A 50955-nucleotide genomic window follows, 5' to 3' on the forward strand; every position below is an offset into this window, starting at 1 on the left:
TCTGTCCAGCTCCAACGGCCAGCTCCTCGGGTCATAAGCCACTCTGGCTGTGCGGCTGAAAACATGCCACTTCGCCAGATCGTCTTATGCCTGTCGGAGCTGAGCGGCCGTTTCCGCTTTTCTTTCTGTCCAGCTCCAACGGCCAGCTCCTCGGGTCATAAGCCACTCTGGCTGTGCGGCTGAAAACATGCCACTTCGCCAAATCGTCTTATGCCTGTCGGAGCTGTGCGGCCGTTTCCGCTTTTCTTTCTGTCCAGCTCCAACGGCCAGCTCCTCGGGTCATAAGCCACTCTGGCTGTGCGGCTGAAAACATGCCACTTCGCCAGATCGTCTTATGCCTGTCGGAGCTGAGCGGCCGTTTCCGCTTTTCGTACTACAAACAAGCCAAAATTGCTTTTTTTGATTCTTCTGGCACGTAATGCTTTTCGCGGAAGACATTGTATTGCTTCGAGCGGATGGTTGTCAGGATTTCACGGTATACAAGTGCAGCCCCTTTGACTGGGACTCTTGAAGATAGCGGATAGTCCTGTATGGTTTCAAATGCTTTCTTATAATGGAATTCGGCTTTTTCCGCAAGTTCTTCCCACACGGCAATAAATTGCGGGCTGACTATTTCAGAACGCAGCTCATCTTCACATAACTCATATTTTCCCATGATTTCTTCCGGCAAATAAATCCGTCCCATTTCCAGGTCTTCCCCAATATCACGAAGAATGTTGGTGATCTGCATTGCATAACCGAGTGAAATGGCGCCTTCTTTCAGAATCCCTGTTTTTCCCGGTGCCAAAATCGGCAACAGCATCAAGCCGACCGTGCTCGCCACATGGTAGCTGTAGTTCAACAGCTCTTCCATGGTCCGATAGCGGTTGATGGTCAGGTCCATTTCCTGTCCCGTGATCAATCCCCAAAATGCCTCGACATCCATTTCATAGTTTTCAAATACATGTGCCAGGGCCACCCACATCGGATTTTCGAAATCGTAGTTCCCATTCAAAAATTCGTTGAAATCCACTTTGAACTGTGCAAGTTCTTCTTTGGAGTTGAGTCCTTCATCCACTATATCGTCCACTGTCCGGCAAAATGTATAAACCGCCCAAACAGCTTTACGTTTTTCCTTAGGCAATAAGGAAAATGCCTTGTAAAAGCTTTTCGAATGCGTAGCAATGACTTTTTCACAGGAGATATAAGCATCTTTCAAATTCATCATGTCATGCACTGCCCCTTTCCTTTGCAAAATCGCCTTGGATTTGCTCTGCCAGCAGCTTTGCACCTTGCATGACAATTGGAATGCCTCCTCCAGGGTGTACAGAAGCACCAACCGCATACAAGCGATCTGTTTTGTATGGTTTGACTTGGGGACGGAAAACACCTGACTGGAATAAGGTTGGACCGATTCCGAAACTGCCTCCTTTAAACAAGCCGAAAGCCTCAGCTTCTGCAGGCGTCCGGACTTCCATCCATTCGACCGCTTCCCGGAAATCCGGAAAAGCCAATTCTTCCATTCGGTCAATGATTCTGTCGATCCATGCTGTATCGCTCGCCCAATCGATATCTGTTCCTGAAGGCACGGGCACCAGTACATACATAACACCTTTTCCTTCAGGAGCAAGTGAATCATCTATCTTCGAGGGATGAAAAGTGTAGATTGCCGGGTTTTCAGTCTTCTGCTTCTTCATAAATACATCATCCATATGGTCCTCATAGCTATCGCCAATGAAAAATTGATGGACATTTCCTTCTTCATATACCTTATTCAATCCGAAATACAGTAGCACGCACCCTGAGGAAGCTGTATAGCTCTTCTTCTTCTGTTCCGGCAATACTTTTTCAATACCAGGGAAATCGCCATTATAAACAATCGCATCGAATGCTTCAAAGCCGTCTGTTGTTTCAATCCCTTTAGCTTTTCCGTTCTCTGTGACAATCCGTTTTACTGCAGTATTTTTTTTGATGGTCAAGTTCTCACGTGACCGCAACGCTTTCTCCAAGGTTGGGATAAGACTTCCATAACCGCCTTTTAAATAATATACCCCATGTTCGTGTTCACTAAAAGGAACAAGCGAATACATCGCCGGGGCACGGAAAGGATCTCCACCGATATACAAGGACTGCAGAGAATAAGCTAATTGCAGCCGTTCATCCCGAAAATAATTTGAAGTGAGTTTTTTGACTGACTGCTGAGGCTTCAGCTTAAGCAGTTTTTTTATATTTGCAGCTGTAAAAAAATCGGCTTTATTGACAAATGAATGCTCTAAAAATGAGGACTTGCCGATTTCAAAACGCTTGCGCCCTTCTGAAATATACCGTAGAAACCCTTCTTTTTCAGCTGGAAAGACGTTTTCAATCTCTTCCAGTTGACGATTGATATCCGGATATTTTGTGTAGACTGTTCCATCTGAAAAACGGATGGAATAAAGTGGATCGCATAATAGTAATTCGATGTCCTCAGCCGGAATCCCTGCCTGCTGAAGCAAGTCCTGAAACATTTCAGGCAATAAGACAATCGTCGGGCCCTGATCCACTTTAAAACCGTCTCGCTCGACGAATGTTAACCGGCCGCCAAGCTTTTCTTCTTTTTCAAAAATAGTGACGTCGAAGCCCATATTGGTTAAATACAAAGCGCCCATCATACCGCCGACGCCGCCACCGATCATCGCGATTTTCATGCAAATCCCTCCAATGCCGGAAGAGGCAAGATCGGGATGCCTTTTTTGCCATGCTGCTCAAGGATGCCGTTCGCCGTAATACGGGCAGATTCCAAAATAGTCGGTAATCCGCTTCCAGGATGAGTGCCCCCGCCGACCAACCAGCAATTCCCCAATTCTTCAAATTTATTGTGCGGACGAAATACCATCATTTGTGTTAATTGATGCCCAAGATTGAATGTTGCTCCCTGGTAAACCGAATAATCTTCCTGCCAGCCCATCGGTGTCAACATTTTTTCAACTTCAATATGATCACGCAGATTCTTGAATTCCGTCTTTTCTTCTATAATATCAAGCACCAATTCACGGAAAGCATGCTGCTCTTTTTCCCAGCCGATATCACTGAAGTTATTGGGTACAGGGGCTAAAATATACAGCGCTGATTTTCCTTCAGGCGCTAATGTCGGATCGGTGACACTGGCATTCTGAACATAAATGGAAGGATCTGCAGAAAGGATCCGCGATTTTGTCATCTCTTCAACGTTTTTCTTGTAATCTTTCGCAAATACGATGGTGTGATGGGAAAGGTCGTACTTTTTATCAAGACCCAGATACAGCATGAAGGTGGAACACGAGTATTTTTTCTTCGCCAGTTTCTCCGGCGAGTACTTTTTCAGGATTCCCGGTTCGACCAGATTATTCATGGCATGGGCAAAATCACCGTTTATGATCACCTCGTCCGCTGCTTTACGTTCGCCGTTTTCAAGGTCTACTCCTTTTACTTTGCGGTTTTCAATCCATAATTTTTTAACACCTGTACTGGTGTGGATTTTGCCGCCTAGTTCTTCCACTACTTTGGCCATCGCTTGCGAGAGCTGGTTAACCCCACCGATTGGATGGTAGATGCCGTAAGCATGTTCCATATAGGAAAGAATCGAAAAAGCACCGGGACATTCCCATGGCGACATACCCAAATATTTAGATTGGAAAGCAAAAGCCATTTTCAAGCGCTCATCCTTAAAATAGCGGGACAATACATCATACAATGTTTTATTCACTTCGAGTTCCGGCAAAGCTTTCAGGACTTTCGGATGGACCATTCCAAAATAACTGTCCATCTTCGTTTGCAGAATCGGCGATAAAGCTTCCAGTTTCTTTCCAGTCTCTTTCATAAAACGTTCATATCCGTCGCCGTCACCTTTGAATTTTTCATTGATCTGTTTTTTCATTTCCTGGTTATTGCGTGTCATCACCAGTTTCTGATCTTCAAAAACCAACTCATACATGGGATCCAGTTCAACCGCATTCATATAATCTTTTAAATTGCGGCCGGTCGCTTCAAACAACTCTTCCACTAAATGCAGCATGCTTAAAAAGGTTGGCCCTGTATCAAACGTGAAGTCCCCAAGACGCAACTCTGCGTTTCTTCCCCCTATCCATGCCTGCTTCTCATAGACATCCACCTGGTATCCTTTACTGGCCAATAACATAGCTGCAGCTAAACCACCAGGCCCGGCTCCGATCACAATCATTTTCTCCGACATAACAGATGCCTCCATTTCAAATTACCCTAAATAACTCTACATTTATTATACAAACATTATACCGCCTAGCTTTTAAAAAGACTATTTATTTGAATTTACCCTCTTTTCCTATTTTTACTTTATTCATCAAGCATTTATTTTGATCCGGAGGTGACCAGTGAGATGCGGAAGAATAATCTACTGATTTTATAGCATTCCATAAAAAAATCCGGCTCATGTTTATGAGCCGGATTTTGCTTATTTCAATATTTTTATTTTTACGTTTTTGCGTCCCCACTTGAGTGCATTGCTTTGAGTGGGAATAAAGACATCAATTTTATTTCCTTTAATCGCACCGCCTGTATCGCCTGCGACTGCATAGCCATAGCCTTCAACATGGACTTTTGTCCCCAATGGAATTACCTTCGGATCTACCGCGATGACTTTAAGCCCCGGATTTTTCTTTAGGTTAAGCCCTGTTCTGGTAATGCCGGAACACCCTTTGCAATACGCCGTGTAGGCAGTTGCACTTACTGTAAATTCTTTAGCTACCGATCCGCTTGTCGAACGGGAAGGCGTCGTTTTTTTGGAAGCTGGCTTTGCTGAAGATTTTTTCAATTGAAGCTTTTGTTTCGGATAAATGGTATCGGATTTTAGTCCGTTCCAAATTTTCAAATTGCTGACTGAAACTTTTTGCGTTTTTGAAATCTTATATAATGTGTCCCCGCTTTTTACTGTGTATGTATTTGATGCGGCTGAACTTTCAATCGAAGTGCCTAGGAATAAAATCAGTGCAAAACTTAAGACTGCCAATAGTTTTTTCAATCTGCTATCCCCTTTGCTTTTTGTAAGTACAACTAAAATAGCACGGGAATATTACAGACACGTAACAATAAAGGGCATGTTTCATTACAATACGGCTTCATTATATGACATAAGTATTGAATAGACTCTTTTAAAAACCTAAATAATGGCATTAAAAAAGACTTTTATACTATTTCAAATGATGCAGCCCTCTTTTATTTCCGGGGAAATAACAAAAGCACGAGCTCTATTCAGCTCGTGCTCACTGTTTATTTATTGGCTTTATGCACTTTTAATGTTTTTCCTTTTATCGTCTTATCTTTCATGGCTTTCAGCACCATCGGTCCTTTGCCATTTAAAATATCGATGTAAGTTACCGTATCCTGGATCTTGATGATCCCGATGTCTTCAGCAGTTACACCTGGAATACTTGTGAGTGTTCCGACGAAATCAAAGGCACGCAGCTTCTTTTTCTTGCCGCCATTAAAGTACAGTTTAAGGATATCTTTATTGACTTGCTCATTTTTATTTTTCTTCAGCTTCGGACGGCTTTCCAGTTTTTCTGTAAATGCCTGCATCGCTTCATCCACTTCACCAGGTGAAGGAGCTGTTCTGCGCGGAATCTCAAATCCGATATAATCTTCGATTTCAGCCAGGAATTTATCTTCGTTTGGTGTAACGAATGAAATCGCTCTTCCTGTTTTTCCAGCGCGGCCTGTACGGCCTGCACGATGGACATAGCTTTCTTTTTCCATTGGCAGGTCATAATTAATGACATGCGTAATACTGTCGATGTCAATTCCACGGGCAGCGACGTCGGTCGCCACCAAATAGCGGAATTCACCGCGTTTAAAATCGTTCATGACTGCAGTACGGTCTTCCTGCAGCATGCCGCCATGCAACTTATCGCATGTGTAATAATGCTTTTCCAATTGCTCCATGACAAAATCGACATTGTCTTTGGTCCGGCAGAAAATAATGCAGCTATCCGGATTTTCGACGATGGTTATGTCACGCAATAAGGAAAACTTTTTCTGTTCCGCTACAACAAACAGCGAATGATCAATTTTAGCTGTCAGGTTTTCCGCAGAAGCAATTTCAATATGCTGGGGATCGATCATGTATTTTTTCTGCAGCTTTTCTACGTTTTCAGGCAAAGTTGCTGAAAACAACATCGTAGTGCGTTGCTTCGGCAATTTGTTGATGATTGCTTCCACTTGCTCCACGAAGCCCATATTCAACATTTCATCCGCTTCATCCAGAACCAGATACTCGATCCGTTCCAAATTCAATGTTCCACGCTCGATATGATCAAGCACTCGGCCTGGCGTACCAACCACAACATGGCATTTTTGCTTGAGTTCAGCCTGTTGGTATGCAAATGGCTGTTTGCCATAAACTGCCGCTGCTTTAATGCGTTTGAAGCGTCCGATATTCGTTAAATCCTCTTTTACCTGATCTGCTAATTCACGCGTCGGCGTCAAAATCAAAGCTTGAGGCTTATTTTCTTCCCAATCGACCAATTCACAGATCGGAATTCCGAAGGCAGCAGTCTTCCCGCTTCCCGTTTGGGACTTCACCGTTATGTCAGTCTTTGAAAATGCGACAGGAAGAACTTTTCTCTGCACTTCTGTCGGCTCCGTATAACCAAGCCCCTCAAGGGCCTTTACGATTGGTTCACTGATGCCGTATTCTTTAAATTGTTTAGTATTCATATTCGCTCTCCATCTCCGTTCAAAAATTTCAGGTTCTTCTATTATCGCACGGATTTGAAAATTCTGCTGTTAAACGATTATTAAGTTTTATCCCCTCATTGATCCATCAGGCTTACAGAGACTTTAACATCCAAGGACTGGCTGCCCCCGCGGTAAACGCCCTGAACGGGGCTGACATCATTATAATCCCGTCCAACTCCAACACGGATATGGTTTTCCAATGCTTCAACGTTATTAGTCGGATCCAAACCAACCCATCCAATGCCCGGCACCATCACTTCCACCCAAGCATGGCTTGCTGCGTCTCCGACCAGTGCAGAGTTTTCACCCACATACAGGTAGCCGCTGACGTAACGGGCAGGTATATGCTTGCTGCGCAGGATGCCAAGCATAACATGCGTGATATCCTGACAAACACCTTTTCTAAGCTCAAAGGATTCTTCCGCCTTCGTAGTGACAGTTGTCGATTCCCCATCATAGGTGAAATGCTGGTGAATGTATTCCATCACATCAATTGCGTATTGGACTGGATTCTTCATCATTCCCAGTTCCCGGTCAATTTGGCTCATTTGTTCAATCGTTAAATACGTATAAGCTGTATTACTTAAAAATGCCAGATAGTGTTCACCGAATAATTGAGAATGAAAAATGGCACTCATTTCTGGTGAATAATCAATCCGGTGGATAAATGGACTTTTTTGGATGCTGACAATGGACGTTGTCTTCACTTCCAGGTGCTGATGGTGCTCCGCGATAAAAAAGGTCTCCACATGGTTCCCCCAAATATCGATATGTTCCTTGGTTAAGGAAGCCGGGGTGATTTCTGCACGATACGATAAGAGACGTTGGCATTCATCGGTTCTCGGCTTTAAACGAATCGAATTCATACTCTGATCCACAATGGTTTCGTACTCAAAAACATTCGTATGCTCAACTTTATATTTCATAGATGTTATTCCTTTCGTGCCCATGCTCTGTGATTGGCTGGACTTCATCGGTTTTGTCTCGGAGTCGCTTAAATAGTAGGTTTTCGAAAAAATCTGTCCGACTTCATTGCAGCCATTCTGAAATTCATTCAGAAAATCCATAATTTCATCTGAGTCAAGCTCATCAATATTGATTTCTTCAAATTCTTCCTGCAGCTGATCCAGTTTTGCATAAAGCTCCCAGGAATAATGAGAAATTTTCCCGCCTTCCAGCTCATCGATGGCTCTGCGGACATGAGTCAGACAGTAGCGGATCGACCTCGGGAAATCCGTATTGGCAATCAGGAAAGTCAGGACCTTCTTCGGGTTCATCTGTGGAGGATTCATTTTTAAATAGGCATTGTAGCCGTTTGTCATCCGCAAAGCAGCCAACCAATAATAATAATCTTCGGATTGCGCTTCGAGCACCCGTTCTCTTGTACGCTCACAAACCACATTTAAAATACGCGCTGTTTTCTCCGCACGTTCCAGCCATTTGGCGATTTTAATGATTTGATAAGCTACTCCCCGCGACATGGAAGATTCTACAATGCCCTGAGTGGTCAAAGAGGTCAGTTTGACATGCTCAAGGAATTCACGCATTTCTTTGACTGTGCAGTGTTGCTGATCCATTTCCTTTAAAGCCAAATAACAGCCGTTCCAGGCTTCCCAGTAATCATCGGGAATATGGTCTCTGCTGATTCTTGCGTTTTCGCGAACGACTTTTACACAGCTTGCAACGGAATTGAAATTGGTTTCTTCCATTGCTAAATAATGGACAAGCTGGTCTTCCTGGTAACTGGGCATCGATTTGATCTGCTCCATCGTTTCTGTCGAAGCACAAATTTCATAAATCAGCTTCCAGTCACTGTCCCCAATCAGCTCTTCATCAGCTGCTTCAATCATCTGCAATAATTGTACATCCAGTATACGGGCGTTATTCTCCGCCCTTTCAACGTTTCTCGACATCCAATACAAAGAATTCGCTACACGGCTAAGCATCAGGCGTCCCCCTCTTCTTCTCTTTTCTTGAACACCCATGTATCCTTCCCGCCGCCACCCTGTGAAGAGTTTACAACGAGTGAGCCCTCTTTTAAGGCAACCCGCGAAAGTCCGCCTGGCATTACATGCGTATCAACTCCCCGGACCACAAAAACCCTTAAATCGACATGGCAGGGATAAAACTCTTCTCCCTGGTATGCAGGAGCCCTCGATAATTTGATGGTCGGCTGCGCAATATACTGGTGAGGGGCTTCAATGATTTTTTCGCGGAATTTTTCAATGAGCTCTTCCGACGCATGTGGTCCAACCAGCATATCGTAACCGCCTGAAGCGCCGACATTTTTGACCACTAATTCGTTCAAATGATCCAATACCCACTCCCGTTCTTCCGGTTTATCCAATAGATAAGTTTTGACATTATCGATTATGGGTTCTTCATCCAGGTAGTATCGGATCATATCCGGCACATAGGCATAGATGGCTTTGTCGTCTGCCACACCATTACCGATGCCATTAAGAATAGCTACATTGCCTTTTCTATAGGCCAGCAATAATCCGGGAACACCCAATGCTGAGTCGGCCAGAAACGCTTCAGGATCCAAATAATCGTCATCAATCCGACGGTAGATGATATCTACACGCTTCAGGCCTCTGATCGACTTCATATAGACGATATTCTTTTTGACGATCAGATCCCGGCCTTCCACCAGGTCAATCCCCATCTGCTGCGCTAGAAAGACATGGTCATAATAGGCAGAGTTGTACATCCCCGGTGTCAATAACACGGCAAAAGGCTTTTCTTTTCTCGATTCCGGTGCATGATCCAATATGGCTTGATGCAGGTGGGAAAGCTGGTGCTCGAGGGTATGAACCGATTGACTGGCGAAAAATTCGGGGTAAACCTGGCGCATGACATATCGATTTTGATACACATAGGACAAGCCTGACGGATTACGCAAATTATCTTCAAGCACATGATATTTGCCGTTCTCATCCCGGATCAGGTCAATTCCAGCTAAAAAGATGTGATTTTTCAGCGGGATATCAATCCCTTTCACTTGTTCTTCGTAATAGTATGGATTTTCTTCGACTAACCGTCTTGGAACAATACCATCCTGCAGAATCCGCTTTTCATTGTACACATCTTCCAAAAATTGATTGAGCGCTTCCGCTCGTTGGATCATCCCTTTTTCAACCACTTCCCACTCTTCAGAAGGAATGATGATTGGAACAAAATCAAAAGGCATCGTTCTTTCCGTGCCGACATTATTGTTATATACAGTGAACGTGATGCCTTGCCTTAGAAACGACAATTGAGCTGTCTCATGCTTTTCTCTCAGCTCTTCTTCCGAAAATCGCTGGAGTACATCGAAGAATTTTTGGTAATGTGATTTCGGTTTTCCTTTCGGTGTAAACATTTCGTCAAAAAATGCTCCCGTAGAATACGTTTTAAACAAACGAACAACCCCCTCAGTACATAGAATATTCAGATAAAACGAGTTAAGAAAAAAGCTATGCCGTTTCTAGAAACGAACATAGCTTATCCTGGTTCTATTATACCAAACTTACTTTTTGAATGTTGAATCATTTGAGGATGAGCTATCTTTTTTCGAAGAGTCATCCGATAGATCCTTTTTCAGGGAATCCGTGTATTCGGTACTTCCTCCATATGGCTTGTTAGCTTCAGAAGAAGAACTTCCGGAAGAATTTGTTTTACCGAATGTTGAATCATCCTTTTTTGACGAATCGTCTGATACATCTTTTTTCAGGGACTCTGTATATTCGGTGCTGCCCCCATAAATTCCGCCTGTCGGCTTATCAGTATTAGGAGAAACATTGCTTGATGAACTTGTTTTGGATTTGTCGGTTGAACTGCTGTCCTTATCTGCATTTCCGCCAACATCGTCCTGAAGCGTCTTATTGGCTTTATCCAAAGCGTCTTTTTCTTTGTTCATCATATCCTGTTGCGCATCTATTGCTGTTTTTACTTTTTCCACCGCTTTGTTGACCGTCGGCTTCACTTTATCAACCATACCGCCTGATTGCTCATTTAAACGATCGAGCCCTTTTTTGATGTTGTTCTTCATATCTGCTTTACTGGTTTGAGAAGTTCCGCCTGTTTCAGTTTTCTGCTGCGTCATTGCTGCACCGATTAATGCACCAAGACCGATCAATACAAGTTTACCGAACATGCCGCCTGATGAATTTCTGGCCATTTGAATCTCTCCTCTTCGTTTTTGTATAGTCACTGTGTATAAAGTATTGACTAAATTGCATGTTTTTAAACATTTTGGACAAAATAAAAGACACCTCGAACTGTCTTGGGTGTCTGGGTTCAGCATCTATGAACTTAGTCTTCCTTCTTCTTTTAAAACCTGTTCGAAAGCCTTCACAACTTCCTCATCATATTGAATCCCAATCAGACTGTTGATCTCAGCCATCGCATATTCAGCAGTAAAGGCAGACCGATAAGCCCTATCCTCTGTCATTGCATCGAAAGTATCGCATACGCCGATAATTTTTGCTTCCACTAATATCTCGTCACCTTTTAATCCGAATGGATAACCTCTTCCGTTGACGCGCTCATGATGCTGCTCGACGATATCTGCTAAATCCGCATAGGCGGTTTTTCGAATCATAGCAGCCCCGTCGCCTGGATGCTTTTTCACCAACTCAAATTCATCATTTGTTAATTTACTTGGTTTCTTGAGAACTTCTTCCGGGATGTTGATTTTGCCTATATCATGAAGGATGGAAGCCAAAAATAAACTCTCTATCTGCTCTTTCCCTAACTTCATTTTTGCTGCAGTTTTAACGGCATAGTTGGCCACTCGCGAGCTATGATTAAATGTGTAACGATCTTTCTTTTCAACAGCTTCACCAATTTTTCTTAACTCACTAATCATATTACTTAAATAATGAAAGACGGGAGTGGTGGAAACTGATAAGAAAGTTATTTCTTTTAGTACTGTAAAATGGATTGCAGACTCTAAGTTCTTGCACGAGAAAAAATCATCCGTACTTAACCTTAGAATATCACCGTCAATCTCTGCTTCCACTTCGCCAGATAGTATATAGAAAAACTCTTGGGCATCCTCCTGATCTCCTGGAAAAAGCATAAAAGTACTACCTTGCATTACAGTTTGCTTCATCAATTCTATTCCACTTCCACGTCCTAAAAGATCGAGTGTGGTTGAGCCATTTTTCACTTTTTCAAGATGACCGTTTGTTAGTATATCCAAGCCTTTCACGCATACACTTCCTTTTCCAAAAAAATATGAGAGCAGAGAATACCGCCTCTACTCTCATATTACTCTACTTAAGGTTTTTTAGACAACTAGTTTACCAAGCTATCACAACAATAGGATCTATCATAGCAAAGCGATCAGCAAACTCAACTCGAACCAATTCAGGTCTTGTATTGATTCCTGCTTCTCTGGCATTTTTCATTCCAGTTTTAGTCATTTCTCTTGTAGTTGCTTTTAGTTCATTTATCAACGCATTCACTTCTTTATTGTAAGAAGAGTACAGTTTATTTTTTTCTGAAACGTGATCAGCAGTAGCTGCCGCTTTTTCATAAGCCGCGAACAAAACATCCGATTGGTCTTGGACAAGTTTGATTTCAGCTTCAATATCCATATTTACCTGATGAATAGCATCTATAGCTGCAGTAATTGCTGGAGTTTCTTCCTTTTCTACACTCCCTGCTGCAAATGCACTCGTACCCAACACCATTGCCATGATCAACGAAAATAATACAGCAACTAAACTCTTTTTAAACATATTTATTCCCCCTATTTCGTTTGTTATTAGCAGCGCATGAAATTCCAATCTTTTATGAGTGAACGTGAATAACATGTCACTATAAATTGACTTAAAATACCAGCTCTCACCTTCTATAGTATATACTTTATAGACATTTCGCACAACCTGTTATTGCACTATTTAGATAAAAGACACAACCTTTACATTGGCGAAATCTTTCGGGAGCGCTTTGTAAGCAAATAGACATTATTGAAGCTTCACATGTCCATAATATTGTTTCCGAGAACTTCATATGCAATGATTTATCACTTCCCACCATAAAAAAGTAGCAGCCGGACTCAATGATGAGTCCAACTGCTACTTTCTTTCAAAAAATATTCATTTTGCGCACTTACTATGGCAATACAGTAGTTCCCATAAGGAATCGATCGCATTCACGTGCGGCTTCACGGCCTTCATTAATTGCCCAAACGATCAGGCTTTGGCCACGGCGGACATCTCCTGCCGCAAACACGCCTTCTACGTTGGTAGTGTATTTTCCATATTCTGCTTTGACGGTCGAATTCACTTCAGTCTCTACTTCCAGCTGCTGAATCAAGTCCTGTTCAGGTCCACTGAAACCGATGGCAATCAAGACCAAGTCCGCTTTCCATACTTTTTCTGTACCTGGAATTTCTTCGCGGATCCGATTGCCTTTTTCATCTATCTTCAGTTTTACATTTACGGTATGAACTTCTTTGACTTGTCCGTCTTCATTGCCGACGAATTTCTTTGTCATGACTGCATAAGCTCTCGGGTCTTCGCCAAAAGTTGCAGCCGCTTCTTTATGCCCGTATTCAATACGGTGAACTTTCGGATACTGGGGCCATGGATTGCCCTTTTCATCGCGAATAGCTCCTTTTTTATCATAGACATCAAACTGCACAAGACTTTCGCAATCGTGGCGAACAGAAGTGGCTAAACAGTCCGTTCCCGTATCTCCGCCGCCAATGACGATGACGTTCTTGCCTTTAGCCGAGATGAAGTTGCCGTCTTCGAAATTCGAATCCAGCAGACTTTTCGTGCTGGCATGCAGGAAGTCCATCGCAAAATGAACGCCATCCAGCTCACGGCCTTCTACGTCGATATTGCGGTGAACCGTTGAGCCTGTACACATGACAACCGCATCGAAATCTTCCTTCAATTTCGAAGAAGGATAGTTTTTCCCTACCTCTACACTCGTAATGAAAGTGATGCCTTCTTGTTCAAGAAGATTCACGCGTCTCGTCACCATATCGTATGACAATTTCATCTCTGGAATCCCGTATGTCAGCAATCCGCCTACGCGGTCGCTTTTTTCAAATACCGTCACCAGATGTCCTGCTTTATTCAATTGAGCTGCAGCAGCGAGTCCGGCAGGGCCTGAACCAATTACCGCCACTTTTTTGCCGGTCCGTGTTTTAGGCGGTTCGGGAACAACCCAGCCTTCCGCAAACCCACGCTCGATAATAGAACGTTCCACTGTGCGGATGGCTACCGGCGGTTCGTTGATTCCCAATACACAGGAACCTTCACAAGGAGCCGGACACGCCGTCCCTGTAAATTCCGGAAAATTATTTTTAAGGTGCTCGCGGTGCAACGCTTCTTTCCATTGTCCGCGATAAACAAGATCATTCCATTCTGGGATGAGATGGTTTACAGGGCAACCGGTCGTTACATTGTCCAGTTCCATTCCGGTATGGCAAGTCGGCACTCCACAGTCCATACAGCGCGCGCCTTGTTTTGCCACTTCTTCATTCGACAAAGGGATTGTATAGTCATTCCAATCTTTTGTCCGTTCAGCCGGTTGGCGCTCTTTGACTGTTTGTCTGCCATATTCCATAAATCCTGTTGGTTTCCCCATTGTTTCCCTCCTACTCACGATTTCTCATGATGAAATCTACAGGTTTCCCTATTTTCAAGAAACCTGGATTTTTTATTTGGTTGTGATTTCAGCTCTGCTTTTGGGCACTTTCGCTTTTCTTTTGTCCAGACTCCAGCGCCTAGCTCTTCGGGATGTAAGCCGATCTGGCTGTGCGGCTGAAAACATGCCACTTCGCCAGCTCATCTTACACCTGTCAGAGCTGAACAGGCACTTTCGCTTTTCCTATTTCGCGGCGTTAGCCATTTTGCTTTCTTCAAAAGCAGCCATTTCTGCTTCAGATTTCGCCATGCCGCTGCTTTGCAATTTGTTGATTCGTTCATTGATTTGCAGGTAAGCTTTTGGAATGACGCGTACAAATTTAGAAGTATAAATGTCCCAATGCGCCAGTAAACGGGTTCCTTTGGCGCTGCTTGTATAATGAACATGTTTTTGAATCATTTCACGCAATTCTTCGATTTCCGCTGGATCGGCAAGCGGTTGTAGATGAACCATTTCTGCATTGCAGCGTTCACTGAACGTACCTTCTTCATCTAGTACGTACGCTACTCCACCAGACATACCGGCCGCAAAGTTTTTGCCGGTTTGTCCCAGAATCGCTACCCGTCCGCCTGTCATATACTCACAGCCATGATCACCGACGCCTTCAACAACAATTTTTGCTCCGCTGTTTCTGACTGCAAAACGTTCACCAGCGACGCCATAGATATAAGCTTCACCGGCAGATGCACCGTAGAACGAGACATTACCGATGATGATGTTGTTTTCCGGAAGGAAAGTTGAATCCAATGCCGGATAAACCGTAATTTTACCGCCTGACAAACCTTTTCCGACGAAATCGTTGGCATCACCGATCAGATTCATCGACATTCCTTTTGGAATAAATGCTCCAAAACTTTGTCCGGCAGACCCTTGGAAGTTCAAGTTGACCGTGTCTTCAGGCAAGCCTTCCGCGCCATAGCGTTTCGAAATGGCACTGCCGACAATTGTTCCTGTCGCTCTATGGATATTGCGGATCGCTGTCGCCACTTCTACGCGCTCTCCAGTTTCAATGGCTTTTCGGCAACGCGGCAGTAGCTCCTGGTAATCGAGCGTCTTTTCCAACTCATGATTTTGTTTGATGGTTGCATAGCGTCCCACTTTTTCGGGAAGGTCTGGCTGATACAACAAGGCACTCAAATCGATGCCGCCTGCTTTCCAGTGATCCACTGCCTGATTGGCTTCGATAACATCAGTACGGCCGATCATTTCATCAATTGTACGGAAGCCAAGTTCCGCCATCAGCTCACGTGTTTCACGTGCGATAAAGCGCATGAAATTTGCTACGTGTTCCGGGTCTCCACCGTATTTCTCGCGAAGCTCCGGATTTTGCGTCGCAATGCCGACAGGGCAAGTATCCAAATGACAAACGCGCATCATAACACAGCCGAGTACGACGAGAGGGGCGGTTGAAAAGCCGAATTCTTCTGCGCCTAATAGAGCCGCTGTCACTACATCGCGGCCAGTCATCATCTTGCCGTCAGTTTCCACAACAATCCGATCGCGCAGACCATTCAATAGAAGAGTCTGGTGCGTTTCAGCCAAACCGATTTCCCATGGCAGACCTGTATGTTTCAAACTTGTCTTCGGTGCCGCTCCTGTTCCGCCATCGTAGCCGCTGATCAATACGACATCTGCACGGCCTTTTGCTACACCGGCTGCTATCGTTCCGACACCTACAGCCGATACCAGTTTAACGCTTATGCGTGCATTTGGATTTGCGTTTTTCAAGTTGAATATCAATTCAGCTAAATCCTCGATTGAGTAGATATCGTGATGCGGCGGTGGTGAAATCAATTCAACACCTGGAGTAGAACCGCGTACTTCTGCAATCCACGGATACACTTTCTTGCCCGGCAAGTGTCCGCCTTCTCCCGGCTTCGCTCCCTGGGCAACTTTGATTTGGATTTCGTCGGCGTTCACAAGGTAATGGCTGGTTACGCCAAAACGTCCGGATGCCACCTGCTTGATGGCACTGCGGCGATTGTCGCCATTTTCGTCAGGGATAAAACGGGAAACTTCTTCTCCGCCTTCTCCCGAGTTGCTTCTTCCACCAATACGGTTCATTGCGACAGCGAGTGCTTCATGTGCTTCTTTACTGATGGAACCATAAGACATAGCGCCTGTTTTAAAACGCGCACAGATTTCTTCGATTGTTTCTACTTCCTCAATCGGCACCGGCGTCTGTTTCTTAAAGGACATCAAGCCGCGCAATGATTGAAGATTGGCTTTTTCATCAGTCAAAAGATTAGTGTATTTCTTAAAGACGTCGTAATTATTGGTGCGGCATGCATGTTGCAGCGTATGAATCGTTTTCGGATTGTATTGGTGATTTTCCCCATTTTCACGGTATTGGAATTCGTCGCCCGACTCCAATGCCTGGTCGTCTCCCTGGGCAACCGGATAAGCTGCCGCATGTCTCATAAGAACTTCTTTGGCGATGATGTCGAGGCCGATTCCACCAAGACGTGAAGAAGTACGCGTAAAGTATTTATCGATGACGTCCATATGGATACCAACAGCCTCAAAAATTTGTGCTCCACGGTAGCTTTGGATGGTGGAAATCCCCATTTTGGAGAGAACTTTGATGATGCCATCTGTAACGGCTTTTACGTATGTCTGTTCTGCTTCTTCGAAAGTCATATTCGGAATATCTTCTATTTCAATCAAGTTCTCGATCGTATCAAAAGCCAGGTAGGGGTTAATGCCCTCTGCTCCATAACCGAGAAGTGCCGCAAAGTGGTGGACTTCCCGTGGTTCTGCAGATTCCAGCAAAATACTCATTTGTGTACGGGTTCCTTTACGGATCAGGTGATGATGCAAACCTGATACAGCCAGAAGCGCAGGAATTGCTGCAAATTCTTCGTTTACACCGCGGTCAGACAAAATAAGCAGTGTGGCGCCTTCTCGAAGCGCTTGATCCGCTTCTTCAAAGATCGTGTCCAATCTTTGCTCCATGGCTTGCGCTCCAGCATTCTTGTCGAACAGAATCGAAATCGTGGCAGATTTGAAATCCGGGATATCCTGCTGACGCAATTTCTCAAGTTCCGCATCCGTTAAAACTGGTGTTTCCAATCGAATGTGGCGGGCACTTTCAGGAGTCGGCTGAACAAGATTCCCTTCCGCACCGATCGTAGTACGTGCTGCAGTAATAATATGTTCACGAATCGCATCAATTGGTGGATTAGTGACTTGGGCGAACAATTGCTTAAAGTAATTATAGAGAAGCTGTGGCTTTTTCGATAAAACAGCTAATGGGGAATCATAGCCCATTGAACCGACAGGATCTTTACCATCGGTTGCCAACGGCTTGATGATTTTTTGGACTTCTTCCATTGTATAACCGAAAGCCAGCTGACGTTTGATCAAAGGTTGTGCATTGTCAGAGTTCGAAGGTTTCACTGGTTCTGGCAGATCATCCAAATCGAACATATTTTTTTCAATGAAATCTTTATAAGGCAATTCTCCCGCAATTTGAAGTTTGATTTCTTCATCAGGAATAATTTTGCCTTCCTCTAAATCGACCAACAGCATTTTACCTGGGCGCAGACGATCTTTATAGATGATGTCATCCGCAAAAATATCCAATGCGCCAACTTCTGAACCCATGACGATCATGCCGCTCTTTGTCACATAATACCGCGCCGGACGAAGGCCATTGCGGTCAAGACAAGCGGCAATCTGTTTACCATCAGTGAAGACGAGCGCAGCCGGCCCATCCCAAGGTTCCATTAATGTGCTGTGATACTCGTAGAAATCACGTTTTTCCTGTTTGATGGTTGGATCATTGACCCAAGGTTCCGGCACCATCATCATCGCTGTATGCGCCAGAGATCTTCCAGACAAATGCAAAAATTCAAAGCAGTTGTCGAACATGGACGAATCACTGCCGGTTTCATCGATGACAGGCAAAACTTTATGGAGCTCCTGTTCAGTGAATGCAGGAGATGCACAAAGCATCTGACGGGCACGCATCCAATTGACATTTCCTCTTAAGGTATTAAATTCACCATTGTGGATTGAATAGCGGTTAGGGTGTGAACGCTGCCAGCTTGGGAAGGTATTCGTACTAAAACGAGAGTGGACGAGAGCCAAGGCCGATTTAAATTCGGGATGGTTGAGGTCAATATAAAACGAGTCCAGCTGTTCCGGGATCAGCATGCCTTTGTAGACGATGGTCCCTGCTGAAAGACTGCTGAAGTATACATCTTTAAACTCTTCTTTTCCGACCATGGCCTGTTCGATCCGCTTGCGGATAATATATAACCGGCGTTCAAGGTCAATCCGGTTTTCCAATCCGTGCGCAGCACCGATAAATACTTGTCGGATAACAGGCTTGGTTTTTGAAGCGACTTTACCAACGAACGAATCATTCACTGGAACCGGACGCCATCCAAGACAAATTTGTCCTTCTTCCTGAACAATCTGATGGATCATTTCTTTTGTCTTCATTCGCAGGTCATAATCCTGTGGCATGAAGAGCATACCGATTCCATACTTTCCTTCTTCAGGCAATGTAATGCCTTCTTTCTCACATTGCTTCAAGAAGAAACGATGGGGAATCTGAGTTAAAATTCCAGCGCCGTCGCCTGTGCTTGTATCGGATGATTGGCCGCCGCGATGTTCCAGGTTACACAATATATTTATGGCATTTTGAACGATTGCATGTGACTTTTCCCCATTAATATTGGCGATCATCCCTATCCCGCACGCTTCGTGCTCTTGATCTGGATGATACAGCCCTTGTGGGATTGGATACTCTTTCTTGCTCATCAAACCGCCTCCTTCATTACACTCATGTGTCATAATGTTTTGATAGTATATCATAAGTCTGAATATATATACAATTCCCCCAAGTAAAAAAATAGAATTTCTGCGACTAAAACCCCATGATTACGTTGAAAACGCTTCCATTTTAACCAATCGAAATTAACTGAAGTCATTATATTTAAGTGCATAATTATACAAGTCTGATAATTTATAAATAAAAAAACCCCGTTTTATACGGAGTTTTTGTACTTATATTTATTCAGTTATTTATCGCATCAAACGAATGGATCGCCTGTAAAAATGCTTCACCATATTTTTCAAGCTTATTGGCGCCTACTCCGTTGACTTCTAAAAATTCGACCTCATTTTTCGGTCTTCTCGCTACCATATCCTGCAATGCCTTATCGGAAAAAATAACAAAAGGCGGTACTCCCGCTTCATCAGCCAAACTTTTACGAACCACGCGCAATTCTTCAAATAAAGGATCATTTGAAGCAATGCGCTTCGTCACAACTGCTCCTTTTCGCAGAACCTGTCGCTTGCCCAGCAATACATCCCGCCCCCCATCCGGTACATAGATGGTCGGGAATGAGCCTTGCTCGACCGCCAAAAGTTCCTGGGATATCATGAATTCGATTAAATTGGAAACTTCTTTGGCATTTTGGTGCTTTAAAATTCCGTATGTCGACAGTTTATCGAATCCGAAATCCAAGACCTTTTTATTGCGTGATCCTGTCAGCACTTGTGCAGTCATCGCCTTACCGAATTTCTGGCCCATGCGGATGACGCAAGACAGAACCATTTGGACATCTTTTGTGACATCAAGGCTTTCCCGGTCATCCAAACAATTCCCACAATGGCCGCATGGTTCTGCTGCCGTATCACCGAAATAATGGATGATAAACTGCTGCAGGCAATTTTCGGTGTGGCAATAATCGACCATCCCCTGCAATTTCACCAGTTCTCCTGGAATACGGCTCGGATCTTGCGCCTGGTCGATCAGGAAGCGCTGAGTTTGAACATCCTGTGATGCATAGAGAACGATACACTCACTCGGCAACCCGTCCCGTCCTGCACGCCCCGCTTCCTGGTAATAGCTTTCCATATTTTTCGGCAGCTGATAATGGATGACAAACCGGATATTGGATTTATCGATCCCCATACCGAATGCATTGGTCGCAACCATGACGGTCACTTCATCATTCAGGAATCGCTCCTGGCCAAGCTTCCTTTCATGATCCGGCATGCCTGCATGGTATTTTGCCGCTTTAATGCCTTTTTTCACTAGCATTTCATAAACAGAATCCACTGTTTTTCGAGTAGCTGCATAGATAATGCCTGCTTCTTTATCATTTTTCTCTACATACTCTTTCACAAACCGCTCCCGGTCCTGTCCGCGTATGACGGAAAACGTCAAATTAGCCCGTTCAAATCCGGTCATGATGGTATGCTGTTCTTCAATGTTCAAAATCCGGCAAATATCTTCGCGAACCTGAGGGGTTGCTGTAGCCGTCAAGGCCAGTACTGTTGGATTGTTCGGAAACAATTCCGTCATACGGCTGATCAGACGGTAGCTTGGGCGGAAGTCATGGCCCCATTGGGAGATACAGTGAGCTTCATCGACCGCAATCAGCGGCACATGGACTCCTTGCAGCTCATTAAGGAACATTTCCGAATCCAACCGCTCCGGCGCAATGTACAGCAGTTTGATGGCACCGCGCTGCACATCCATCAGCGTCTCCCTCACTTCGTCGAAATCGAGGGAACTGTTTATATAAGCAGCCGGAATCCCAGCTGCCAAAAGTGCATCCACTTGGTCTTTCATCAATGAAATCAAAGGCGACACGACAATCGTGGTCCCTTCCATGACAAGCGCCGGTATTTGATAGCACATGGACTTGCCTCCGCCTGTCGGCATGACACAAATCGAATTATGGCCTTCAAATACCTGCGTAATGGCTTGCTCCTGGCCGATCCGGAAGGACTCATAACCAAAATGGGACTGCAGTAATTTCTTTGCGCTTTCCAACAAAATTGAACACTCCTAATACTCGTATGGTATGAGTTAGCTTACCACATTTTAGCACCTTTTTCTTCGGTTAAATCCTGGAAAGCATTGCTTCACAGACACAAAAAAATCATCCCTAAGCCTAAGCTCTCAGGACGATTCTTTATTTTTCCAATTTCTCAAGCAAAAAGAAAAAGGGCTGCTTATCTCCTTTAAGATCCATCATGCCGAGCAACTTTCCATCAGCAATTTTCCGCAAATGATCATGGATCGGCAAATGGTCATAAATGATGGTTGCACTTAACTTGCCGCGGAACTCAACCATCCGCATGCGGGCTTCACCGCCTGTCGCTTCCGATAGCTTCCGCTTTGTCATGAACGGCACAGGATCAACCGCTACCACTTTTCCTTTTCTGATTTCAAAAAGCAGCGGATCCACATTGTCCGCATCACGGAATTTCTTGCCGTACCATCTCAATTTCGTCAATACTCCGTCCAATGGATGGCCCGTATGAAATTCTTTTCCTTTCCAGGTTCCGAGAAGAGATTCCAAATCCACTGTCTCCAGTGAATCGAATAATTTGCAGGCAGTGTGCAAATCCGCTTTTCCTTCTTCCAGCATGGCGACAATCTCGGTTTGAGACTCCATGCTCATTCCCCCTTCAAATTTCCATTTCCCATCGTTTCGCTTCTTCTTCCTTCATCTGCTTTTCTGTCTCTTCAGGGAAAGCAGTGCGGAACTTATGTGTATCCAGCGGGATGACTTCCACCATCTTCGCAATCATCTCTGCGGGATCGTATTGATTTTTTAACGCTTTATCCGCCTCTTCCATGTCTTCTTTCCGCGTGAAATGTATGGCCTCGTCATACCATTTCCATTTCGCTTCCGCACTGCGGTCATTGAAGCCTGTCGCAAAGGCACCTGGATTGATGGTCGCCACTTGTACTCCGTGACCTTCCAACTCTTTCTGCATCGTCGTCGCTATCGCTTCGATTGCATGCTTGGTCGCCGTATACGGCCCCACGTAAGGCGTCGCCATTATCCCCGCCATTGAAGACATGAAAATAATTTTGCCTTTCCCTTTATCCACAAACTTACGTGCAGCAACCTGTGCAGTTTCCAACGTACTGAAGACATTCACCTCGAATAACTCCCTGAAATTCGACATCGGCACTTCTGAAAGCGGTCCACCTTCATTTACCGCCGCATTAGCGACGAAGATATCAAAATCGTATTCGAGCATCTGTGCCAGATCCTGTGGATTTTTGATATCCATTTTGAAGACATCCAATTCCAGACCTTTTGCAGCAGCCTCTTCACGTAATGCCGTCACCTGCGGAGCGGTTTCCACTGGCGCTATGACCTTATGTCCTTGTTCTGCAAGTCCGAATACTGTTCCTTTTGCCAATCCGCTGCCGGCTCCTGTAATGAAAATTGTTTTACTCAATTAATCCAGCCTCCTGTATTCCTTTTTTATACTTTATGTCTTCCCCGAGAAGCATAAAATAAACAGGACTTATTGGAGCCTTGGATACTTATCTGAGTTTCTATGGACTTCATGACACAAAAAATGCCCACTCCCTTGAAAAGGAATGAGCATTTTAAGCGGGCTTATGGAAAGTCAGTTCGATGCGACACCGTAACTACCCATACGGCGTTTAACTTGAATAAAAGATGCAGCTTCAGCAAGTTCGTTCTGATTCAACGGCTGGTCATCCAACATGAGATTGTAATCATTTAAAAAACTGGTATTTTGAAGATCCACATTGATTGTCCGTTCGTTGCGATCCAACAAACTGTCGACTGATATCTCAAAATAATCGGCAAGCCTTTCGAGATGCACTACAGACACTTGTTTCTTTCCACTTTCATAAGCCCAAACCGTGCTTTTCGCAAAGCCGATTGCTTCTGCCAACTCTTCAGTAGATAGTCCTTTTGCTTCTCTTAAGTCCTTGATGCGTTTGCTCAACTGTTTCATTTATACTCCTGCTCCCTAAATAATTTTCTAACTATTTTAAATATACTGCACCTTGCGCTTTTTCACAATCTTTTTTGGATAATTCTTTAAAAAAGTGTGAATAATTAGTGAACACTAACTAAAGATTACTAAATATGGTAAATAACTAGGTTTTTATAGTTACTTAATTTACCAATTTCAAAGTTGTTTAAATTGACAGGTAAATAGACACTTCATAGTTCAATTACCTTTAAATGCCATATCACCTATTAAATTTAATTGAATCCCTTCACTGGGTCTTCAAGAACCCTCCAGTAAAATTTAAGCTAAAGTTTCCAAATGCCGCATCTCCCTAGATCATTCTCTTGTCGATCAAAAGATGCCTCATAAAGTTTGGATAAAATTAATAAATAGCACTAATTTGAATTTAATAACTATTCTAATAAAGTATATTCACTTTAAATTAGATTGAAATCTCTTAAGATAAACCAAAATAACACCTATTCACCTACTTATGAAATTTATTTTGATTTTTTTAACTAAAAAAAGTATTATGTTAGAATAAACAAATGGAGGTTAGTGTAATGTCTGAAAAGTATTCTCGGCAAGAGATTGTTAAAAGTGTTCCTCAAAAAGGCTTTTTTGGCCATCCAAAAGGGCTTTTTACGTTATTCTTTACAGAATTCTGGGAACGGTTCTCCTATTATGGGATGAGAGCCATCCTGGTTTTTTATATGTACTACGAAATTTCCGACGGCGGTCTGGGACTTGATCAAACGACTGCTTTATCCATCATGTCCATTTATGGATCACTCGTTTATATGTCCGGAATCATCGGCGGTTGGCTGGCTGACCGGATATTCGGTACATCAAAAGCTGTCTTTTATGGTGGGATTCTCATCATGCTTGGACATATCGCATTAGCGATTCCAGGTAACCTTGCTTTATTTTTCGTATCCATGGTGTTGATCGTTCTCGGTACCGGTTTATTGAAACCGAATGTATCCAGTGTTGTAGGCGAGATTTACGCAGATAATGACGATCGCCGCGATGCCGGATTCAGTATCTTCTATATGGGTATTAACATGGGAGGTTTCCTTGCTCCTTTGCTTGTCGGTACTGTCGGTATGAAGATCAATTTCCATTTAGGCTTCAGTATTGCAGCTGTCGGCATGTTCCTCGGTCTGGTGATCTTCATTGCAACAAAAAAGAAAAATCTTGGACTGGCAGGAACGGTTGTGCCAAATCCATTATTGCCTTCAGAGCGTAAAACGACGATCAAAATCTTCACAATTGCTGCCGTAGTTATTGCAGCAGCTGTCGCCATCGGAATTCCGACTGGCCTGCTGACGTTCGACAGTTTTGTTGCACTTGTCGGTATTTTCGGCATTTTGATTCCTGTCGCTTATTTCACAGTTATGTACCGCAGCAAAAAAACAACAGAAGTGGAACGTTCACATCTGCTGGCATACATTCCATTGTTTATCGCATCCGTCATGTTCTGGGCAATCCAGGAACAGGGATCAACCATCCTTGCGGCATACGCGGATACACGCACGGATCTTGAATTTGCAGGGATTTCGATTTCCCCTGCCTGGTTCCAATCTTTGAATCCGTTGTTCATCATCATGTTGGCCCCGGTCTTTGCTTGGCTATGGGTTAAACTTGGAAGCAGACAACCGTCTATTCCACAAAAATTCTCACTTGGCCTGTTGTTTGCCGGATTGTCCTTCCTGGTCATCCTATTGCCAGCTTACTTCGGAGGACCAGCAGCATTAGTCAATCCACTTTGGCTTGTCCTTAGTTATTTCATCGTTGTACTCGGCGAACTCTGCCTGTCTCCGGTGGGACTATCAGCAACAACCAAATTGGCACCTGCCGCTTTTTCTGCTCAAACGATGAGCCTGTGGTTCCTATCCAACGCAGCAGCTCAGGCAATCAACGCACAATTGGTCAAATTCTATACAGTGGAAAACGAAATGATGTACTTCGGAATCATCGGGGGCGCTTCGATCGTCCTCAGTATCCTATTGTTCATCTTCGCCCCACGCATCCAGGGCTTCATGAAGGGTGTCCGGTAACAAGAAAAGTGAAAGTGCCTGTTCAGCTCTGACAGGCAAGAGATGGCTCAAACTATCTTTGAGCCATCTCTTTGCGACGAAGCACGAAGTGCTGCAGGAGCAATAAGGTTTTAGGCAGACCAGCAGAGTGGCGCTTTTTGCCACGTCGCTGGGTTGACTTATGACCCGAAGAGCTAGGCACTTGCAACTGGACAAAGAAAAGCGCAAGCAGCCGTTTAGCCTCGACAAGCGCTGGAAGCCTTACCGGTAATGGCGTTCTTTGCCATTGCTGGTAAGGCTGAAGCGACTCGAGAGGTTGGCTGCTGGAGCTGGACAAAGAAAAGCGCAAGCAGCCGTTTAGCCTCGACAAGCGCTGAAGAAAAAAAAGAAAACAAAAGAGACAATATCACCTAAAAAAATGCCCGACAGCTCAAAACTGTCGGGCATTTTTTCGTGTTCCTTCTATAATATTAGTTATTTTCTACAATCATTCCCATCTGCCGGGCAAAAGCTATAGCCTGCTCCGGAGATACCTTGCATCCCTGCAGTTTCTCAATCGACACTTGAATGCTGTCGAAGGTATTTGTACTTAAATCGATGCCTTTTAAGCTGGTTTCAGTGAAATTGATCTCATTCATATCGCACAGATGGAATTCACTGGTCTTCAACTCCATTTGGTAAAAGTCTGCAAAGCGCATAGAAGAAGAGACGAAACTCACAGTATTACATAAAGAAAAACCAAATGTGGTGTAATTTAAGATGCATTCCTCAAAAAGTGTATGGCGAATTCCTGCTTCAGCAAAATTGGTTCCCACTAGTTTCGAGTTTCGGAATTCCGTGCGGTGAAAGACGGCGCGGCTCAAATCCGCATTCGATAAATCACAATTCAAAAAAACGACATCAACAAATTCAGAGCGGGGCCAACTGGTCTCCAGGAAGTTAACGTTTTCAAAGACCACATTGTCGATATGAAGTGCTTCTTCAGCAATGAAATCTATAGTTTCCTGCGAAATCCTGCAATTGCTTATGTAATAATCATCTACGGCTGCTGTAAACGAGCGGGTTTCCAGTTCCGATGGGATAAGCGGTACCAATCTTTTGGTTTTCTTCATGACTCCTTATCTCTCCTCTTGGGTAAACAAAAGACCGCTTCGATAGCGAAGCGGTCTTTTATGTTGTTATTTATTTTTTCACTAATTCTTTTTCCAGGCATTTGTCAATGATTTCCGGCAAGTCAATGCGGTCTTCTGTCACTTCCGCTTGATACAATTTATTGTCATGCATGAACTTAAAGATACCATTATCGAAATCGGTACCGATTTCCTTAAAGAAAATCCCTTCAAGCTGACAGTTTTTCGATTGGGTGAAATTGATTTTGTAGCTGTCTCCATCTTTTACCAAGTAACAGCGTACACCTTTTTCAAATTCGTCCCCTTCAACGCCCTTCACTGTACGAGCCAATGAGACGACATGAAGATCAACAAACGGAATTTCACGAAGCAGCATATTCAGAAATGAACCTTTCGTAATTTCTTCCCATCTGCTTCTCGCGGTCTGCCCTATGACAATTTGCGTAATATTAAATTCGTGCGCCACTTCTGCAATCACTTTTGCAGAGGGGCGCTTTTCTTTATCACGAACAATAAACTCTTCAGCTTCGTATTCTTCAGCCAACTCTCTCCATCGCTCAATATAAGATGCTTTTTCAGCGTCAAATTCGTCAACGGATGTCGGATCCACCGTTAAAATGTACAATGGGCAATCCAGCATGGTGGCAAGTCTATTACCCCGGTTGATCAAACGTTCACCATTCGGTCCGTAAAAAACACATACCAGGATGCTTTCATCCATTCGTCCTCTGATTTTCTTCATTTATGTTCACCCCCCTGGGAATATAATTCATATCCTGACATTCAAAACTATGAAATTATACTTCTTCTTTTACAGAAAATCAAGGGTTTTAAACACTTTCAGATTTCCTGTTCAGAAAGAGCCCATGAGAATTTTCACGTCAGCGTAGGCTGGTCAATGAAAAAGCCATGGTTTTCCTGTATAATTTATATTGGCTGCTTTATGAGCCCTTATCATATCATATTGTAGGAAAAGCGAAACCTTTTACCCTCATTATATACCCGCTCTGTGATTTTTCCATTCACACTTGCTTTTCTATTCCAATAAAGGAGGTTCTGCTGTGTATTTATTGATTTTAGCCATTTTGATTCCTTTTATCGCTGCCGCCCTGATTCCACTCATACATAACCGGATAGGAGCCCTGCATATCGGTTGGCTGGTACTGCTCGTCCCACTCGTACTGTTTGCGATTTTTGCTGTACAAATCCCCGTTATCTCCAATGGCGACACCCTGATTCAGACAGTCAATTGGATCCCTTCGATAGGCATTAACTTTACAGCTTACCTTGATGGCCTCAGTTTGATCATGGCTTTGCTGATTACGGGTATGGGGAGCTTAGTAGTTCTCTATTCCATCTACTATTTATCACCATCCGATTCTTTCCCGCATTTTTACGCCTACCTGCTGCTGTTCATGGGCGCTATGCTCGGTGTGGTCCTATCTGATAATCTCCTTGTGTTGTACGTCTTCTGGGAATTGACCAGTATTTCTTCCTTCCTGCTGATCGCCTTCTGGTATCATCGCAAAAATTCCCGCTATGGTGCACAAAAGTCTTTATTGATTACCGTGTTCGGTGGATTGGGAATGCTGGCTGGATTTTTGATGCTGTATTCTATGACAGGCACTTTCAGCATCCGGGAAACTGCAGCTGTCATCGGCCAATATACAGACCATACGCTGTTTTATCCGGCGATGTTCCTGGTGTTGCTCGGCGCTTTTACCAAATCGGCACAATTTCCTTTCCATATCTGGCTGCCGGATGCGATGGAAGCACCGACACCTGTCAGTGCCTACCTGCATTCTGCCACCATGGTTAAAGCAGGGATCTATCTTGTCGCCCGCTTTACTCCAATTTTCGGCGGAACTGCCGAATGGTTCTGGACAGTCACGATTGTCGGACTCGTCACCTTATTCTGGGGAGCATTCTGCGCCGTCCGCCAGACCGACCTGAAAGCTTTGCTTGCCTATTCGACCATCAGCCAGCTTGGCCTGATCATGAGCCTGTTCGGTCTTGGCTCAGCAGCCCTTCATTTCGGCGATGGCGAACAAGGGGCGTTATATGGCTTAGCCATATTTGCCGCTTTGTTCCACATGGTCAACCATTCGACATTTAAAGGAGCACTTTTCATGGTGGTCGGCATCGTCGATCACCAGGTCGGAACACGGGATATCCGCCGTTTGGGCGGCCTGATGGCATTCATGCCCATTACCTTTACATTCGCTGTTATCGGCAGCTTCTCCATGGCTGGCTTGCCGTTCTTCAATGGCTTCCTGAGCAAGGAAATGTTTTTCACGGCCTCTGTCAATGCAGCCGGCCTCCCTATTTTTGGCGCTTCGGGCTGGGGCTTGCTGATTCCGGTCATTGCCTGGATCGCTTCCGTCTTCACTTTCGTCTACTGCATGATTATTGTGTTCCGCACTTTCTTTGGAAAACCTCCGCTAAAGAAGCTCGACAGGAAACCGGTAGAACCTTCAATAGGCATGCTCATCTCACCAGCCGTCCTTTGCGTGTTAATCATCGGCCTATTTTTTGTTCCTAATCTGCTGGGTGACCATTTGCTGAGACCAGCCTTGAATGGCGTTATTCCTGGCATTACTGGAGCCGCACCCGAGATTTACGCATGGCATGGCTTTAACACCGAATTATTTATGACTTTAGGAATTATCGTGGTTGGAACGCTTCTCTTCCTCACCTTCCGCAGCTGGTACAAAATCTTTCTCCTGCAGCCAGCAGGATGGACTTTTACTGCACTTTATAATTCTTTCCTGAAGGATTTGAAAAGAACAGCCAATTGGATTACTACTCATTATATGACTGGACACCTTCCAGCTTACTTTGCCTATATCTTTATTTTCTTTATCGTGGCATCTGGCGGCGCCCTAATTTTTACCGGCGCGTTATCCATAGACCTGTCGGCTGATTCACCAATCAGCATTTATGAGGGCATGCTGGTAGGAGCAATGGCAATCGCAGCTATAGGCATCCCATTCGCCAAGTCCCGACTTACAGCAATTTTACTGAATGGAGTATTGGGCTTCTCCATCGCCATTTTCTTTGTTCTGTTCCGCGCACCGGATCTGGCATTGACTCAATTGGTTATCGAAACGGTGACCACCGCCTTATTCCTGCTGTGCTTTAACTTTTTGCCAGAATGGAAAAAAGAAGATTCTACAAAACGGATAAAAATTCGGAATGGCGTTATTGCAATTGGCGCCGGAGTCACAGTTACGTTAATCGGACTGACCGTCAATAGCGGAAAATTATTTGACAGCATTTCAGGTTATTTCGAGAATTCCTATGAACTTGCAGGAGGAGATAATATCGTCAATGCGATTTTGGGGGATTTCCGCGCCTTCGATACCATGTTGGAATCACTTGTTCTGTTCATTGCCGGACTTGGCGTCTATACATTGATCCGCTTAAAGATTGGGAAGGGGTCGGGAAAAGATGAACATTAATGATGTGATTTTAAAAACTGTATCGAAAGCTGTCGTTTTGATTATTTTAACTTTCGGCATTTACCTGTTTCTTTCCGGCCACAATCAGCCGGGGGGAGGATTTATCGGCGGATTGGTGATTGCTTCAGCATTCGTGCTGATGTTTTTATCCTATGATTCGGAAACTGTCAGTGAGGCACTGCCTATTGATTTCAAGAAACTGTCCGCACTTGGCGTATTATTGGCCATGGTGAGCGGAATAGCTCCCATGTTTTTTGGCGGGACATTTTTGAGCCAGAGTTTCGGCTACTTCGATTTGCCGATTTTCGGCAAAACCGAACTTGCCACTGTCACCATATTCGAAGCCGGCATCGCCCTGACCGTCATCGGCGTTGTCGTGAATATTATTCTTAGTATAAGTGAGGATGAGTAGCCTGTGGAATCATTGATCATCGTTTTGGTCGGCGTCCTTACCACGGTCGCCATCTATCTTGTTTTATCCAAAAATGTAATACGTGTCATATTGGGGACTGCTATTTTGTCACATGCAGTCCATCTGCTGATCCTGTCGATGGGCGGCTTGAAACTGGGCACCGTCCCTCTGCTTGGCGAAGAAGCCGAAACTTACGTGGATGCATTGCCACAGGCATTGATTTTAACAGCAATCGTCATCAGTTTTGCTGTAACCGCCTTTATTCTCGTACTGGCCTATCGCGCTTATCAAGAGCTGGGAACGGATAATCTGGGAGCTATGAGAGGTTCTGATGATGAATAATATCCTGGTCTTTCCTATGCTACTTCCGATTATAGTCGGTGTACTATTGATTTTCCTCCGCACTTATGGCCGTATCCAAGCTTGGATCAGCATTGCTGCCATGGCAATAACTTCAGGCATTTCGCTTTATCTTTTGCAGCTGGTTCAAACCGACGGAATTATTCGTTTGGATTTTGGCGGATGGGAACCGCCTTTCGGCATTTTGTTCGTCGCTGATTCCTTTTCACTGCTGCTCGTTCTGACGACCAGCATCGTAACCGTCATCTGCCTAAGCTATGCACTGATTTCCACCAGTAAAGAATTGCAGACCATGTATTTCTATCCTACTGTGTTATTTCTTGTAGCCGGCGTCAATGGTTCATTTTTAACTGGTGATTTGTTTAATTTATTTGTTTGTTTCGAAGTGATGCTGTTGTCATCCTATGTATTGCTGACTTTGGGAAATTCCAAACGCCAGTTGCGCGAAGCCATCAAGTATGTGTCCATCAATATCGTTTCTTCCTGGTTCTTCCTGGTGGCCTTGGCTTTCCTGTATGGATCCGTGGGCACATTGAATATGGCGCATGTGGCTGAACGGGTTGCAGAGGTGGGCCAAACCCCTCTTTTGACCACCATCAGTATCGTCTTTTTGGTTGTTTTCAGCTTGAAGGCAGGTTTGCTTCTTTACTTCTGGCTTCCGGGTTCCTATAGTTCGCCGCCCATTGTCACGTCTGCCCTTTTTGGCGCATTATTGACGAAGGTCGGCATTTACGCCCTTTTCCGTGTCTTTTCACTGATTTTTCACCATCAGCCGGAAATTACGCACACCATTATCGGCATCATGGCAGCCCTCACCTTGATCGGGGGCAGTCTGGGAGCCATCGCCTTTAACGATATCCGCACTATTGCAGCTTATAACGTTGTAATTGCCGTCGGTTTTATACTCGTTGGGCTGGCCATCGCCACTCCAGCAGCTGTGGAAGGGGCCATTTACTATTTGATCCATGATATGGTCGCCAAAGCTTTGCTGTTCCTGCTGGTTGGTACAATGATTACACTGAGCGGCACATCGAAAATGGCAGGCATGAGCGGTCTCATGAAGAACTATCCGTTGCTTGGCTGGTCTTTCTTCATCACTATGCTGTCACTTGCCGGCATTCCTCCGCTCAGCGGTTTTATTGGAAAAGTCCTGATTTCTAGTGCAGCAATCGACAGCGGTTCTTATGTACTCCTGGCACTGGCACTCCTATCAAGTATTTTTGTGCTCTATTCATTGCTTCGTGTCTTTAAAAATTGCTTCTGGGGAGAAACCATTGTCAGCAAAGAAGAACAGCTGCCTTTGCAAAGAGGCGTGTTGATGCCTTGTCTGGCATTGGTATTCCTGACCATCGGCATCGGTTTGGGCACTGAAGGCATGTCGCCTTATGTCACGGATGCTGCTGAAACATTATTGAATCCCGGCATTTACATCGATGCCGTATTAGGTAAAATCCAATAAGTCCACTTACCATTGAAAGGAGTGAATTAAAGTGCCGGCGCAGTTCCTGTTGAATACCACCATTGCTTTGCTGTGGACGTTGCTCATGGATGAAGACGCTTTTTATATCACGACTTTTATAACCGGCTATTTGATTGGCATCGGAATCCTTTTTCTCATGCACCGCTTTTTCGGGAAAAAATTCTACTTATTGCGTGTCTTCTCCACCATTAAACTGCTGTTTATTTTCATTTCAGAGCTTTCCCAATCCAGTGTGCTGATCATGAAACAGATCTTGAGCCCAAAGCTGAAGATAAAACCTGGAATCTTCACCTATGAACATAGTATGGAAGGCGATTATGAATTGACTACACTGGCTCTCCTGCTGACCTTGACGCCGGGTTCTGTGGTAATGGAAGTATCACCCGACGGCAAGATTTTCTATATCCACGCAATGGATGTAGAGACTTCACGCGATTCTATACTGAAATCCATCAAGGTTTTTGAAAAAGCGATTATGGAGGTGACGAGAAATTGATCAATACGATACTGACGATCGCCTTATCCCTATTCATCCTGGCCATCATTCTGGCCCTTTATCGGATTATCCGCGGACCATCGATGCCGGACCGCGTAGTCGCGCTGGATATGATCGGTGTTAATTTGATTTCAGGAGTAGCCGTATTTTCAGTTGTTCTCAATACGCATGCATTTCTCGAAGTCATCCTGATTGTCGGTATTCTGGCATTTATCAGCACGCTTGCTTTAGCCCGTTTTGTTGAAAGGGGAGATATCGTTGAGCATAAACATGATCGGTGAATATTTCGGTGTTTTCCTCATTTTGATCGGAAGCGTCATGGCTGTGATCAGCGCCATCGGGATTCTCCGTCTGCCGGATGTCTATACGCGTTCGCACGCCGCCACCAAAAGCTCCACACTGGCAGTTCTGCTGTCCTTATTGGGTACCTTCATCTATTTCTGGGCGTCCGAAAACTTCATCAGCGTCAGGCTTTTATTGGGTATAACGTTTGTCTTTTTAACAGCTCCTGTTTCAGGCCATCTGATTACAAGGGCTGCTTACCGTTCAAATGTTAAATTGGCTGACTCTTCTACAGAGGATGCATTGGAAGAATTATTTAAGAAATAAAGAGAAACTTTTACCCCGCTTTAACGGCCAAGGGGAATGAAAGAGCATTGCCACTCCACCGAGTGCGGCAATGCTCTTTTTTTGCTAATAAAGAGAAACTTCAATCAGTGGGGGGGTTTCTTCATCCCCCACTGATTGTTAGTCCATCCAATCGGACTTTTACGGTCAGTGGACTCCCGCTTATAGAAGCGGGAGTCTTACTGCCCGTTAAAGCGGGATAAATCAAAAGTTTATGAATGCCTCCGCAGGGAATAGGAATAAAAAATAGAAATGAGGACGAACCCTCGATGGAAAATGTAAGAGACACTTTTAAAGAAGTTGCCGCTGCCATCCTTCCAGTCACTCTAGTCGTCATCATTCTGCAGGTAGTTTTTATCAGGATGCCTTTTGAAGCAGTGATCCAGTTTCTTATCGGCGTTCTTTTTGTCAGTATTGGCTTTTTCCTCTTTCTTATCGGTGTCAATGCAGGGCTTTTGCCTATCGGCGAAATGATCGGCAGAAGGCTGCCCAGCACAAAAAGTGCCGGATTCATTATTGCAACCGGATTTTTGCTGGGCATCGCAGTTACGGTTGCTGAGCCCGATGTCCGTGTTTTGGCCAAACAAATTGAAGAGGTGTCTGAAGGCACTGTCAGTGCAGCGATTCTTATCCTGTCCGTCTCCCTTGGTTTGGCTATCTTCGTGGCATTGGCCATGATCCGCACCATCTTTAGAATCCCCCTTCATTATTTACTCATCGGCGGTTACGCTTTAGTCTTTCTGCTGTCTTTCTTTGTCCCCGAAGCTTTCATTTCCATCTCCTTTGACTCAGGAGGCGTTACCACTGGGCCGATGGCAGTTCCATTCATATTAGCGCTCGGCATTGGTGTAGCCTCTGTACTGAGGTCAGAGGATGACAGTTCCGGTGAAAAATTCGGTTTAATCGGCCTGGCGTCCATTGGACCCATTCTGGCAGTTATGGTTTTGGGGGTGTTATTCAAGTGAATATTCACGTTTTCGAGGGATTTCAAACAGTGATGCTGGAAGTCAGCTTAGCGCTGCTTCCGCTTCTGGTTTTCTTCGCCGCATTTCAGATTTTCATGCTTAAGCTGCCTATGCAGCGTGTGCTGCAGGTGGGGCAAGGATTTATTTTGACCTTTTTCGGTCTTTCCTTTTTTCTTCAAGGTGTCCATGTCGGCTTTATGCCTGTCGGAACAATGATGGGAGAAACTATGGGAAGCTGGGATAACAAATGGCTGTTGATTCCAATCGGTTTCATTATTGGATTTGCTGCTACTTTTGCTGAACCCGCAGTCAGTATTATGACGGAAGAAGTCGACCAGGAAACCGGCGGATATATTTCCCGGAAAATGATGCTCTATACTTTGTCTACGGGAGTCGGCGTTTCCATCTCTTTGTCCATGCTGAGAATTTTAACTGACTGGTCATTATGGTACTTCATTCTCCCTGGTTACCTGCTCGCATTCATCCTTATATTTTTTTCAACTCAGACTTTCATTGGCATTGCCTTTGATTCCGGAGGAGTGGCAACCGGCCCAATGACCGTCACTTTTGTCGTTGCTGTCGCAGTCGGGATTTCAACAGCTATAGAAGGCAGCGATCCACTGACCGATGGATTTGGAATGATTGCGCTTGTTGCACTTACTCCAATCATCGCAGTACTGATACTGGGCCTAATTTTCACTAAAAAAGGTGGGGGAAAAACCAATGATTCTTAATCACAGGTTGATGATTGCCATCGTTAAAAGAGGTCATTCACGCGAAGTAATTGCCGCAGCCAAACATGCAGGGGTTGATGGCGCGACTATCATCTATGGCGAAGGCATCGGAAGAAACGAAAAGCCGACATTTTTAGGCCTACCGGCTACCCATGAAAAAGATGTAATTTTTTTCGCATTGGATGGCGATAATGAAAAAGCTGTAGCAGAAGCCGTCTCGGAAGCCGGAAAATTAGGGAAGCCCGGCTATGGCTTGGGCTTCACTGTACATTTAAGCAAATTGCTTGGCGTGCCGCATTTATCCGAACGTATGGATGACCGAAAAAGAAAGAGAGGTGCGACAGAATTGGAATCAGAATTGAAGGATTTTCAATTGATTGTAACGATTGTGAACTCAGGCGACTCGGCAGCAGTTGTTAAAGCTGCTGCCAAAGCCGGTGCTGAAGGCGGAACAATCCTGAATGGACGCGGGACAGGAGTTAATGAGCAGCAAAAGTTCATGAATTTTACAATCGATCCGGAGAAAGATGTCGTATTGACGCTTGTTCCAAGCAGCTATGCAGAAGAAGTGGTCAAGTACATCGAGCAGGCTGTCGATTTGAATGCTCCGGGCAAAGGCATCGCCTTTCTCCTGGATGTCGAAAAAGTTTTTGGAGTCAATCATTCTTCACTTGGCAACCTGGACCAATGATAAGAAAGTTGGATAAACAGGACGTCACACATAAATACCGAAAAAAACACCGGCAAGCCATGGAGGCTTGCCGGTGTTTTAAAGTTCTTAATATGGTTTAGCTTCATGGCCTTTTGCAGCCGCTCCTTGCGCTACTTTATTGGCAGCAGGTTGACCATATACTTTTGGCCCTGATTTTTTCATTTCTTCATTTGCTTTGATCTTTTGCTCCATATTCTCACGGACACGGCGGCCGTAATCTTCATCCGCCTGCGTGAAGTGATGGATCATTTCTTCCTGGATACGAGAATCGCATACTGATAATGCATCTCCAAGATTATTGATCAACTCATCGCGCTCCCAATCTTCAAAGCTGCGGTAAGTCTCACCTGCTTGTCCATAGTTATTGGTGCGATCAATTGGTGCTGATACCACTTTTGCGTTATATGCCGGTTCGTGAGCCGGCGTTTCGTTTGAATCCGCTTCTGCATAGCCGCCAAGAACAGATGGTTCATAGTTGATGGACGGATTTGAAGGGTTTTCGTCAGGATTTTTTACGTCCATTGCTCCACGCTGCTGATTGGTTGCCACACGCTTCTTCGGAGCATTGACCGGCAACTTCAGGTAATTGGCTCCAACGCGGTAACGCTGCGTATCAGAGTAAGAGAATGTGCGTCCCTGCAGCATTTTGTCGTCAGAAAAATCAAGACCGTCGACAAGGACGCCTGTTCCGAATGCTGACTGCTCAATTTCAGCATGATAGTCTACCGGATTGCGGTCCAATACCATCTTCCCTACCGGAAGGAATGGGAATTTATCCTGAGGCCATAATTTTGTATCATCCAGCGGGTCGAAATCCAATTCCGGATGTTCATCGTCGCTCATGATCTGGACGAACAATTCCCATTCCGGATAATCTCCGCTTTCAATCGCTTCATAAAGATCCTGCGTTGCATGCCCGACATTTTCAGCCTGGATCTCAGAAGCTTCTTTCTGCGTCAGGTTGCGGATGCCTTGCTTCGGTTCCCAGTGATATTTGACCAATACGGCTTCGCCTTTATCGTTGACCCATTTGTAAGTGTTCACTCCAGATCCCTGCATATGACGATAAGTTGCCGGAATACCCCATGGTGAAAACAGGAACGTGATCATATGGGTCGCTTCTGGTGAGCGGGCAACAAAGTCGAACATGCGCTGTGGATCTGCGACATTTGATGCTGGATCGGTTTTAAAGGCATGAATCATATCCGGGAATTTCATCGCATCACGGATAAAGAATATTTTAAGGTTGTTGCCGACTAAGTCCCAGTTGCCGTCTTCTGTATACATTTTAACTGCAAATCCGCGAGGGTCGCGATCGGTTTCCGGCGAATGCCTTGATCCTGCCACGGTCGAAAAGCGCACCATCAACGGTGTCTGTTTTCCTGCACCTGAAAATACTTTTGCGCGGGTATATTTTTCTATCGGCTCGTCGCCGACTTTGCCATAAGTTTCAAAATAACCAAATGCACCTGCGCCACGCGCATGGACAATCCGTTCCGGAATCTCTTCACGGTCGAAATGTGAGATTTTTTCAATGAAATGATAATTTTCAAGTGTTGCAGGGCCCCGGTTGCCGACAGTTCGCATATTCTGATTGTCTCTAATCGGATGGCCTTGACGATTCGTCAATGTTTCTTCATTTTCGCCTGTACCCATTTTCTTTTTCTCTTCATTATTCTCTTTCATGAATATCCTCCTCTGCAATGTGCTATCACCTTATACTTTTCCCACCTTTTCAAGAAAATAAACTCCCCATCAGCAAGTAATTGAAAAATTAGTTTATGAGTGGAGATAGACAAAGACAGCGTTATATGAAAAACTAAAGTAATGACAACTAGTAGAAAGCAGGGCTTTTAAATGAGTGTAGAATTAAAAGAAAAAGGGAGATGGGATCCCTTGATGGTATTTGCAAAAGTTTCAGCCGCATACCTCCTCTCCTTCTTCATGAAGAAAAAAAATGGAAAGAAAATCGCTTTAGTGGGAGGGAACCTTGGTGAAAAATATGAAGACAATGCTGCTGTTTACCATAAGTACTTGTTGAATAACCATAAAGACCAAGTGACGGCCTATTGGATGTACGATCCAAAGACTTCCTATGCTCAAAAGCAAAAAATCGAAAATGCAGTTCCACTTGGAAGCTTTAAAAATTATCTGCTTTTTTTCCGTGCAGACTACACGTTCCATGGACATTCTCTCCTTTATGACATTGTCCCAGCCGCCGATAAATTTCTTTTCCTTAACCGGAAAACCATCATTACCCATGTCAGCCACGGCATTGAGGGATTCAAGAAAATCCTGATCCAAAAAGAAGATGTTCCATTGTTGAAGCGTACTGATTACTTTAATTGTGCCTCTCAATACGAGTATGAACTAAAGCTCAATAAGTGGAAAATCCCCGAGCAGAAGCTGATTATAACCGGATTTCCACGCTTCGATCGTTATCCGCCGAATCAGCCTTCCACGGAAGTTAAAAATATTTTGATGATGATGACCTGGCGCGAATGGCTTTTTGACTTGACGAAAGAAGAATTTATCGACAGTGTTTACTTTAAGAGCACCGTAGGTTTATTGAAGCATGAAGGCATTCAAAAACTGCTGTCTGATCACGATCTCAAACTGAATATCGCCTTGCATCCTTTTATGAAAAAGTTTGAAAAGTATTTTACCGGTTTGACAGATAATGAACATGGCATCAGATTCCTGGACTTCAATCAGGAAACCATCGAATATTCAATCGATCACAACGATATGCTGTTGACGGACATCACGAGTGTCTCCTGGGATTTTCTTTACCTGAATAAACCCATTATTTTCTATATGTTCGATCAGCAAGAGTATTTGGAAAAAAGAGGGACTTACTTGAATATGGATACGGATTTATACGGTTATAAAGCAAATTCAATCGACCATGTATATGAGTACCTCAAGAAAATTATCGAGGAAAAAATAACATATAATGCTTGGTATCCAAAGGCAACTGACTATATCGATTACTTCGATCAAGACAACTGTAAACGCCTTACGAAGCGGGTCATGAACCTAAGATAGTCTTGCCTGATAGTTTCACGTGATAGTTTCACGTGAAACTATTCAGGAAACTTAATAAAGCTAAAAACACACTCGAATTGAGTGTGTTTTTTTATACTTCTATCTGCAGTTCAACCGGACAGTGATCCGATCCCCACACATCCACATGGATTTTTGCGTTGCTCAAATACGGCAGCAGCTTTTGGGAAGCGAGGAAATAATCGATTCTCCATCCGACATTCTTTTCACGGCAATTGGAACGGTACGACCACCAGGAATAGAAACCGGCTTTTTCCGGATGAAAATAACGGAAGGTATCCACAAATCCGCTGGCCAAAAATTGTGTCATTTTTCCGCGTTCCTCGGGCGTGAACCCTGAATTTTTCTTGTTAGCCTTCGGATTCTTTAAGTCGATTTCTTCATGGGCGACATTCAAATCACCACATAAAATAACAGGTTTGTGGGCTTCCAGCTTTTTCACGAACGATAAGATAGCATCTTCCCAGAGTAGACGATAGTCCAAACGAAGTAAGCCGTGCTGTGAATTTGGGGTATAGACCGTTACCACATAATGGCCTTCGAACTCCAATGCAATCAGCCGTCCCTCGGTATCATGTTCTTCCAATCCCAGACCGTATTGAATCGATAAAGGTTTTTGTTTCGTAAAGATCGCTGTACCTGAATAACCTTTTTTATGGGCATAATTCCAATATGTATAGTAGCCGGGTAAATCCATCTCTATTTGGCCTTCCTGCAATTTAATTTCCTGCAGGCAAAACACATCAGCATCTGCTGCTGCAAAGAAATCCATGAAGCCTTTTTTCATCACAGCTCGAAGTCCGTTGACATTCCATGAAATTAGTTTCAAAAATAACCCTTCTTTCTTTTCATAAACTAGTTTAATCACTCCCCGACCAGAACACAACAGATGAGCTACGCCCTGCTCCATTAAAGGAACCTTTATTCAGGAAGTCTTATTTGTTTCAGCTTAGAAAGTTGTATATGTTTAAAAATGTAAAATTTCTGTATTTTTTAAAACATTCTGCATCATTTTCAAACGCCTTCTTGTACAATGAAGTTATCTGACAAAGAGAAGCGGATCCTGGATAAATGCATGTCCATTGTTCGCTAAAGCAAGGCAAAGGGGATAGAACAATGAAAAAGTTTTCGAAAGAAGAAAAAAGCTGGGCTTTATACGATTGGGGGAGTTCCGCCTACTCCATCATCATCACGACAGCAGTTTTCCCCATTTATTATAAAGCATCTGCCACTGAAGCCGGTGTCAGTTTATCCGATTCGACGGCTTATCTGGGCTACACGATTGCGATTTTCACATTTATTTTGGCGATGATCGGCCCTATACTGGGAACCATTGCTGATTACCAGGGCATGAAGAAAAAGTTTTTTACCGCCTTTTTCCTGTTGGGCACCATCTCTACCGCCCTACTGGCATTTGTCCCAAGCGAAAACTGGCTATTGATGCTGATCTGTTATGTCTTTGCGGCTCTTGGAGCGACCGGTGCCAACTTATTCTATGACGCATTTATTGTCGATGTCACTACAGAAAAGCGGATGAACAGCGTTTCTGCCTTTGGCTACGGACTTGGCTACATTGGCTCAACCATCCCGTTTATCCTATCGATTGCTATCATCCTGCTGGCTCAAAATGGCGTATTGCCCATTTCTGCCACCGCTGCCAGCCGCATTGCTTTTTTGATTACCGCCGTTTGGTGGGCTTGCTTCTCACTTCCGATGTTCCGCCATGTTAAGCAAATCCATTATATTGAGCGAGAACCTAATCCTGTCCATCAAAGTTTTAAGCGGCTCGGAAAAACAATCAAGGAAATACGCCAGTATCGTGCGCTATTCCTGTTCCTGATTGCTTACTTCTTTTATATCGACGGAGTCGGCACAATCATTTCCCTCTCCACAGCATATGGGACTGATTTAGGGCTTAGCGCTACCAACCTCCTGATTGTCCTGTTTGTCACCCAGGTTGTAGCTGCTCCATTTGCCATCCTTTACGGGCGGTTGGCGAATCGGTTCACCGGCAAGAAAATGCTGTACGTAGGAATCTGCGTATATATCGTGGTCTGTATTTATGCCTTTTTCTTAGAAACCATTACAGACTTCTGGATCCTGGCTATGCTCGTCGCTACTAGCCAAGGTGGAATACAGGCACTCAGCCGTTCTTATTTCGGCAAGCTGGTACCAAAAGAAAATTCCAATGAATTCTTTGGTTTCTACAATATTTTCGGGAAATTCGCGGCAATCACAGGTCCCCTGCTCGTAGCAGTCACCTCACAAGTGACCGGCAATTCAAGCATGGGCGTATTCAGTCTGGTGATCCTATTCGTCTTCGGTCTCATCGTCCTGTCCCGCGTACCCGAACCAAAACCGCACGAGCCAGTAGATAAGGTGGCAGTTGAGTAGGAAAAGCGGAAGCAGCCGTTAAGCCCCGACAAGCGCTGGAAGCCTGACCGGTAATGGCGGTCTTTGCCATTGCTGGTCAGGCTGAAGCGACTCGAGGGGCTGGCTGCTGGAGTCTGGACAAGGAAAAGCGGAAGCAGCCGTTAAGCCCCGACAAGCGCTGGAAGCCTGACTGGTAATGGCGTTCTGTGCCATTGCTGGTCAGGCTGAAGCGACTCGAGGGGCTGGCTGCTGGAGTCTGGACATTGAAAAGCGGAAACGGCCGCTCAGCTCCGAAAGGCATAAGACGATCTGGCGAAGCGGCGTCCTTTGCCGCACAGCCAGAGTGGCTTATGACCCGAGGAGTTGGCCGTTGGAGCTGGACAAAAAGAAAAGCAGAAGCAGCCATCTAGCCCCGACAAGCGGAAACGGCCGCTCAGCTCCGACAGGCACGAGGTGGCTCAAAGTGCTGCAGGAGAGCAATAGAGTTTAGACGATTTGGTTAAGCACCCTAATCAACCCCAAATAAAAAGGTGTCCGCCAATCCATCTGGCGGACACCTTTTTGGGTATTAATTTTTATTTTTATCTTCAGCCTTTACAGTTACGCTTCCGGTGCTGTCTTTTTGGACAGATGCATCGCCAAGTTCAACAACTTCGATGCCGCCTTTTTCTTTATCGGCTTCCTTGTCGGCTTTTTTGATTTCTTTTTCTACTGCTTTTTCGGCTTTTTCATGTTCTTTTTCAGCCTTTTCTTGCTCTTTTGCTTCTTTTTGGACGACTTTTTCTTGTTTCTTCAACTCTTTTTCTTCCTGTTTTTCAACACGTTTTGCTTTAAGCTCATCAGCTTTACCTTTAGCTTTTTCAGTAATGCCGCTCGTCTTATCTTTTAGTTGATTGGCTTTTTCTTTCACTTGATCCATTGCGCCGCCTGAACTTTCATCGTTCTCGTCCTTAGAGCTGGCCGCCTTTTCTTTAACGATTTCCTGAAGTTCCTTACCGCTCTTTGGAGCGAACAATAGGCCAGCTGCTGCACCGATAACTGCACCGGTTGCTGCACCAGCTAAGAAACCGCCGCCTCCGCCGCTTTCTTTACGTTCAGCTTCTGTTGGCTGTGGCGCTTGGATTTTACCGCCGCGCACAAGGCGCTCTTCCACTTCTTCTACGATTTCGTAAAGCGTACGGCCTTTTGCTTCAACCAATGACACGCTCATGTGATAGTCAGCTAAATCTTCCTGATCTCTCACAACGATGACATCATAATCGGTTGAATCCGATTTATCTTCCAGCATCTCTGCTTGGTAACCTTTTTTCTCTAATGCTTCACGTACTGACGTAAATGGATGTTCGACTGCAATTTTCACCATGTTCTGTCCACTCCCTTTTCAAAAGTCTATATTTCACTGTTTCCCCTCAATTGCGAAATTATAAACTTCTTTCTAAAAATTCGATATTCTACTGCCAGATTTTTATTCTGTCCGTATTCATCAAGCGAGCAGCCAGAACAATGCCCAATATAGCACCGCTCAAGCTGGAAATGAAGAATGGGGGAATAAAAAATAATGCCCCAAATTCCGTACCCAGCAAAAGCTTGGCATAAGGTACGGCAACCAGGGAAGCGATTATTCCCGTACCCACTACTTCCCCTAAAGCAGCAATCCAGATTTTTCCGAACCTTGCATACATGAGTCCAGCCAGCAAAGCCCCGATCATTCCTCCAGGAAAAGCCAATAGAGATCCGGTCCCTGTCAAAATTCTGACGACACCCGTCAAAAAAGCGATCACTACCGCCGGACCTGGCCCAAAAAGAACGGCTGCGATAACATTGATGGCATGCTGGATTGGATATGCACGCGCGATTCCAGCAGGAAAATAAACAAAAGCAGAACCAGCCACTCCGATAGCGACGAACATCGCCATCAAGATGAGTTTTCTTGTCTTCATTTCCCTGCACCTTCTTTACAGGAAGCCTGGAAGGCAGCAATTTGTGCTGCAATATTTCCTGCTTCCGCTATAGCGGATATCACGGCAATCCCTGAAACACCGGATTGCCATACGTGTTTGGCATTATCGGGTGTGATTCCGCCGATCCCTACAATCGGCAAGTCAGGAAATTCATTTTTGACGAGTAGAATTTCTTTGACGCCGGCAGGTTTTTTCGCATCCGCCTTGGAGGTCGTCCCGAAGATCGGACCCATTCCGATATAATCCGCTCCGTCCTTCACAGCCGTTTGCGCTTCTTTCAGGGAGTGGACGGAAACGCCCAGAAGTTTTTCCTTGCCGATCATTTTACGGGTCTGTCCGGCAGCCAGATCTTCCTGCCCGATGTGCACCCCATCCGCTCCAATTTGGCATGCCAGTTCGACCAAGTCGTTGATGATGAATGGAACACCATATTCGCCGCATAGTTGTTGGCATTGTTCAGCGAATTCAACCAATGTTGCACCAGTCAAAGCTCCCTTCCCTTTTTCTCTCAACTGAAAATGGGTGATGCCGCCTTTCAATGCCGTCTCCAATACTTCCAACGGATTTCTTTTCCCCGAATTTCGGGATCCCATTATAAAATAGATGGCCGGTTTATCGGAAAACTTCAATGTTTGCCACCCCCCTATTTTTTTCAAGTCTTGCCTTATACGCTGCATGATTGGTTGGTCCATGTCCCGAACCGATATTCAACGGTTCACCGAGGGCAGCTTGGATAAATTGCTTTGCCATGTGGACAGCGTCCTGCAGTTCCTGTCCTCTGGCCAACTGTGCAGTCACTGCCGCTGCAAAGGTACAGCCGGTGCCATGTGTCTGATCAGTCTCAATCCGGGTTGAGCGGTACAGCACGGATTCTCCGTTATTCTGCAACAAGTAATCCTCTGCATATTGGGGATCGCTCCCATGTCCGCCTTTGATGACGACTGCCTCTGCTCCCAGCGACAAAATCTTTTCAGCAGCCTGCTGGCGGCTGAAGGGATCTGTGATTGCGATGCCTGTCAGCGCTTCCGCCTCCGGAATGTTCGGCGTTACCAGCAAAGCCAATGGCAGCAAGTGGACTTTAAGCGCTTCCACCGCCTCCCGCTGCAATAGATCGGCACCGCCCTTCGCAATCATCACCGGGTCTACTATCAGCTTTCCCCACCCATACTCTCGAACGGCCGCAGCAGTTTCTTTAATGATTTCCGGATTGAACAGCATGCCTGTTTTTACAGCCGCAATCTCAAAATCGCTGCCTACTGCCTCTAATTGCGCTTGTACAGCTTGAGACGACATTGGGTAGATGCCCGTAACTCCCGTCGTATTCTGAGCCGTCACGGCAGTTATTACCGATGTACCGTAGACGCCTAGCTCCTGAAATGTTTTCAGGTCAGCCTGGATGCCGGCGCCTCCTCCAGAATCCGATCCGGCTATCGTCAAAGTTTGTGGTATTTTACTCATAGCATTTCCTCCTGTAAATAGACATATTCTTTCACATCACTGTCCGTCAGCCTGGCAAGTTGATTAATGAAAGCGATTTGAAAATCACCTGGAAGAACTGCAGACTTCGCAGCCTCCTGTCCAGCAATCGCATAAAAGCGCAGCACATGGCCGACAGTCTTTAAAGGATCTTCTGGCTGGACTGCCAAGGCTGCAGCCACAATACTGCTGAGCAAGCAGCCTGTTCCCGTAATCGAAGCCATGATCGGATCACCAAAAGGAATTTCCGTTACACTTTTTCCGTCTGTGACAATATCCATTTTTCCAGTGACTGCGACTACCAACCCTAATTCCGGAGCAGTAGAGACGGCAAGCTCCCTGACGTCCAGGAGCCCTTCTCCGGCGTCAACACCTTTTGACTGCCACCGTTTCCCAGCTACAGCTGCAAGCTCTCCTGCGTTGCACCGAAGGACGCTGACGTCAACTGTGTCCAGAATTTCGCGGACCGCCTTCTTCCTGAAATTACTCGCCCCTGCTCCCACAGGATCCAGGACCACAGGTATTCCTATCCGATTGGCCGACTCTCCGGCAATCAACATACTTTTCAATGATTCCGCGTGTAAAGTTCCGATATTCAATGACAGTGCCTGCGACAATGCCGCAAGTTCCGCTGCTTCTTCAGGCGCTTCTCCCATGATCGGAGATGCACCGATCGCCAGCAGCCCATTGGCTTGAAAATTAGAAACGACATGATTGGTGATGCAATGGACAAGCGGATTTTCACTTCTTATCTGCTGAAGCATATTAGACACCTACTTTATCGACGGAATCTACAGACCAGGATTCTTTTCTCCAAGCCTGATCCCAAAAATTCCATTCATAATAGCTGCTCTTCCGGAAACGGTTTTTCAACTCCTGCCGGCGTGCTTCCGGCAGCCCTTCCGCCAGCCTGTCCATACGGGCAATCTGTTCGTTGACCAGTGCCCCAAACTCATCGGATCCATAAGTTGCGATCCACCGGTTGTAGATTGGATGATCGGGTTCCGCATTTTTCAAGCGCTCCCCAATTTCGTAATAAAGCCAATAGCAAGGCAAAATGGAAGCCAGCACATCCGCTAAATCGCCTTCGGATGAGCGGTACATATGCGATACATAGGCGTAAGCGGTCGGAGAAGGTTCAAACACAGCCCACTCTTCTTCAGTGACTTCGAGAATTTCCATGAACGATTCATGCAGCGCCAGTTCAGCACTGCAGGTATGTGCGGAATGGATGGCAAAACGCTGGGTGGTTTCCAGATCTGTGGCTTTGGCTGCGCCAATAGCCTGTACTTTCGCAAAATGAGTCAAATAATAAGCGTCCTGCATTACGTAAAAGCGAAATCTATCAATCGGCAAAGTCCCGTCTTCGATCCCTTTCACAAACGGGTGATCAAAACTTGCTTGCCACAGGTTGTCGCATTCTTTTCTTACTTCTCTACAAAATGTCATTTCTCCATCTCCTTTTTTCCACAAAACAAAAAACGCCGCTTCCCAGTAAAGGGAAGCGGCGTTTGCAGTCGATAATGGAAATAGCAGACGGTCGCCACTTCCCTCCGCTGGTATGATCCAGATCAGGTTCAAAGGGTCCAGGCTTATGCCCGTCTCAGCCGATATCCGGCTCCCCTAGTGGTGTTTTTTATTTGTGTTTTCGAAATCACTATATCATAGTTTCAGAAAATTCTACAGCTTTTATGCGTTTTCCTGTTTCGTCGTCAAAAAAGTGGACATGGCTCATATCAAAAGCAAGCGTCGCCGTATCGCCAGCTTCAATTGTTGTAGAAGCATCAATGCGTGCGATAAATTCCTGATCCGCATATACCGCATACAGGATTGTTTCAGCCCCTGTCAATTCGGAAACTGTAATGGTCGCTTCGAATTCACTCGCTGGGATACCCGACAGATCTTCGTTATTGACATGAATGTGTTCCGGCCGGATGCCTAAAATCACCGCCTTGCCATCATACCCTTCATTTCTCAGCATCGTCATTACAGATGAGGGTATATCAATCACTTTATCCCCCATCAAATAGGTTCCTTCATCAATTCTTCCTTCAAAAAAGTTCATGGCAGGAGAACCGATAAAGCTGCCGACAAACCGATTTTCCGGAAAATCATATACTTCTTTCGGAGAGCCGACCTGTTGGATCAACCCATCCTTCATAACCACGATCCGGCTGGCCATCGTCATGGCTTCCGTCTGGTCATGCGTTACATAAATAGTAGTGGTTTTCAGCCGTCTATGCAGTTTGGCGATCTCCGCGCGCATTTGGACCCGCAGTTTGGCATCCAGGTTGGACAGCGGCTCGTCCATCAGGAAGACTTTGGCGTCACGAACTATGGCGCGGCCAAGAGCTACACGCTGGCGCTGCCCGCCAGACAGCGCTTTCGGTTTTCTGTCCAAAAAATCTTCCAGGCCAAGAATCGCCGCAGCTTCATCAACACGACGCTTGATTTCCGCCTTTTTGAACTTCCGGAGCTTCAGTCCAAACGCCATGTTTTCATAAACCGACATATGCGGATACAATGCGTAGTTCTGGAAGACCATCGCAATGTCTCGTTCCTTAGGCTCTACCTCGTTCATCCGTTTGCCATCTATATGAAACTCACCTTCCGTTATTTCCTCCAAGCCGGCAATCATTCGAAGAGTGGTTGATTTGCCGCATCCTGAAGGCCCGACAAAGACGATGAATTCCTCATCTTTAATGTGGAGCGTGAAATTCGATACGGCGAGAGCGCCTTTGTCATACCTTTTTCCCAGATTATTAATTTCAATCTCTGCCATTTCGCATTCTCCTTTCCCGCTATTTTATTCTTAATTATAGTCAATTGTCGGTAAATTACAAATACATGTTGGAATTTCGAATAGAAGTGATGTATACTCCTTATTATCAAGATAATAGAATATTTAGTTAATAATTAATAAGTGAAATGGACTTCATTTAACTATGTTTCGTCGGCTCACGAGAATCACTTCGCAAGTCGAAGTTTTTCAGAATTTGTATCTTATTTTACAAAAAGGAGTGTCATCCAATGAAAAACATACGATTTTCCGTGCTTCTTCTGACAATCATGACTCTGATGCTAAGTGGCTGCGCCGGCTTCCAAACCAGTAACAATGAAGAAGCCAATGTAAACGACGAGGGCAAAACAGTCGTCGATTTCTGGTCTTTCTGGGGTTCTGAGCTCAGACGTCCCATCATTGACAAAATCGTTGCTGACTTCAATGAATCCCAGGATGAAATCGAAGTCAGACATACCTACAGTCCTTGGGGAGACATTTGGACAAAAGAGCTGGCTGCCATTGCAGCGGGCAATCCTCCTGATGTCGTGATCAATGATATCAATGCAACTGCAATACGTGGCAAAGAAAATCAGGCAATGAACCTTTCTGAATTCACTGATGGGGATTTCTCCGAAAAATTCTATCCTGAACTTTGGGAAGCGACACTTTATGAAGGCGATTCTTACGGCATTCCCTTCAATACCGATACACGCGTCCTTTTTTATAACAAAGACGCCTTTGAAGAAGTTGGTCTCGATCCCGAAGATCCGCCTGAAACATGGGCTGAATTGGAAGAATACGCAACTAAGTTGGATGTGAAGGAAAATGGTGAGTATGACCGCCTTGGCTTCTATCCTCTTTGGGGAGTAGGCTACGATGTCTGGCTGTTGAATGCCAATGGCCAAAACTACTTCGGCGAAGACAACAATACAGATACAGTCAATATCAATACAGAAAGAAATGTTGAAGTTTTGAATTGGCTGAAATCATGGAGAGATAGAATCGGGGAAAATACAGTCAATTCATTCCAGGCGCAAATCGACAGTCAGCAGGGAAACCCTTTCTTCAGCGGTGATTTGGCTATGATTGTGCAACAGCCCACATTCTATCAGCAAATCAGCGAGTATGCGGAAGACTTGAATTTCGGTGCGGTGCAGCTTCCTGAATACGAACCTGGCAGCGGCCACACGAGTTGGGGCGGCGGCTTCGTAGCTGAAATCCCTGAAGGCTCAAGCGATCCGGAAGCGGCGTGGGAGTTTATTGAATATCTGACAGATAAAGAAGCACAGACGTACTGGGCAGTGGAGAACTTCGATAATGTAGCCAATATCGAAGCAGCAGAAGCAGCTACAGAATCCGATGAGTTGACGGAAGAAGGCCAGATGGTCTATCAGATTGCGGTTGAAAGCATGGAAGATACTTTGTTTACACCGGCTCCCGTGGAAGCACCAGGGTTCTACAATTACATCAATCCGCAAGTCGATGAATTCTTCCTCGGTCAAAAGACCGCCGAAGAAGCACTTGCACAAGCGGAAGAGGATGTAAAAAATTTAATCGAGGAAAACCAGTGAGCTAGGAGGAAATCCTATGGGAAAAAGAAAATTGACCATGAGGCGTAAGGAAGGCATATACGGCTATATTTTCATTTTGCCGTTTATTGTCGGATTCTTCGCTTTCACTGCCGGGCCTTTACTGTTTTCTTTAGCAGGAAGCTTCACAGATTATAATATTACATCACAGATGAATTTCACCGGAGTGGAAAACTACCAATCGCTCATCATGGAAGATGGTCTTTTTCGGACTTCCCTTTGGAATACAATTTATTACGTGGCGTTTTCCGTCCCTCTGACAACAATAGGCGCTATTTTTATTTCTTCACTGTTGAATCAGAACGTTCCGGGCATCCGTTATTTCCGGACCCTGTATTATTTGCCAGCTGTACTGTCAGGTGTCGGCGTCTACCTGCTTTGGATGCAATTGCTTGAGCCTGGAACCGGGATGGTCAATCTCATTCTTGGCTGGGTCGGCATCGACGGTCCAAACTGGCTGTATGATCCGGATTGGACCAAGCCTTCCTTAATTTTGATGAAACTTTGGAGTGTCGGCGGATCCATGCTCCTCTATCTTGCCAGTATGCAGGGGGTTTCAAAAAACCTCTATGAAGCAGCTGAAATTGATGGGGCGAGCAGATTGCGCCAATTTTTCCATATTACAATTCCCATGATCACTCCGGTTATATTTTTCGATGTTGTCACCAGCACGATCGGAGGCTTCCAAATTTTCCAGGAAGCCTATATCATGTCAGGAAACGGAGAAGGCGGACCTGCAAATTCCTTGCTGTTCTACAACCTTTATATGTGGAACCAGGCCTTCGAGAATTTCAACATGGGTTATGCCATGGCAATGTCCTGGATTTTATTTGTTATCGTCTTTGTTTTGACAATCATCAACCTGAAGCTGGCTCCTCGCTGGGTACATTACGAAGGGGAGGAGAAATAAATGGCTAAAACCAATGAAGAAACCAAGTATCTTGATGAACAGGATAAACTCGAAAGTCAATTTGTCCCCAACACAAAACTACGCTACATGGAACACCGCGGAAACCGGAATAATATGTGGCGGATATTCAATTTCGTCTTGCTGGCTGCAGGAAGCCTGCTGATCCTGTCACCCCTTTGGTGGATGTTTGCCACTTCACTGAAAACCATGGCAGAAGTCATGTCCTATCCGCCGTCCTTCTTCCCGGAATCCTGGGAATGGACCAATTATATACGCGCCTGGAATGCTGCACCTTTCACCACCTATACCATCAACACAATTACAATTACGACCTTTGTGGTGATCGGCAGTGTCGTGGCGAATTCGTTCATTGCTTACGGTTTTGCCAAGATACCTTTTCGGGGCAAGAGCATTTGGTTCGCCATTGTTCTGTCGACCATGATGATTCCAGGATTTGTAACGCTCATTCCGCAATACATCCTATTTTCCAACTTGGGCTGGGTCAACACGTATTACCCGTTGATTGTCCCACATTTCTTTGGAAGCGCATTTTACATTTTCCTCCTCCGGCAATTCTATATGACTATTCCAACTGAATTGATTGAAGCCGCTAAAATGGAAGGGGCAAGCCATTTCTATATCTGGTGGAAAATCGGCCTTCCTTTAACAAAACCAGCACTTGCAACTGTTGCAATTTTCTCGTTCAACGGTGCTTGGAATGATTTCCTCGGACCGTTGCTTTACTTAAACGATGAAAATCTCTATACCCTGCAGCTTGGGCTTGCAGTATTTAAAGGACAGCTCAGTACACAATGGAATTACCTGATGGCCGGATCGCTTCTCGTGCTCCTTCCCGTCATTCTGCTGTTCTTTTTTTTCCAGAAATACTTTATCCAAGGAATCAACCTGTCGTCTGGCGGGAAATAAGAAAAGCGGAAGCAGCCGTTCAGCTCCGAAAGACATAAGACAGGCTGGTGAAGCGGCATGTTTTCAGCCGCATAACCAGATTGGCTTATGATCCGAGGAGTTGGCTGCTGGAGTCTGGACAATAAGAAAAGCGGAAGCGCCCGTGTAGTTCCGACAAGCGCTGGAAGCCTTACCGGTGATGGCGATCTTTGCCATCGCGGGTAAGGCTGAAGCGACTCGAGGGACTGGGCGCTGGAGTCTGGACAATAAGAAAAGCGCAAGCGGCCGTTCAGCTCCGAAAGACATAAGACAGGCTGGTGAAGCGGCATGTTTTCAGCCGCATAACCAGATTGGCTTATGA

The 50955-nt window shown here is 44.9% G+C and carries 44 protein-coding genes and 1 riboswitch; of the genes, 17 read left to right on the plus strand and 27 right to left on the minus strand.

Features of this window, described 5'->3' with window-relative positions:
* Positions 1 to 373 precede the first annotated feature (373 nt).
* The 16 genes from Q0785_RS19070 to Q0785_RS19145 form a co-directional block, all read right to left on the minus strand.
* A complete protein-coding gene (locus Q0785_RS19070; RefSeq protein WP_298833999.1) occupies positions 374 to 1207 on the minus strand; it encodes a phytoene/squalene synthase family protein in 834 nt (277 codons plus the stop codon).
* 1 nt (position 1208) lies between these two features.
* Positions 1209 to 2666 carry a phytoene desaturase family protein gene (gene crtI / locus Q0785_RS19075; RefSeq protein WP_298834002.1) on the minus strand — a complete coding sequence of 486 codons (1458 nt, stop codon included), beginning with the start codon at positions 2664 to 2666 and terminating at the stop codon, positions 1209 to 1211.
* Positions 2663 to 4189 (minus strand): phytoene desaturase family protein, encoded by a 1527-nt coding sequence (gene crtI, locus Q0785_RS19080; RefSeq protein ID WP_298834005.1) that lies wholly within the window; start codon positions 4187 to 4189, stop codon positions 2663 to 2665. Before crtI (Q0785_RS19080) ends, crtI (Q0785_RS19075) begins: the two co-directional genes overlap by 4 nt.
* A gap of 237 nt (positions 4190 to 4426) precedes the next feature.
* Positions 4427 to 4993 (minus strand): LysM peptidoglycan-binding and 3D domain-containing protein, encoded by a 567-nt coding sequence (locus Q0785_RS19085; RefSeq protein ID WP_298834008.1) that lies wholly within the window; start codon positions 4991 to 4993, stop codon positions 4427 to 4429.
* A 248-nt stretch (positions 4994 to 5241) separates the two neighbouring features.
* A complete protein-coding gene (locus tag Q0785_RS19090) occupies positions 5242 to 6687 on the minus strand; it encodes a DEAD/DEAH box helicase (RefSeq protein ID WP_298834011.1) in 1446 nt (481 codons plus the stop codon).
* 95 nt (positions 6688 to 6782) lie between these two features.
* Positions 6783 to 8654 (minus strand): alpha-E domain-containing protein, encoded by a 1872-nt coding sequence (locus Q0785_RS19095; protein WP_298834014.1) that lies wholly within the window; start codon positions 8652 to 8654, stop codon positions 6783 to 6785.
* Positions 8654 to 10111 (minus strand): circularly permuted type 2 ATP-grasp protein, encoded by a 1458-nt coding sequence (locus Q0785_RS19100; RefSeq protein ID WP_298834017.1) that lies wholly within the window; start codon positions 10109 to 10111, stop codon positions 8654 to 8656. Before Q0785_RS19100 ends, Q0785_RS19095 begins: the two co-directional genes overlap by 1 nt.
* A gap of 108 nt (positions 10112 to 10219) precedes the next feature.
* Positions 10220 to 10870, minus strand: coding sequence for a hypothetical protein (locus Q0785_RS19105; protein WP_298834021.1), 651 nt, complete (start codon positions 10868 to 10870; stop codon positions 10220 to 10222).
* Positions 10871 to 10996: 126 nt separating this feature from the next.
* Positions 10997 to 11905 carry an HD domain-containing phosphohydrolase gene (locus Q0785_RS19110; RefSeq protein ID WP_298834024.1) on the minus strand — a complete coding sequence of 303 codons (909 nt, stop codon included), beginning with the start codon at positions 11903 to 11905 and terminating at the stop codon, positions 10997 to 10999.
* Between the two features lie 91 nt (positions 11906 to 11996).
* Positions 11997 to 12437, minus strand: a complete 441-nt coding sequence (locus Q0785_RS19115) for a hypothetical protein (protein ID WP_298834027.1) — start codon at positions 12435 to 12437, stop codon at positions 11997 to 11999.
* Between the two features lie 376 nt (positions 12438 to 12813).
* Entirely contained in the window at positions 12814 to 14301 is a 1488-nt protein-coding gene (locus Q0785_RS19120) for a glutamate synthase subunit beta (protein ID WP_298834030.1), read from the minus strand.
* A 243-nt stretch (positions 14302 to 14544) separates the two neighbouring features.
* On the minus strand, positions 14545 to 19131 hold the full coding sequence (gltB, locus tag Q0785_RS19125; protein ID WP_298834033.1) for a glutamate synthase large subunit: 4587 nt from the start codon (positions 19129 to 19131) through the stop codon (positions 14545 to 14547).
* 256 nt (positions 19132 to 19387) lie between these two features.
* On the minus strand, positions 19388 to 21160 hold the full coding sequence (gene recQ, locus Q0785_RS19130) for a DNA helicase RecQ (protein WP_298834036.1): 1773 nt from the start codon (positions 21158 to 21160) through the stop codon (positions 19388 to 19390).
* Between the two features lie 139 nt (positions 21161 to 21299).
* Positions 21300 to 21785: a DUF4334 domain-containing protein gene (locus Q0785_RS19135; protein ID WP_298834039.1), complete on the minus strand. Its 486-nt coding sequence runs from the start codon at positions 21783 to 21785 to the stop codon at positions 21300 to 21302.
* A 13-nt stretch (positions 21786 to 21798) separates the two neighbouring features.
* Positions 21799 to 22584: an SDR family oxidoreductase gene (locus tag Q0785_RS19140; protein ID WP_298834042.1), complete on the minus strand. Its 786-nt coding sequence runs from the start codon at positions 22582 to 22584 to the stop codon at positions 21799 to 21801.
* Between the two features lie 174 nt (positions 22585 to 22758).
* Complete coding sequence (locus tag Q0785_RS19145) at positions 22759 to 23115, minus strand: helix-turn-helix transcriptional regulator (RefSeq protein ID WP_223640906.1); 357 nt, start codon at positions 23113 to 23115, stop codon at positions 22759 to 22761.
* 563 nt (positions 23116 to 23678) lie between these two features.
* On the opposite strand from Q0785_RS19145, the gene Q0785_RS19150 reads away from it, so the two are divergent.
* Entirely contained in the window at positions 23679 to 25175 is a 1497-nt protein-coding gene (locus Q0785_RS19150) for a peptide MFS transporter (protein WP_298834050.1), read from the plus strand.
* Positions 25176 to 25624: 449 nt separating this feature from the next.
* On the opposite strand, the gene Q0785_RS19155 is transcribed toward Q0785_RS19150, so the two are convergent.
* Positions 25625 to 26266, minus strand: a complete 642-nt coding sequence (locus Q0785_RS19155; RefSeq protein ID WP_298834053.1) for a pentapeptide repeat-containing protein — start codon at positions 26264 to 26266, stop codon at positions 25625 to 25627.
* A gap of 70 nt (positions 26267 to 26336) precedes the next feature.
* A complete protein-coding gene (locus tag Q0785_RS19160) occupies positions 26337 to 27026 on the minus strand; it encodes a universal stress protein (protein ID WP_298834054.1) in 690 nt (229 codons plus the stop codon).
* 319 nt (positions 27027 to 27345) lie between these two features.
* On the opposite strand from Q0785_RS19160, the gene Q0785_RS19165 reads away from it, so the two are divergent.
* The 10 genes from Q0785_RS19165 to Q0785_RS19210 all read left to right on the plus strand — a co-directional run bounded on the left by Q0785_RS19165 (position 27346) and on the right by Q0785_RS19210 (position 35510).
* On the plus strand, positions 27346 to 29745 hold the full coding sequence (locus Q0785_RS19165) for a Na+/H+ antiporter subunit A (protein ID WP_298834057.1): 2400 nt from the start codon (positions 27346 to 27348) through the stop codon (positions 29743 to 29745).
* Entirely contained in the window at positions 29735 to 30157 is a 423-nt protein-coding gene (locus Q0785_RS19170) for a Na(+)/H(+) antiporter subunit B (protein ID WP_298834060.1), read from the plus strand. Before Q0785_RS19165 ends, Q0785_RS19170 begins: the two co-directional genes overlap by 11 nt.
* Positions 30158 to 30160: 3 nt before the next feature.
* The gene (locus Q0785_RS19175) at positions 30161 to 30499 is read left to right on the plus strand and encodes a Na(+)/H(+) antiporter subunit C (protein WP_298834063.1); all 339 of its coding nucleotides are present in this window, start codon (positions 30161 to 30163) and stop codon (positions 30497 to 30499) included.
* Positions 30492 to 31976: a Na+/H+ antiporter subunit D gene (locus Q0785_RS19180; RefSeq protein ID WP_298834125.1), complete on the plus strand. Its 1485-nt coding sequence runs from the start codon at positions 30492 to 30494 to the stop codon at positions 31974 to 31976. The genes Q0785_RS19175 and Q0785_RS19180 overlap by 8 nt, the downstream gene beginning before the upstream one ends.
* Before the next feature lie 31 nt (positions 31977 to 32007).
* Complete coding sequence (locus tag Q0785_RS19185; protein WP_298834065.1) at positions 32008 to 32493, plus strand: Na+/H+ antiporter subunit E; 486 nt, start codon at positions 32008 to 32010, stop codon at positions 32491 to 32493.
* A complete protein-coding gene (locus tag Q0785_RS19190; RefSeq protein ID WP_191714880.1) occupies positions 32490 to 32774 on the plus strand; it encodes a Na(+)/H(+) antiporter subunit F1 in 285 nt (94 codons plus the stop codon). Before Q0785_RS19185 ends, Q0785_RS19190 begins: the two co-directional genes overlap by 4 nt.
* Positions 32752 to 33102 (plus strand): Na+/H+ antiporter subunit G, encoded by a 351-nt coding sequence (locus Q0785_RS19195; RefSeq protein WP_298834071.1) that lies wholly within the window; start codon positions 32752 to 32754, stop codon positions 33100 to 33102. Before Q0785_RS19190 ends, Q0785_RS19195 begins: the two co-directional genes overlap by 23 nt.
* A 287-nt stretch (positions 33103 to 33389) precedes the next feature.
* On the plus strand, positions 33390 to 34085 hold the full coding sequence (locus Q0785_RS19200; protein WP_298834076.1) for a DUF1538 domain-containing protein: 696 nt from the start codon (positions 33390 to 33392) through the stop codon (positions 34083 to 34085).
* Complete coding sequence (locus Q0785_RS19205; RefSeq protein ID WP_298834079.1) at positions 34082 to 34819, plus strand: DUF1538 domain-containing protein; 738 nt, start codon at positions 34082 to 34084, stop codon at positions 34817 to 34819. Before Q0785_RS19200 ends, Q0785_RS19205 begins: the two co-directional genes overlap by 4 nt.
* A complete protein-coding gene (locus tag Q0785_RS19210) occupies positions 34809 to 35510 on the plus strand; it encodes a P-II family nitrogen regulator (RefSeq protein WP_298834082.1) in 702 nt (233 codons plus the stop codon). Before Q0785_RS19205 ends, Q0785_RS19210 begins: the two co-directional genes overlap by 11 nt.
* Positions 35511 to 35597: 87 nt before the next feature.
* Here Q0785_RS19210 and Q0785_RS19215 read toward each other — a convergent pair whose 3' ends face one another.
* Positions 35598 to 37217: a catalase gene (locus tag Q0785_RS19215; RefSeq protein ID WP_298834085.1), complete on the minus strand. Its 1620-nt coding sequence runs from the start codon at positions 37215 to 37217 to the stop codon at positions 35598 to 35600.
* 171 nt (positions 37218 to 37388) lie between these two features.
* Here Q0785_RS19215 and Q0785_RS19220 point away from each other — a divergent pair, with 171 nt between their 5' ends.
* Complete coding sequence (locus Q0785_RS19220; protein ID WP_298834089.1) at positions 37389 to 38579, plus strand: CDP-glycerol glycerophosphotransferase family protein; 1191 nt, start codon at positions 37389 to 37391, stop codon at positions 38577 to 38579.
* A gap of 91 nt (positions 38580 to 38670) precedes the next feature.
* On the opposite strand, the gene Q0785_RS19225 is transcribed toward Q0785_RS19220, so the two are convergent.
* Positions 38671 to 39426: an exodeoxyribonuclease III gene (locus Q0785_RS19225; protein WP_298834092.1), complete on the minus strand. Its 756-nt coding sequence runs from the start codon at positions 39424 to 39426 to the stop codon at positions 38671 to 38673.
* Between the two features lie 287 nt (positions 39427 to 39713).
* Here Q0785_RS19225 and Q0785_RS19230 point away from each other — a divergent pair, with 287 nt between their 5' ends.
* A complete protein-coding gene (locus Q0785_RS19230; RefSeq protein ID WP_298834095.1) occupies positions 39714 to 40991 on the plus strand; it encodes an MFS transporter in 1278 nt (425 codons plus the stop codon).
* A 547-nt stretch (positions 40992 to 41538) separates the two neighbouring features.
* On the opposite strand, the gene Q0785_RS19235 is transcribed toward Q0785_RS19230, so the two are convergent.
* The 7 genes from Q0785_RS19235 to ugpC form a co-directional block, all read right to left on the minus strand.
* A complete protein-coding gene (locus Q0785_RS19235; protein ID WP_298834098.1) occupies positions 41539 to 42333 on the minus strand; it encodes a YkuS family protein in 795 nt (264 codons plus the stop codon).
* Positions 42334 to 42421: 88 nt separating this feature from the next.
* A complete protein-coding gene (gene thiW / locus Q0785_RS19240; RefSeq protein ID WP_298834101.1) occupies positions 42422 to 42910 on the minus strand; it encodes an energy coupling factor transporter S component ThiW in 489 nt (162 codons plus the stop codon).
* Positions 42907 to 43560, minus strand: a complete 654-nt coding sequence (gene thiE, locus Q0785_RS19245; RefSeq protein ID WP_298834104.1) for a thiamine phosphate synthase — start codon at positions 43558 to 43560, stop codon at positions 42907 to 42909. Before thiE ends, thiW begins: the two co-directional genes overlap by 4 nt.
* Positions 43544 to 44389, minus strand: a complete 846-nt coding sequence (gene thiD, locus Q0785_RS19250; protein WP_298834107.1) for a bifunctional hydroxymethylpyrimidine kinase/phosphomethylpyrimidine kinase — start codon at positions 44387 to 44389, stop codon at positions 43544 to 43546. Before thiD ends, thiE begins: the two co-directional genes overlap by 17 nt.
* Positions 44386 to 45171, minus strand: coding sequence for a hydroxyethylthiazole kinase (gene thiM, locus Q0785_RS19255; protein ID WP_298834110.1), 786 nt, complete (start codon positions 45169 to 45171; stop codon positions 44386 to 44388). Before thiM ends, thiD begins: the two co-directional genes overlap by 4 nt.
* Position 45172: 1 nt before the next feature.
* On the minus strand, positions 45173 to 45856 hold the full coding sequence (gene tenA / locus Q0785_RS19260; RefSeq protein ID WP_298834113.1) for a thiaminase II: 684 nt from the start codon (positions 45854 to 45856) through the stop codon (positions 45173 to 45175).
* A gap of 82 nt (positions 45857 to 45938) precedes the next feature.
* A riboswitch (TPP riboswitch) is annotated at positions 45939 to 46042 on the minus strand.
* A 22-nt stretch (positions 46043 to 46064) separates the two neighbouring features.
* Positions 46065 to 47189 carry a sn-glycerol-3-phosphate ABC transporter ATP-binding protein UgpC gene (ugpC, locus tag Q0785_RS19265; protein WP_298834116.1) on the minus strand — a complete coding sequence of 375 codons (1125 nt, stop codon included), beginning with the start codon at positions 47187 to 47189 and terminating at the stop codon, positions 46065 to 46067.
* Between the two features lie 248 nt (positions 47190 to 47437).
* Here ugpC and Q0785_RS19270 point away from each other — a divergent pair, with 248 nt between their 5' ends.
* The 4 genes from Q0785_RS19270 (at position 47438) to Q0785_RS19285 (ending at position 50955) form a co-directional block, all read left to right on the plus strand.
* A complete protein-coding gene (locus tag Q0785_RS19270) occupies positions 47438 to 48760 on the plus strand; it encodes an ABC transporter substrate-binding protein (RefSeq protein WP_298834118.1) in 1323 nt (440 codons plus the stop codon).
* Positions 48761 to 48776: 16 nt separating this feature from the next.
* On the plus strand, positions 48777 to 49688 hold the full coding sequence (locus Q0785_RS19275; protein WP_298834121.1) for a sugar ABC transporter permease: 912 nt from the start codon (positions 48777 to 48779) through the stop codon (positions 49686 to 49688).
* Complete coding sequence (locus Q0785_RS19280) at positions 49689 to 50615, plus strand: carbohydrate ABC transporter permease (protein WP_366522852.1); 927 nt, start codon at positions 49689 to 49691, stop codon at positions 50613 to 50615.
* Between the two features lie 175 nt (positions 50616 to 50790).
* Positions 50791 to 50955, plus strand: coding sequence for a hypothetical protein (locus tag Q0785_RS19285; RefSeq protein WP_298834123.1), 165 nt, complete (start codon positions 50791 to 50793; stop codon positions 50953 to 50955).

The sequence above is a fragment of the uncultured Planococcus sp. genome (assembly GCF_947501725.1).
Lineage (GTDB): Bacteria > Bacillota > Bacilli > Bacillales_A > Planococcaceae > Planococcus > Planococcus donghaensis_C.

What these genes read in the sequence shown, in the direction of transcription:
- tenA (WP_298834113.1), bottom strand. Translation starts at nt 45,856, where the DNA reads ATGACATTTTGTAGAGAAGTAAGAAAAGAATGCGACAACCTGTGGCAA.
- Q0785_RS19105 (WP_298834021.1), bottom strand. Translation starts at nt 10,870, where the DNA reads ATGGCCAGAAATTCATCAGGCGGCATGTTCGGTAAACTTGTATTGATC.
- ugpC (WP_298834116.1), bottom strand. Translation starts at nt 47,189, where the DNA reads ATGGCAGAGATTGAAATTAATAATCTGGGAAAAAGGTATGACAAAGGC.
- Q0785_RS19215 (WP_298834085.1), bottom strand. Translation starts at nt 37,217, where the DNA reads ATGAAAGAGAATAATGAAGAGAAAAAGAAAATGGGTACAGGCGAAAAT.
- Q0785_RS19145 (WP_223640906.1), bottom strand. Translation starts at nt 23,115, where the DNA reads ATGAAACAGTTGAGCAAACGCATCAAGGACTTAAGAGAAGCAAAAGGA.
- crtI (WP_298834002.1), bottom strand. Translation starts at nt 2,666, where the DNA reads ATGAAAATCGCGATGATCGGTGGCGGCGTCGGCGGTATGATGGGCGCT.
- Q0785_RS19150 (WP_298834050.1), top strand. Translation starts at nt 23,679, where the DNA reads ATGTCTGAAAAGTATTCTCGGCAAGAGATTGTTAAAAGTGTTCCTCAA.
- Q0785_RS19275 (WP_298834121.1), top strand. Translation starts at nt 48,777, where the DNA reads ATGGGAAAAAGAAAATTGACCATGAGGCGTAAGGAAGGCATATACGGC.
- Q0785_RS19115 (WP_298834027.1), bottom strand. Translation starts at nt 12,437, where the DNA reads ATGTTTAAAAAGAGTTTAGTTGCTGTATTATTTTCGTTGATCATGGCA.
- Q0785_RS19160 (WP_298834054.1), bottom strand. Translation starts at nt 27,026, where the DNA reads ATGAAGAAAATCAGAGGACGAATGGATGAAAGCATCCTGGTATGTGTT.
- gltB (WP_298834033.1), bottom strand. Translation starts at nt 19,131, where the DNA reads ATGAGCAAGAAAGAGTATCCAATCCCACAAGGGCTGTATCATCCAGAT.
- Q0785_RS19230 (WP_298834095.1), top strand. Translation starts at nt 39,714, where the DNA reads ATGAAAAAGTTTTCGAAAGAAGAAAAAAGCTGGGCTTTATACGATTGG.
- Q0785_RS19270 (WP_298834118.1), top strand. Translation starts at nt 47,438, where the DNA reads ATGAAAAACATACGATTTTCCGTGCTTCTTCTGACAATCATGACTCTG.
- Q0785_RS19155 (WP_298834053.1), bottom strand. Translation starts at nt 26,266, where the DNA reads ATGAAGAAAACCAAAAGATTGGTACCGCTTATCCCATCGGAACTGGAA.
- Q0785_RS19070 (WP_298833999.1), bottom strand. Translation starts at nt 1,207, where the DNA reads ATGATGAATTTGAAAGATGCTTATATCTCCTGTGAAAAAGTCATTGCT.
- thiM (WP_298834110.1), bottom strand. Translation starts at nt 45,171, where the DNA reads ATGCTTCAGCAGATAAGAAGTGAAAATCCGCTTGTCCATTGCATCACC.
- Q0785_RS19280 (WP_366522852.1), top strand. Translation starts at nt 49,689, where the DNA reads ATGGCTAAAACCAATGAAGAAACCAAGTATCTTGATGAACAGGATAAA.
- thiD (WP_298834107.1), bottom strand. Translation starts at nt 44,389, where the DNA reads ATGAGTAAAATACCACAAACTTTGACGATAGCCGGATCGGATTCTGGA.
- crtI (WP_298834005.1), bottom strand. Translation starts at nt 4,189, where the DNA reads ATGTCGGAGAAAATGATTGTGATCGGAGCCGGGCCTGGTGGTTTAGCT.
- Q0785_RS19210 (WP_298834082.1), top strand. Translation starts at nt 34,809, where the DNA reads ATGATTCTTAATCACAGGTTGATGATTGCCATCGTTAAAAGAGGTCAT.
- Q0785_RS19235 (WP_298834098.1), bottom strand. Translation starts at nt 42,333, where the DNA reads ATGGTGAAAATTGCAGTCGAACATCCATTTACGTCAGTACGTGAAGCA.
- Q0785_RS19120 (WP_298834030.1), bottom strand. Translation starts at nt 14,301, where the DNA reads ATGGGGAAACCAACAGGATTTATGGAATATGGCAGACAAACAGTCAAA.
- Q0785_RS19180 (WP_298834125.1), top strand. Translation starts at nt 30,492, where the DNA reads ATGAATAATATCCTGGTCTTTCCTATGCTACTTCCGATTATAGTCGGT.
- Q0785_RS19170 (WP_298834060.1), top strand. Translation starts at nt 29,735, where the DNA reads ATGAACATTAATGATGTGATTTTAAAAACTGTATCGAAAGCTGTCGTT.
- Q0785_RS19200 (WP_298834076.1), top strand. Translation starts at nt 33,390, where the DNA reads ATGGAAAATGTAAGAGACACTTTTAAAGAAGTTGCCGCTGCCATCCTT.
- Q0785_RS19135 (WP_298834039.1), bottom strand. Translation starts at nt 21,785, where the DNA reads ATGGAGTCTCAAACCGAGATTGTCGCCATGCTGGAAGAAGGAAAAGCG.
- Q0785_RS19090 (WP_298834011.1), bottom strand. Translation starts at nt 6,687, where the DNA reads ATGAATACTAAACAATTTAAAGAATACGGCATCAGTGAACCAATCGTA.
- thiW (WP_298834101.1), bottom strand. Translation starts at nt 42,910, where the DNA reads ATGAAGACAAGAAAACTCATCTTGATGGCGATGTTCGTCGCTATCGGA.
- Q0785_RS19220 (WP_298834089.1), top strand. Translation starts at nt 37,389, where the DNA reads ATGAGTGTAGAATTAAAAGAAAAAGGGAGATGGGATCCCTTGATGGTA.
- Q0785_RS19095 (WP_298834014.1), bottom strand. Translation starts at nt 8,654, where the DNA reads ATGCTTAGCCGTGTAGCGAATTCTTTGTATTGGATGTCGAGAAACGTT.